The organism is Mesobacillus selenatarsenatis SF-1, assembly GCF_000813125.1.
Taxonomy (GTDB): domain Bacteria; phylum Bacillota; class Bacilli; order Bacillales; family Cytobacillaceae; genus Mesobacillus; species Mesobacillus selenatarsenatis.
Genome location: NZ_BASE01000107.1, coordinates 1 through 51910, shown reverse-complemented (window position 1 = coordinate 51910; position 51910 = coordinate 1). Strand labels below are relative to the sequence as shown.

Genomic DNA, 51910 nt, shown 5'->3' with positions numbered 1-51910 from the left:
CGGTGGAATGATGGATAATCAAATGCCGATGATGCCACAGGTGGGCGGAATGATGAAGCAGCCAATGATGCCTAAGCAGGCAGTGCAGGGTGCCGGCTATGATTGTGGCTGCGGGGGCCAAATGGGTAATCCTTATGGCTTGATGGGAGCAGGTATGCACCACCCTCACCATATGATGATGCACCAAGGCTTTCCAGGAGCTCCAGGAATGCATATGAACCCTCATCAAGGATACCAGATGGGCATGGGTCCGCAGGGGTTCATGAATCCTTATGGAGCAGGTCCGATGGGTGGAGGCTATGGTATGCCGATGCCGCGTTTCGAAGATGAAGAGAGCAATGAATATTAACATCAAGAGAGGTGGAGACGATTATTTTTTCAATCGTCTCTTCTCTTATTTAACAAGCGAACTCGACGTTGAAATCAAAGAGATAACTCAATTAAGAGGAAATGTCTATCTCGTTGAAACAGTGAAAACGCGTTTTATCTTAAAAGGTTATAAAGATCTTCGTAAGTTAAAAGTTCAAGAAGCGTTTACTTCATCTCTACGAAAATCCGGTTTTCATCATTCTTACCGATTTTATAATCAGAATAAAGATCCTCTTTATTTTCAAGGGTCATACTATGGTTGTATTGAATATATTGACCACCATGAAAACCGCTTTGATTACGGGGTCAAAGCTGACAGAGAGAAAGGCGTTGAACTTCTGAATAGCTTCCATGACCATACTTCCGTTCTAGTTCCTTCATATGCTGCTATGCTGCCGAAAACAGATTTAGCCAAAAAATGGAGACATCGAAAGACTGAATTTACAAAAAATCTCTCAAGAGTTAATTTCTATGTAGAAAAAGCCATAACCGACGAGCTCCTGGAATGGGCGGATTTTTCACTGAGGAATTTTGTGAATTTGAAAAATGAGCTTGAAGCAGGGCCACCAACAATCCTCCATGGTGATGTAGCTCATCACAATTTTCTTCGATCAAAGGAAGGAAAGCTGCACTTAATTGATTTTGATTTAATCAGCTCTGGATCAAGAGCATATGATATGCTGCAGTATGCAAACCGTATCCTGCCTTTTTTGGATTGGCAGTTTGAATCACTGGAAAAAATAAACCATTTGAATAAATGGTTGGATTCTGACGCCTTTTTATACGGGCTATTGTATCCTGCAGATATTTTAAGGGAATGGAACCGCCTATTACGGGACAGAAGCCAGACACATCCGTATAGCCTGGCAACAATCGTTGAAATGACTGTCGGTCAGTTTCAACAAAGGAAACAATTCCAGGAAGAAGTTAAAACAAGATTGAATTATTAGGTTTTTGGACGTATCTGTCAGAATGAAAATCCAACCCCATCCGCACTCTAATAATGAGCATGAAAATAGTGCTCATTTTAGCTAGGATGGGGGTTTTTCGATTGAACAAAAAGTTGCTCGTACCTTTAGCTTCCTTGCTCACAATAGGATTGACGGCTTGTACCGGAAATGATGATGCCGCTGTTCAAAGCCAGAATGCCGATGGTGGGCAGCCACTTGGCTATTACTCGAATGAAAAAGGGAATGAAATTGACGTGATGGATGATCGAGAGGGTGCAATCACGGAAATCTTTGACCATAATTTTGGGAAAGAGGGAACAGCTGGAGAAAACCGGAAGCGGAGAATGCTCCAGTCGCGTGATGAAAATGGCAACCCTCCGAATCCAACCGTCCCTCGTTCCGATCATGACCATAACTTTTTCCAAAGAGATAATAAATATAGCCGCGGTGATTTGAATTACCACGGACATCTAAGTGAGCACAGGGGAAGCGGCCAGGCAAGGATCTACAATAATACCGAACAAGATAACAAATTGGCTCGGAAAGTAGGTATTGCTGCAGAGTCTGTCGACAATGTTGATAAAGTGAGATCTGTTTTGTTTGGCAGGAAAGTTGAAGTTGCCGTGACTTATAAAGATAAGTCATTGAAAAAACAAACAAACAAGAACATTAGGAAGGCAGTCCTTCCATATATTGAAGGCAGAGACCTACGTATCATCGAGGATGAGGGAACCTTCAGCAGATCAAGGAATATTGATTATGACCGAAGGAATGGAAACCCAAGGGAAAGCATCAACGTTAACCCATAATAAAAATAGAAGGCAGAGTAACCTTTGCCTTCTATTTTCATGCTCTTTTCAAGAAAGGATAAATAAGATAATTTTGGCTAAACTATTAGTGGAAAAGAAATTGAACAATTTTAGCAAATAAGAGAGGTGGACAGCAATGGCTTCAATTCAATTATTAAAAGCGTTCAGTACAGCTGTTATGCTCCTAATGGGTCTATCGGGATACAGTTTAGTACTTCAGACAGAGCCGGTTTTTGCTGAGAAGCCTGAAGAAGCAGTCCATGAAATCAATGAACCTCTTAAGGTCACAATCATTTTGCAAAGAGTTTATCTTGATGGTGAAATGAGTGAGGAACGTATTGAGGAATCGATTTGGTCAATGGAAGACTTTTGGGCCAAATATGACGAATGGCAGCTAGTAGATATGGAAGCGAATAAGGCTGTGTTCAGACAGGAATATGATGATATATCGCCGCTATTGAAGGCAAACGGGTATTTCGGATTGTCAGATGAAGGGGTACTTACTATTTTTAATGGAAGGCCTGATGGTTCGAATATCATTCAATCGTTCTTTCAAATCGATCTTGGCAGACTTGAAAGTATTAAACGAGATCAATTGAAAAAAGGGATTCCAATTCGGAATAAACAATGCTATGAAGAGGTATTAGAGACTTTTAAACCATATACGGTGAGGGAAAACAGTGAAGAGCCGGGCTGACTGGCTCTTATTTGTGTTTCCTAAGGTTTCGGAGAGATTTTATTACTGGATAAGAAAGTATAAATTTATCCACTTAGATTATTGTCTAGCTCCAGAGCCTAGCCAGTTTTCATACCTGAAATAGCTTCCTCGAGTATCTTGCGAGAAGCGATAGCTTTGAGCAGCTCGAGATGTTTGTCTAGCTGCGGCTCCTAACTCCTCGAGACGTTTGTCTAGTGTCGCCTCCTAGAAACTCCGAAACTTCAACTCCGCCGGCAGGGTCGGAGTCTCCAGTTTCTGTGTTTCTGGGCAGTCGGCTATACTTTTCGATTTCGGTCCTGCCAATGAAGTCAAAGAGCGACTTCACTGTCAGGCCCTCCGGGGCACACGATGTGCTAGACCCGCCAGCCACACGATGTGGCGTTTTAGGCGGGCAGCGCTTGTCGGAGTTGGGCAGTCGCCTCCGCTTTTGGATTTCGGTCCGCCCGATGAAGTCAAAGAGCGACTTCACCGGTCGGCCCTCTGAGGCACAGGACGTGCAGACCCGCCAGCCACACGAAGTGGCGTTATAGGCGGGCAACGCTTGTCGGGGCTGACCAAAGGCGCTTGCGCTTTTCTTATAAAAATGATCATACGTTCGCCTTTTCGTATATTTTTATTCATACCTTTTAAAAGAGTATGTTAAAATGAGTTACAGCAAAGCAGAGGGGCGAGAGTATTGTATGAGTTCATAAAAGGTACCGTCGATTTCGTTGGTCCTGAATATATAGTCATTGAAAACAGAGGGATTGGATATCAAATCATGACACCGAATCCATTTGCATTCACGAAAGAAGCAGGTAAAGAGATTTGTATTTTTACATATCATTATGTCAGGGAAGATCTGATGGCCCTCTATGGTTTTAAGAATCGTGAGGAAAAAGCACTTTTCACAAGACTTTTGAATGTCTCGGGAATCGGTCCAAAAGGGGCACTGGCAATCCTTGCGTCCGGAGAACCGGGTCAAGTGGTTCAGGCAATTGAAAGTGAAGATGAATCGTTCCTGGTCAAATTCCCTGGAGTCGGCAAGAAGACTGCGAGACAAATGATCCTTGATTTAAAGGGAAAGCTGCATGATCTTGTGCCAGATTACTTCCCTAACCTTTTCAATTCGGACGAGGTTGCAGCAACCATAAGCCAGTCGACCGAGTTTGATGAAGCGGTATTGGCACTGAAGGCACTAGGCTACTCAGAAAAGGAAATTCGCAAGATCACTCCAGAGTTGAAGAAAGAAAATTTGACGACAGACCAATATATCAAGAAAGCATTACAGAAGCTATTAAAGTAACGCTGTGTTAAAAATGATCTGTTAACCAGCTTATAAGAAGGGTGAGAAACAGATGGAAGAACGAATCATCTCCAGTGAAGCGGGCGACCAGGATGTTTCATTTGAGCAAAGCCTGCGACCACAGACACTCAGGCAATATATCGGCCAAGATAAAGTAAAAGAAAATCTTGAAGTGTTTATTGAAGCAGCTAAAATGAGGCGTGAAACGCTGGATCATGTATTGCTCTATGGGCCACCTGGATTGGGGAAGACAACGCTCGCAGCAATCATCGCCAATGAAATGGGCGTCAACCTCAGGACGACATCCGGACCGGCGATCGAAAGGCCTGGTGACCTGGCAGCCATCCTGACGGCATTAGAGCCAGGCGATGTCCTGTTCATTGATGAAATTCACAGGCTTCCAAGAACGATTGAAGAAGTTCTCTATCCTGCTATGGAAGACTTCTGCCTGGATATCGTCATTGGTAAAGGACCAAGTGCCCGATCGGTCAGGCTTGATCTTCCGCCATTCACGCTTGTGGGTGCGACAACTCGCGCTGGATCGTTGTCAGCTCCATTAAGAGACAGGTTTGGAGTTTTGAGCCGTTTGGAATACTATAATGAGAAACAGCTTACTGATATTGTCGTCAGGACAGCTGAGCTTCTGGAGACTGACATCGACTGGCCTGCCGCTCAGGAGTTAGCAAGGAGATCGCGAGGGACACCGAGGATCGCCAACCGCCTATTGAAGCGAGTACGCGATTTTGCACAGGTGCGCGGCAATGGCGCCGTAGAGGAAACTCTTGCCCAGGAGGCATTGGAACTGATGCAGGTAGACCGCTTGGGACTTGACCATATAGACCATAAATTGCTCAAGGGCATCATTGAAAAATATCGCGGCGGACCGGTTGGTTTAGAGACTATTTCCGCAACCATCGGCGAAGAATCACAGACGATTGAGGATGTGTATGAACCATATTTATTGCAGATCGGTTTTTTGCAGAGGACACCAAGAGGAAGAATTGTAACGGAGGCAGTATACCGACATTTTGAAATGGAGGTGCCTGAACGATGACAGGAGCGGCAAAATTTGTGATGATTGCCGGAGTAGTCATTTTCATCATTGGCTTTATCATGCAGTTTATCAACTTAGGAAGGCTGCCAGGAGACATCGTCATTAAAAAAGGCAACTCGACCTTCTACTTCCCAATCGTGACATCCATCCTGGTGAGCATCATTCTATCAGCGATATTTTATTTTATCGGCCGATTCAGATGACCTGCTGGTACGATATTTTTTAAATGAAATATAAAGAAAACTTAGTAAGGGTGACAACATGAAAGTAGACTTGTTTGATTTCCATTTGCCAGAGGAACTAATTGCCCAGACTCCGCTTGAACAAAGAGCGGAAAGCAAGCTGATGGTCTTGAATAAAGAATCGGGCAAAATAGAACATGATGTATTCAAAAACATCAAAAACCACCTGAAGCCAGGTGACTGCCTCGTCCTGAATGACACAAAGGTTCTTCCGGCAAGGCTTTTTGGCATGAAGGAAGACACGGGAGCCAAAATTGAGGTCCTTCTACTGAAACAGCTCGAGGGAGATGAGTGGGAAACACTTATAAAACCGGCTAAGAGAGTGAAGGAAGGCACGAAAATCGTCTTTGGAGATGGACTTTTGACTGCAGAATGCACAGTCGAAGCTGAGCATGGCGGCAGGAGTCTTAGGTTTTCATATGACGGTATTTTCTACGAAGTACTGGAACAGCTAGGTGAAATGCCACTGCCTCCTTATATTAAGGAGCAGCTGGAGGATAAGGACAGATACCAGACGGTTTTCGCTAGGGAAAGAGGTTCTGCGGCGGCCCCGACGGCGGGCTTGCATTTTACAGAAGAACTGCTTGAGGAAATAAAGGAAATGGGCATCCATATTGCTTTCATCACTCTTCACGTAGGTTTGGGAACATTCAGGCCTGTCAGCGTTGATTCAATCGAAGAGCATGACATGCATTCGGAGTTTTACCAGGTGACTGAAGGAACAGCATTGCTGTTGAACTCTGTACGCGAGCAGGGCGGACGTATCATTACCGTAGGAACAACCTCCACACGGACCCTTGAAACCATTGCCGCAGCCAATGACGGTAAATTTGTCGCTGAAAATGGCTGGACGAATATCTTCATTTATCCCGGGTATAAGTTCAAAGCAATCAATGGGATGATTACCAACTTCCATCTTCCCAAATCGACGTTAATCATGCTTGTGAGTGCTTTGGCTGGACGGGAAAATGTCCTTAATGCCTATAATAAAGCTGTTGAGGAAAGATATCGCTTTTTCAGCTTCGGCGATGCAATGTTGATTCTATAATTTTTATGTGTTGAAAATAAATGATTTGTACTTCTGGAAGGAGCTTAAACATTGTCAGCAATCCGTTACGAATTAATTAAGACCTGTAAACAAACAGGAGCGAGGCTCGGGCGTGTACATACACCTCACGGATCTTTTGAAACTCCTGTCTTCATGCCGGTAGGCACTCTGGCTACTGTTAAAACAATGTCACCTGAAGAATTGGTTCAGATGGGTGCAGGAATCATCCTGAGCAACACATACCATCTCTGGTTAAGGCCAGGTCATGAAATAATCAAGGAGGCAGGCGGCCTGCATAAATTCATGAACTGGGACCGAGCCATCCTTACAGACTCAGGTGGATTCCAGGTGTTCTCTTTGAGTGAGTTCAGGAAAATCGAAGAGGAAGGTGTACACTTCCGCAATCATTTGAACGGGGACAAGCTTTTCCTTTCACCGGAAAAGGCAATGGAAATCCAGAATGCTCTCGGGTCAGATATCATGATGGCATTCGATGAGTGCCCGCCATACCCTGCTGAATATGATTATATGAAAAAGTCGGTAGAACGGACCTCCCGCTGGGCAGAACGCTGCCTGACTGCGCATCAGCGTCCACAGGACCAAGGATTATTCGGAATCGTCCAGGGCGGAGAATATGAGGAATTGAGAAAGCAGAGCGCGAAGGACCTTGTTTCCATGGACTTCCCGGGCTATGCTGTCGGGGGCCTTTCAGTCGGCGAACCGAAGGATGTCATGGATAGAGTGCTGGAATTCACGACACCATGGCTGCCAACGGACAAGCCGCGCTATCTAATGGGGGTAGGTTCACCAGATTCATTGATTGATGGTGCCATCCGCGGAATTGATATGTTCGATTGTGTGCTGCCAACTCGTATTGCCAGAAATGGCACATTGATGACGAGCGAGGGAAGATTGGTCGTCAAGAATGCGAAATTTGCGCGGGACTTTGGACCACTGGATCCGAACTGCGATTGCTATACATGCAAAAATTACAGCAGGGCGTACATCCGCCACTTGATTAAAACGGATGAATCGTTTGGAATTCGACTTACTTCTTACCATAATCTCTATTTTCTGCTAAAATTAATGGAGCAGGTCAGACAGGCAATCCGTGAAGACCGTCTGGGGGACTTTAGAGAAGAGTTCTTTGAGCAGTATGGCTACAATAAGCCGAATGCCAAAAACTTCTAAATAAACTGCTTTTAATAAGGCTGTTTCGCAATGCGGACAATGCCAACCAATGAAAGGAGGGGAAAATGAATGGAAGGATTATTAGGTACAGTATTCCCGCTATTGCTGATGTTTGTATTGTTCTACTTTTTACTGATCCGCCCTCAACAAAAGAGGCAAAAGGCAGTTCAGCAAATGCAGAGTGACCTTGCAAAAGGTGACAAGGTAGTAACGATCGGCGGTTTGCATGGAATTGTTGATGCAATTGATGAAGGCACTGTTGTCATCAAATGTGGAGACGGAAGCCGTCTTACATATGATCGCGCGGCAATTCGCGATGTCAAAGAATCTGCAGCTGGTGTCTAACTAGCATTAAAAAAAGAAGCGAACAGTGTTCGCTTCTTTTTTATGCCTTTGATGGCCCCCCAACGATGTTCACCCCAAGGATGCCGCCCATCATTGCCGTGAGTATATAGCAAATATGGTAGATGACTTGTTCGAGCGAGAATAAACTGTCATAACCCAGGTATTGGAACAAGAAAATAATCAAAGAATACGCCAGCCCTGTAGTCCCCCCGATCATCCAGCCCTTCTCTTTGCCGTTTCCGCCAGTGATAAAGCCGCCGATGAAAATCGATAAAAAAGAAATAGATGTCATGACATATTGAAGCGAAGATTCTTGGACGGAGGTGAACTTTAAAAGAAGAGAAAATATAAAGCTGCTTACGATTGCCAACAGGAATATTGCAATCACCCCGTACAGGACGGCCCTGCCTAAACTTTTAGATTCCATTAACCCCTCTCCTCTCTGATCTAATCCCTCAAAGCGGGAATTGCCTAGTACAAGCATATTCATGGAAAAGTACAAATAGAATCAGTTTTTTATTCGGGAACTCATTGAAAAAATTACTGTAACAATAAGTATTATTTTACTGCTGCGTAAAAGACTATAGAGGAATGCTTCGTGAAGGGCGGGGGGAAAGTGGAACAATATTTCATTATCCTTTTTAGGACAGTTCTCCTTTATTTATTAATCCTGTTGATTTTTCGTTTAATGGGAAAAAGGGAGATCGGTGAATTGAGCATCCTGGACTTGGTTGTTTATATCATGATTGCAGAGATGGCATCGATGGCCATAGAAAATACGAAAAACCCCTTGGTCGACACTCTTCTCCCAATCAGTATACTTGTCATCATTCAAATTACACTGGCAATGCTTTCGCTTAAAAGCAAAAAATTCAGGGATATCGTCGATGGAAAGCCGACAATTATTATTAATAATGGCAAAATAGACGAGAAGGCGATGAGATCGCAAAGGTATAACTTTGATGATTTGCTTCTTCAATTGCGTGAAAAGGATGTCGGGAATATCGCTGATGTTGAATATGCTATACTCGAGCCTTCTGGGACACTTTCTATTTTTCAAAAAGGTCAGGAAAACAATGAAGGACAAGAGGAGAATGGAAGTCTAGCTCTGCCATTAATCGTTGACGGAGAAATCCAGGAAGATAATCTTATTCTGATTGACAAATCAAGAGCTTGGCTGCTTCAGGAATTAAAGAAAAATGGATATGAGGAAACTAAGGATATTTCTTTTTGCAGTTTTCAGAATGGTGAATTCTATATCGATATAAAAGACACATAAAAAACGTGGACGAAAATCCACGTTTTTATGTGATGTTTCTAAATAACCAGTTTCAGTCTTTTACATAATGGTCTTCTTGAAAAAAGAAGTTATGGCAGAGCGGATGCGGAGAATTTCATTCTTCCTGATCAAGCCTAGAGCAATAGCGAGAACAATGTAGAGAACGCTCATTACTACTGCGCTGGACAATACTTTGACAGTAAGTCCAATGCTTTCATTCAACCATTCCAAAAGCAGGAATCCCAGCGACCCCGAAAGTATGATCAGCGCAAACATCTTAATATAATCCTTTATATAGAAGGTGAAGGAAACAGCCTTGAGCATCGTAGCGAAGTGCAGGAGTGTAATCAGAACAATGCCCATTACCATCCCAAGTGCTACGCCATTGATGCCAAAGGCAGGCTGGCTTGCCAGCAGGAAAATGACAGCAGTCTTGGCAAGGTTTCCGATCAGGCTGTTAATCATTGCAGCCCTTGCTAAATCGAGTGCCTGCAGTGTTGCCTGCAATGGGCCCTGGAAATAATAGAAGAGGAAGAAGGGTGCCATTAACTTTATGAACTGTGACCCATTCGATGTTCCATACATTAACGTCATTAACGGTTCGGCCAGAACGTAAAGGACGACGACAGCAAGGCCTCCTGTTAAAAGAGAAAAACGCAGAGACTGCTGCAAAAGGTGTTGTATTACTTTTGTGTTCTTTTTTGAGTTTGCTTCGCTGATCGCCGGGACAAGGGAGGTCGACAGGGAATAGGTGATAAACGATGGCAGTAATAACAATGGCATCGCAAAACCCGTCAATGCTCCATACTGTTTGGTTGCTGCAACGGCGGCAACGCCAGCGATTGCTAGGCTGTGCGCAACAACAATCGGTTCAAAGAACCAGGAAACCGAGCCAATCATCCTTGAACCAGTTGTTGGCAATGCGATTTTCATCAGATCATTAAAGGTCGATTTTCCAGAGTTGACGAATTGAAAAAAGTTTTTCCGCAGTGGGAACTTCTTTCTAAGTTTAAAGGTGGTCATTAAATAAATTAATGAAATGAGCTCCCCAATTACTGAGGCTATCATGGCGCCGGCAGCAGCATATTCTATGCCATACGGCATGAAGGCTTTTGTCAGTACGGCAATCAAGGTAATCCGGACAAGCTGTTCAATAACCTGGGAAATGGCAGACGGCTTCATGTTCTGCCTTCCCTGGAAGTAACCACGGAGTACCGATGATACGGCAACGATTGGCACGATTGGTGCGATGGCTAGCAACGGCCATTGTGTCCTGGGGTCAGTAAACAATGTCTCAGATAAGTATGGAGCAAGGAAAATCAGCGCGGGTGTAAAGACAATAGATAGGGAAATAGTGGTTGCCAATGAAACGACAAGGATTTTCTTGATTTTTCGGAAGTCGCCTCTTGCCTCGGCTTCAGCCACATTTTTTGAAATCGCAACTGGAAGACCCAGCTGTGTAATCGTCACGACAAGCACCAAAGTGGGGAAGGCCATCATGTAAAGACCAACACCTTCTTCTCCGATGGAACGGGCAATGACGATCCGATTTATGAAACCAAGCACCCTAGTGACGAGCCCGGCTATTAACAAAATAAATGTTCCTTTTAAAAACTTCGACATTCCGCTCCCTGCCTTCTCAAAAATGCATATTTCATATACAATTAACTATATGCAAGAAAGTGGACAAAGCATGACAAGGTTAAAACATTAAGACTAGAAAATTGGACGAGGGGGCCAGGGGATGAATCAAAGCCATCAATACGGACGGTTTTACAAGCAGGTAAAACCGGCGTTGGAAAGCAAAATTGAAGAATTCAAAATATTTGGTTATGAACAGGTTAAAGAAAAAGAATTATGGGATTATCTCACAAAGAAAAAGTGGAAGAAACCGAAAGAAGAAGTACAAATGTATGAAATCATCGCTGATATTTTATCGGCGAAAATCGGAGACGTTATGAATTTCACCACAGTTGAAGCCTTCAAACTGGGAGATTTTACGCTCGATGACGAAGAGGAGCGAAAGGAACTGCTAAAATGATGCAGCTCTTTACCATCGCTATCTTATAAAAATACCTGATATTTCCTTCGAACAGTTTAATAGACATTCTGAGCGGGGAACACCTGTGAAATGTCTAACAAGAGGACTTTAATAGACATTTTGAGCGAGGAACACGGATGAAATGTCTAAAAAGAGAGCTTTAATAGACATTTTGAGCAGCGGATACCTGTAAAAATGTCTAAAAAGATTTAAAAGTTGGCCTATCCGGTATAGAAACTTTCAAAATGAACTGAAAAAATTCACAATCCGATTTTTTCTAGTGGGAGACCTTCTATATGTAGATAACGGCAAAAGCTTAATTGACAGTTTTTTTAAACTGTTACATAATTAGAATGCTATAAATTGGCTACTGTTTATTTTCTTAGTCTTAAGTTTTATTTGTCTGGCAGCATGTTCGTGCGAAGAATAAGGAGGATTTATACATAATGGTAAAACGCAGCCGCATCGTGGCCTTCCTTTTGCTGGTTATATTAATCGGAAGTGCCATGGGTGCAACAACCCAGAATATATTGAAAGATATCAAACTAGGTCTTGACCTGCAGGGTGGTTTTGAGGTCCTTTATGAAGTCACGCCTCTAAATGGCAAAGAAGGCGAGACGGTTGACCGTGAAACCTTAAAGAGCACTGCTGAAGCCCTTGAACGAAGGGTCAACGTCCTTGGTGTCAGTGAACCGAATATCCAAATCGAAGGAGATGACCGGATCCGCGTTCAGCTTGCTGGTGTAAAGGACCAAAACAAAGCGCGTGAAATCCTTTCTACTGAAGCGAATCTTACCTTCCGTGACGTAAACGACCGAGTCATGATGGATGGAAGTGACCTGGAAGAAAACGGGGCAAAGCAAAGCTTTGACTCACAAAACAAGCCAAGCATCTCGATCACTCTTAAAGATGGAGACCAATTCGGTGAAATCACGAAGGAAATCCGTGATATGTATCCTGAGAATCAGCTGATTATCTGGCTTGATTTCGAGGAAGGAAAAGATTCTTATAAGGAAGAAAGGATGAAGCCAGAACCTAGATTCCTTTCAAATCCTAATGTTGATAAGATCTTAAATCAAAAAAATGTTGAAATTACAGGTAATTTTACAATAGAAGAAGCACAGCAGCTTGCTTCATTGCTTAATGCTGGGTCATTGCCGGTTAATCTAGAAGAAACATATTCCACATCGGTTGGAGCGAAGTTCGGTGAACAGGCTCTTAATGAAACAGTTTTTGCTGGGATCATCGGCATTCTTGCAGTTTTCGTATTTATGCTGGTTTTATACCGTATCCCTGGAATTGTTGCAGTAGTTACCTTATCTATTTACGTATACCTTATCCTGTTAGTCTTTGATTGGATGAACGGGGTACTCACCCTGCCTGGAATCGCGGCCTTGATCCTCGGTGTCGGTATGGCGGTGGATGCGAATATCATCACGTATGAGCGGATTAAAGAGGAATTGAAGGTTGGCCGCAATATCAAAGCGGCGTTTGATGCGGGCAGCAAAGGCTCACTGTCTACAATCTTTGATGCCAACATCACGACTTTGCTAGCGGCAATCGTTTTGTTCGCGTATGGTACAAGCTCTGTAAAAGGCTTTGCGACCATGCTGATCATCAGTATCCTGGCAAGCTTTATCACAGCAGTCTTCGGTGCACGCTTGTTCCTTGGATTGCTAGTGAACAGTGGTATGTTCAAAAACAAACCAGGCTTGTTCGGTGTGAAGCAAAGTGAGGTCCATGATATTTCGGAAGGTTTAGATTCACTTGATTTAAAAACGAAATTCGATCGTTTCGATTTCATTAAGAGCCGCAACAAATTCTTTATGGCATCAGCGATTTTAATTGGTATAGGCTTGATCGCACTCCTCGTGTTCCGCCTGAATCTTGGGATTGATTTTGCGGCTGGGACAAGGGTAGAGGTCATGTCGGACAGCAAACTTACAGCGGCACAATTAAAAGAAGAACTAAAGCAAGTTGATTTGGAAACAAACGATATTGTCATCTCCGGTGATAATGGAGAAATTGGTGTAGCAAGGTTTAAAACAGTTTTATCCAAGGATAAGATTTCTGAGCTTAAATCACACTTCAAGGAAGAATTCGGTGCCGAGCCAAATGTTGGTACGGTATCGCCAACGATAGGTAAAGAACTGGCTAAGAATGCCATGATTGCTGTTGCCATTGCTGCCGTGGGGATCATTATTTATGTAACGATCCGATTCGAGATTTACATGGCGCTGGCCGCTATTATAGCACTGCTTCATGATGCATTTTTTATCATCGTTCTATTCAGTCTTACAAGGCTTGAAGTGGATATTACCTTCATTGCTGCCGTCCTGACAATTGTCGGTTATTCAATCAATGATACGATAGTTACTTTTGACAGGATGCGTGAGAATATGGTGAAGAAGAAACGCTTGAAGACACCAGAAGATATTGCTGATGTAGTGAATTCTTCTCTTCGCCAGACTCTCGGCCGTTCGGTCAACACAATCTTGACTGTTGTCATAACAGTCGTGGCTCTGTTGTTATTCGGAAGTTCATCCATCTGGAACTTCTCTTTCGCCCTTCTTATTGGTCTGATTGCTGGTACCTATTCTTCCATTTTCATCGCAGCACAGCTGTGGTATGTATGGAAAAATAAAGAGCTTAAGAAAAAAGGCACAATCAAGACTTACAAGGAAAAGAAAGTTTACTCAGATGAGCCGCAAGTTTAATTTCATAAAAGTAAATCCAAAATACCATGGGGTTACCCCGTGGTATTTTTTTGTCCATGGTTAGAAAAGCCATTTTTCAGGATAAAATAAAAGGAATGCCGACAGACTAAATATGGCGGAAAATGAAGAATGCGGATAAATAGCTCTGTACAGGGAGGGATTTTGCTATTGGAAAAAGATGTTCGATTTAAGAAAGCTGAATTTGCGGCAATGGTTGGTGTTGTCGGAAATATTATACTTGCAGCATTAAAGTGGGGAGTAGGCATTTATGCGAACAGTAAAGCACTTGTAGCGGATGCTGTCCATTCTGCATCTGATGTAGTCGGATCTTTAGCAGTGTACATAGGCCTCAAGGCAGCGAAAGCTCCGCCGGATGAAGACCATCCATACGGCCATGGAAAGGCCGAATCAATTGCTGCAATCATTGTCGCAGTCTTATTGATGTTAGTGGGAGTCGAAATCGGCAGATCATCGTTCGAAGCATTTTTTCATCCCATTGAACCTCCCAAATCAATCGCAATTGTGGCTGTTGTCGTTTCAATTATCGTAAAAGAGGGAATGTTCAGGTACAAATACAAATTGGGTAAACAATTGAAAAGTGATGCGCTGATCGTTAATGCGTATGAGCATAGATCGGATGTCTATTCTTCCATTGCAGCACTTATAGGGATCAGCGCTGCCGTGCTGGGCGGTATCTTTGGAATAGGCTGGCTGGAATATGCCGACCCGGTGACCGGGCTGCTTGTAGCCTTGCTGGTCATCAGGATGGCATGGAAGCTTGGCAAGGAATCAATCCACAACACACTTGACCATGTGCTTCATGATGAGGATACAGAAGAATTCAGAAACGTTGTACAGTCCATACCAGATGTGAAGAACTTAGATGAATTGCATGCCAGAGAGCATGGTCACTATGTTATCATTGATTTGAAGATATCTGTTGATCCACATATTACCGTAGAGCAGGGGCACCGGATTGGAAAAACTGTGAAAAAGAAACTGATGGAAAACAAAAATGTCCAAAACGTTCTGGTCCATATAAACCCATACAGTGAGAGTGGAAGTTCTGAAGATGACGTAGATATTCAATAAGTCTCAGGGGAGGAGATAGCATGAAGTTTCAATGGACATTGCTGCTGGGGCTTGCGTTTGCATTGATTGTTGCTGTTTTTGCAGTCATCAATGTCGATCCAGTAACAGTGAACTATTTATTTGGGGAATCAGAATGGCCATTAATTTTGGTCATCTTAGGCTCAGTATTGATGGGGGGAATCATAGTTGGCTCTGTCGGTCTATTCAGGATGTTTGTGCTTCAAAGGGAAGTAAAGACATTGAAGAAGCGAAACAATTCACTAGAAGCTCAGCTGGCTCAAAAGGAAACTCTGCCGGAGGAAACAGCACCCCAGCACGAAATAGAAGATATTCATTAATCTGCAAAAATGGCAGCATACAATTGTGCTGCCATTTTATTATTTTTGCCACTGTTTTAATACAATTCTTTGCTGTAAATAAATTAAAAGCCACTTATTAACATTCATTGTCATTGAAACCGACTCTTCGCTTTTGTATAATGAAAAAGCTGAGAGGTGATCGTATGTTAAAGCCAAAATCAAGGTGGATTGTTAAAAAATCTGACCAGACAATAATAGATTCACTCGCTAAAGACCTGAACATAAATCATCTGACTGCTTCTTTGTTAGTCAATCGCGGACTGGATACCGTGGAAGATGCCCGGTATTTTTTATTTGGGCAAAAAAGCGAATTTCACGACCCATTTTTGCTTAAAGATATGGATAAGGCAGTTGAGCGGATCAATAAGGCAATAGAAACACAGGAACCCATTTTGGTATTTGGTGATTATGATGCAGATGGTGTGAGCAGTACGACGGTCCTGATGAAAGCCCTGGCTGAACTCGGAGCGAACGCCGATTATTACATACCGAACCGTTTTACAGAAGGGTACGGTCCTAATGAGAAAGCATTCCGCAGTGCCGCAGACAGCGGAGTTGGCTTGATCATTACTGTCGATACGGGCATTTCAGCTCTTCATGAAGCAACTGTTGCCAAAGACCTAGGTGTCGACCTGATCATAACGGATCATCATGAACCAGGCCCAGTCCTGCCGGATGCGTTTGCCATCATCCATCCAAAGCTGGACGACAGTGTATACCCTTTCAAGGATTTAGCTGGCGTAGGTGTCGCTTTTAAGGTTGCACACGCTTTGCTTGGAAGAGTCCCAGAGCATTTGTTGGAGTTTGCCGCTATTGGGACAATTGCCGACCTTGTACCCCTGCTGGGTGAGAACAGGCTAATTGCTCTGAGGGGAATAGAGCAATTGAAGTCGAGCCAGACACCTGGGTTGAATGCACTGCTTAAGCTGGCTAAAACAGACAGGTCAGCCATTGATGAAGAAACAATCGGTTTTATGATTGGCCCGAGGATTAATGCAGCCGGAAGACTCGGCAGCGCTGACCCTGCCGTTCAATTGATGATGACTCAAGATCGTGATGAGGCGATGATGCTTGCGGAAGAGATTGATTCCATCAATAAAGAACGACAGAACATCGTTTCGCAAATTGCCGAAGAAGCAGTTGCTGAAGTGGAAATGTATTATCCAATAAAAGATAATTCAGTCCTTGTCGTTGGCAAGGAAGGCTGGAACGCAGGAGTCATTGGTATCGTAGCCTCCAAGCTCGTTGAAAAATATTATCGCCCAACGATTGTGCTCAGTTTTGATAAAGAGAAGGGGCTAGCGAAAGGTTCTGCACGCAGTATCGCCGGTTTCGATCTGTTTAAGAATCTATCAACCTGCAGAGATATCCTTCCACACTTTGGCGGACACCCAATGGCTGCGGGCATGACATTGGATCTTAATGATGTTGACACATTAAGGTCAAGCTTGAATGCTCTGGCAAAAGAGCAGCTGAAAGAAGAGGATTTAATACCGGTATCTCATATCGATGCCAGGATTGATGTTAAAGAGATTACGATTGAAACGATAAATGAGCTTGGAATGCTTTCTCCTTATGGTGTGAGCAACTCTAAACCGAAAGTGCTGATAGATGGAGCTAATATTTCAACACTGAGAAAGATAGGGGCAGATCAGTCACACCTTAAACTGGCACTTGAAGAGAAAGGTACCGTGATAGATGGTATAGGATTTGGCTTTGGACATCTCCATGACCATATCTCGCCGAGCTCGAAGCTGTCGGTCATAGGCGAACTATCGATCAACGAATGGAACAATATCAAGAAGCCGCAGATTTTTCTCAGGGATGTAGCAGTCAAGTCCTGGCAGCTATTCGATTTTCGCGGTCTTAAAAGATTGGAAAAGCTTCCAGACATGATTCCAGGGAGTAATATAAAGTGGATTCTCTTCAACCCTGATTTGAAAAATAAGTTTTCTCCTATTATCGGAGACTCATTGGAACTGGTATCCACAGATGAGAAAGCTGAGCAAATCGAGTTCGACCAATCCTATGTGGTACTGCTGGATCTGCCGCCTTCCAAAGATATCCTGGAAAAATTATTTGCCGGAAAAAATCCAGGAAGAATCTATGTCCATTTTTACAAAGAAAACAGCGATTTCTTCACGACTATGCCAACCAGGGAGCATTTCAAATGGTTTTACGCTTTCCTCGCAAAGAAAGAGCCATTTGATCTTAAACGTTATGGAGGCGAATTGGCCAAGCATAAAGGGTGGACAAAAGAAACTGTAGAATTCATGTCGCAGGTGTTTTTTGAACTAGATTTTGTTAAAATAAACAATGGGTTTATTTCACTTGAAAAAGATGTCCCGAAAAGGGACCTAACTGAATCCAAAACATATCAGCACAAGGTGCAAGCATTCACTCTTGAAAATGAATTGCTCTACTCATCGTATGAGCAATTGAAGAGTTGGTTTGACCAATTCATTCAAGAGTCGGTGAAAAATGAGGAGGCAATTATTCAATGGATTTGAAACAATTTGTAACAATCGTTCCCGATTGGCCAAAGCCCGGCATTAAATTTAAGGACATCACAACCTTAATGGACAATGGCGAGGCTTATAGATATGCAACAGACCAAATCGTGGCATATGCCCGTGAAAAGCAAATCGACCTTGTAGTCGGACCTGAAGCCCGCGGCTTCATCATTGGTTGTCCGGTTGCCTATGCACATGGCGTAGGTTTCGCTCCTGTCAGGAAGGAAGGAAAGCTTCCGCGCGAAACAATTAAGGTTAATTACGGACTTGAATATGGCAGTGATGTTCTGACAATCCATAGAGACGCAATCAAGCCAGGCCAAAGAGTTTTGATCACCGATGACTTGCTGGCAACTGGAGGAACGATTGATGCAACGATCAAGCTAGTTGAAGAACTAGGAGGAATCGTGGCAGGTATCGCCTTCCTGATTGAACTTACTTATCTCGATGGCCGTGAAAAGCTGGATGGCTATGATGTTTTAACCTTGATGCAATATTAAATTTACCGGGCGCTTCATTGTGAAGTGCCCTTTTCTTATAATCAGGAAAATTCTTTCAAAGGTATCCATTTTTGCAAAAATAAACCTATAATTGAATGAAAAGAAATATCTTTCGACAATATTTTTAAATTCTGCTGTAAAATCTCTTCCTTTCTCTTTACATCTTCGTTTTTTTTCTTTGATAATAGTAACAATCCTTTATAAGAATAATTATTGTATATATAGGATTTTCAATTTTACGTCGACTCTTTCCTTGGTTCCCGCTGGAGAAAAAATGCGGGTTTAATATAAAGAAAATTAAATTAGGTGATCCTATGGCGAATGACCAGGTAATGACCGCAGAACAAGTCATTGACTGTACAAAATCATATTTGAATGATGAACATGTTGAATTGGTAAAAAAGGCATATGAGTTCGCCAGACAGGCTCATCATGATCAATTCAGGAAATCCGGTGAACCGTACATCATCCATCCAATCCAGGTAGCAGGGATTCTTGCTGATCTTGAGATGGACCCTGCGACGGTTGCAGCTGGTTTTCTTCATGATGTTGTCGAAGATACGGATGTGACTCTCGATGATATAAGAGAGGCCTTCAATGGCGAGGTGGCAATGCTTGTTGATGGTGTCACGAAGCTTGGTAAAATAAAGTACAAGTCGCACGAAGAGCAACAAGCCGAAAATCACCGTAAGATGTTTGTTGCGATGGCCCAAGATATCCGTGTCATCTTGATCAAGCTGGCTGACCGTCTTCATAACATGAGAACTTTGAAGCATTTACCGAGTGAAAAACAGCGCAGGATTTCTAATGAAACGCTGGAAATTTTCGCACCGCTGGCTCACAGGCTCGGTATTTCAAAAATCAAATGGGAACTTGAAGATACAGCTTTACGCTATCTGAACCCACAGCAGTATTACCGAATAGTCAATCTGATGAAAAAGAAAAGAGCGGAACGCGAGCAATACCTTGTCGAAGTCATTGATGAAGTGAAGGAAAGGCTGCATGAAGTTTCAATCAAGGCTGAAATTTCCGGAAGGCCGAAGCATATCTACAGCATCTATCGTAAAATGGTACTGCAACACAAGCAGTTCAATGAAATCTATGATTTGCTTGCTGTTCGGATTGTCGTCAACAGTATCAAAGACTGCTACGCAATTCTTGGTATCATCCATACTTGCTGGAAACCGATGCCTGGCCGATTCAAGGATTATATCGCGATGCCAAAGCCTAATATGTACCAATCACTGCACACTACAGTAATCGGTCCTAAAGGCGATCCGCTGGAAGTCCAGATCCGGACAGATGAAATGCACAGGATTGCTGAATTCGGGGTTGCTGCCCACTGGGCATATAAAGAGGGCAAACCAACTGATGCTTCCAATTTTGAAACGAAGCTATCATGGTTTCGTGAAATCCTTGAATTCCAGAATGATACTGCGAATGCAGAAGAGTTCATGGAATCACTAAAAATTGATCTTTTTTCGGATATGGTATTTATTTTCACCCCGAAAGGCGATGTCATCGAATTGCCTTCAGGTTCAGTTCCAATCGATTTCGCTTATCGGATTCACTCTGAGATCGGCAATAAGACGATTGGTGCCAAGGTCAATGGCAAGATGGTGACTCTTGATTACCAGTTGAAAACGGGGGATATCATCGAGATCCTCACTTCTAAACACTCTTATGGACCGAGCAAGGATTGGTTGAAGCTTGCCCAGACCTCACAGGCCAAAAACAAAATTCGCCAATTCTTCAAGAAACAGCAGAAGGACGAAAATGTTGAAAAGGGCCGAGAGCTTCTGGAAAAAGAAATCCGCAATATGGATTTTGATGTTAAAGAAATTTTGACATCTGAAAATCTGAAAAAGGTTGCGGATAAGTATAATTTCACCAATGAAGAAGATCTGTTTGCCTCAATCGGCTATAACGGAATAACAGCCCTGCAGGTGGCGAACAGACTGACAGAGAAGCTTCGCAAGCAGCGTGACATGGAACAGGAAAAGGATATTTCGAATGCTGTCTCCGAGCTTAAGGCATTTACACCTGCTAAGAAGCGGGAGTCTGGCGTCCGTGTGTCTGGTATCGATAATTTGCTAATTAGGCTATCCCGTTGCTGCAACCCTGTACCTGGAGATGATATTGTTGGTTTTATCACAAAAGGCCGAGGAGTATCTGTTCACCGTTCTGATTGCACGAACATCCATACTGAGGACGCGCAGGCAAGGCTGATCCCGGTAGAATGGGAAACCGCCTTGAATGATCGCAAAGAGTATAATGTTGATATTGAAATCAGCGGCTATGACCGCAGGGGATTGCTGAACGAAGTACTGCAGGCCGTAAATGAAACGAAGACAAACATTACCGCAGTATCCGGAAAATCTGACAAAAATAAAATGGCGACTATCAATATGTCCATCGCTATCCATAATGTCAGCCATCTGCAGAGAGTGGTGGACCGGATTAAGCAAATTCCGGATATCTATGCTGTCAGAAGGGTAATGAGTTAGTCTGATTTCAACCATAAGCAAATTATGGAGACCGATGTGTAAGGAGATTCGCTATGCGTTTAGTGATACAGAGAAGCAAAGAAGCAAAAGTGACAGTTGATGGAAAGACAACAGGCTCCATTAACAAGGGATTTGTTATCCTTGTGGGCGTTACCCATGATGATACAGAAAAAGATGCTGCCTTTCTTGCCGAGAAGGCTGCTAATCTCAGGGTATTTGAGGATGAAGCAGGAAAGATGAACTTGTCCCTTCTCGATGTAAGAGGAGAGATTCTTTCCGTTTCGCAGTTTACCCTGTATGGTGACTGCCGCAAGGGGCGACGCCCGAACTTTATGGACGCAGCAAAGCCAGACCATGCGGAAACTGTCTATGAATCATTCAACACCTTCCTAGCTGAAAAAGGAATCAAGGTGGAAACCGGTGTATTTGGCGCCATGATGGATGTTCAATTGACAAATGACGGTCCAGTTACTTTGATTATCGATAGTAAATAAGCAAAAGTTAAAGAAGGTATCCCATTGTGCGGGATGCCTTCTTTTTAGTTTAAGGAGACTTGAGGTGCCTATGGATACCCTTTTGAGGAGGAATTCAATGACATAAATGTACTATTGCTAAGAAAGACACCTTAATGCGTCAGTCTGCGAGAAAGTAAGGGTACATTTTACGGAAAAAGACACCCTTATGCGTTAGTTTGCGAAGACATAAGGGTACCCTTCGTGAAGAAAGACACCCTTATGAGTCAGTCTTCGAGCCATAAGGGTACTTTTACAAGAAAAAAGACTGAAGACAGGTGAGCTGTCTTCAGTCGGGAATCTTCAAACTTATCAATCGTCTGCTTAATTATTTTTAAAATAGCGGGCCAATCCTTCAAATATACCGTTAGCTACTGCTTCCTGATATTGACTTGTATTGACAAGCATCTCTTCCGCGGGATTGCTCAAATAACCAAGTTCAAGCAGGACGGCAGCTTGCTTGTTTTCCCTTATGACGTGATAGTCCCCAAACCGAGTGCCTCGATCCTTCAACATTGTTTTGCTTACAATCGAAGAATGGATTTGTTCACCCAACGGCTTTTGTTTTGAATTGTAATAGTAAGTCGTCATGCCTCTTACAGTCCTATCATTGATGCTGTCGTAATGAATGCTGATAAAAGCATCGGCATTCTGGTAGTGGGAACTGCTAACCCTTGAACCTAGTGAAATGTATTGATCATTGTTCCTGGTCAGGATAACGTTCGTGCCGGCAGCTCTTAGTTTGTCATATAAAAGCTGGGCTGTTTTCAGGGTGAGCGTTTTTTCCAATGTTCCCCTTACACCAGTTGTCCCATTATCTCTGCCACCGTGCCCAGGATCGATGACAATCGTTTTATTCTTTGTATGCTTTTCCGCTCCCGGTCGCTCTATTTGCGGGGCAGTTCCCTGTACAGAAACAATCCAGCCAGCTACAAAGCCGCTCGCCCCATTTGGAAGCGCGATTTTATACCAATCTTTTTCGACGCTTATGATTTCAAAGCTGTCCCCCTGATTGGCACGGAAAATGACAGCTGTGCCGGTGCTTGGACCTTTGCGGATGTTTGTTCCATTATGAAGCATGGAGACACTGCTGTTTTTCACCGACTGGCTAGGGGCAGCGACAGATCCGTTTTTCTTTTTATCGAAAAACCACCCTGCTGCCCAGCCTGTTTTGCCAGACTGGAACTCAATCTTGACCCAATTGTTTTGTTCATCGAGGATTTTAAAGCTTTGTCCCTTTGATACTGAACCTATGACGCTTCCATCCAAGGAATTCTTGTCACGGACGTTCAGCTGGGAAGCGGTGACCGTGCCTGTGAATTGATCAATAGGCGTTGGGGCCTTTCCGCTATCAGCCACTGGTTTTCCACTGATTTTTAGATGCTCAGCGCTTACCCAGGCACTTTTCCCTGCGTAAGTAATCTCCGCCCAGCCATTTGACTGGGAATGGACTGTAACTGCAGCTCCATAACTTAATTGACCAATTTTTCCAGAGTTCATTGAAGGCTTTTCCCTGACATTCAAGGAAGTAGCGCTGACCGTTCCGCTTGTTTTGGTACTTGATGGCGGAGCTTCACTACTCTTGCTCTCTTTTGTAGTTATGTATTCCTTCGAGACCCAGCCTCGTAAGCCAATAGTGCTAACTTCTACCCAATTACCATTGGAGCTAAGGACTTCGACAGCTTGTCCACTGTTAAACGACCCTATTACCTGGTGGTTGGTGCCCGGACCTTTTCTAACCCTCAAACCATTGACTGTGACACTGCCTGTGGCTTTCGTATTTGGCGAGACAGCTGGTGAAACAGCTGTTTTGGCAGCTTCCTTGGCAGTAAACCATTGTGCTACCCATCCTTTTTTGCTGCCTCCAAGGCTGATCTGGATCCAATCGCCTTCCTCCTTGACGATAGAAAACTTTTCTCCCTTTTTAACTGAACCTGATATCGGGTAACTTAGTCCCGGCCCAGTCCTTACATTCAAACTTGTTGCAGTTATCGAGACACTTCCATTATCCGCCCGAGCTGATTCTAAAGCTGGAAGGCTCCCGAAAATGAGCATCAAGCAAAGGATGATAGGAACCATTCTGTTTTTGGGCAATGATCTCCCTCCCTCTCTCATTCTCTTTAAAAATATATTACCTGATTTTTCCGGTAAAATCACGAGGACTTTTCTCTTATATCGGTATTAAACGAGAAAAATTCAAGTGTAAAAAGAATATCGTAATTTCATGAAAAATTATCATAAGGACTGGGAAGAATAGAAAGCAATAAACAATGGAAGGTGATACCATGCGGTTCAGTGATAAAGGAAGATCTGCTTCATTTGGGGAGAATCAACTATTCGGGGTGGATTTCCACGATTTTATCCAAAAGGAACAAAGCACTAACACTGTAGAATTAGCTTCAGAATTTGGGCTGTCTCTCCGAGATGTAAGAAAACTGAAAAAACAGATTGAACGTTCTTGAATAGTGCTTGACATTGCCATTTCTACTCCGTATTATAATATAAATAAAATGTTATATAGAAAACATACCGTTGATGGAGCATAGTAACCTTGATACACGTGGAAAGAGAGGAAATGCCGTGGCTGAAAGCATTTCTGCATGATGACCTGGTGAATGAACACTCCGTAGGATTTTCTCTGAACATGGGTAATTCCATCATTAGGAGAGGACGTATTCAGGCGTTAACTGTTAAAGAGGAAGTGCATTCATGCACTTCAATTAGGGTGGCACCACGGGAATTCAAAGCTCTCGTCCCTTGTTATTATGGCAAGGGATTGGGGGCTTTTTTGTATTCTTTTTTTTACATAAGGCTAGTTTTTCATAGGAATGTTGCTAGATTCGCGATGTTCCAGAGCAAGATATAAGTACGAGCTTATAAAATGATTTGAAATGAATGGAGGAGGATGCACTGTGTCTAATCAAATTAATATCCCGCGCGGAACACAGGACATTTTGCCAGGACAGACAGAAAAATGGCAACTCATTGAAGCGAAGGCGAGAGAACTTTGTGAAAGATATCAATATCGGGAATTAAGAACACCGATTTTCGAGCATACAGATCTATTTAAAAGGAGCGTTGGTGATACAACGGATATTGTCCAGAAAGAAATGTACACCTTCACTGACAGGGGTGACCGCAGCCTTACGCTTCGTCCTGAAGGTACAGCAGCGGCTGTTCGCTCATTTGTCGAAAATAAGATGTTTGGAAGTCCTAATCAGCCAGTGAAGCTCTACTATATGGGACCTATGTTCCGTTACGAACGTCCGCAGGCAGGTCGTTTTCGCCAGTTTGTCCAGTTTGGTGTTGAGGCAATGGGAAGTGCAGACCCTGCAATTGACGCTGAAGTGATTTCCCTTGCCATGTCCCTTTATAAGGAACTGGGATTGAAAAAGCTCAAGCTTGTTGTGAACAGCCTGGGAGATAAGGAAAGCAGAAAAGCTCACAGGGATGCTTTAGTTAGCCATTTCCAGCCTCGGATTGGGGAATTCTGCAGCGATTGTCAGAACCGTCTTGAAAAAAATCCAATGCGAATCCTGGATTGCAAAGCAGACCGTGGCCACGAATTGATGAAGTCCGCACCATCGATCATCGATTATCTGACGGATGATTCTGCTCAATATTTTAATAAAGTGACGAAGTATTTGACGAATCTGGGGATTGAATTCGAGGTCGACGCCAATCTAGTACGGGGCCTGGATTATTATAACCACACAGCCTTTGAAATCATGAGTGATGCTGAAGGCTTTGGAGCTATCACGACTCTATGCGGCGGCGGCAGGTACAATGGCCTTGTCGAAGAAATCGGCGGACCGGAAACACCTGGTATCGGATTTGCGCTAAGCATTGAAAGATTGCTTGCAGCATTGGAAGCAGAGGGTGTCGAGCTTCCGGTCAATGAAGGAATTGAATGCTACCTCGTTTCATTGGGGGAAGAAGCCAAAGATTATACTGTTGGCCTGCTCCACAATCTGAGAATGGCCGGATTTTCTGCGGAAAGAGATTATCAGGATCGTAAAATCAAAGCCCAATTCAAGGCTGCTGACAGGATGAATGCTAGATATGTGGCAGTGCTGGGTGAGGATGAATTAAAAGCGAATAAAATCAATCTAAAATCAATGGCGGACGGGGAACAAACCGAACTGCCGCTTGAGAGTTTTATTGAAAAATTCAAAGAGATTTGTAAGTAGAGGGGGAGTTTCGATGTTTGGGAGATCATATTTTTGCGGTGAAGTAACGGAAGAGGCAATTGGTGAAAAGGTAACGCTGAAAGGCTGGGTCCAGAAGCGTCGTGACCTGGGCGGACTGATTTTTATTGACCTGCGCGACAGGACAGGCCTTGTCCAGATTGTTTTCAATCCTGACGTTTCACCAGAAGCACTTTCGCTCGCAGAAAAAGTCCGTACAGAATACGTTCTTGATGTAAAAGGGACAGTCATTGCCCGCAGTGAAGGAAGTATTAATGGAAATCTTAAAACTGGAAAAATTGAAGTCCACGCTGAAGAGCTGACAATCATCAATGAAGCGAAGACTACACCTTTCGTGATCGCTGATAAAACAGATGTATCAGAAGATGTTCGTTTGAAATACCGCTATCTGGACCTTCGTCGCCCGGTAATGTTCGAAACTTTTAAAATGAGACACCAGGTAACTAAAGCGATTCGTGACTTCCTTGATGGCGAAGGATTCCTTGATGTTGAAACGCCGATTTTAACAAAGAGCACACCTGAGGGAGCACGTGACTATCTAGTACCTAGCCGTGTCCATCCCGGTGAATTCTACGCTCTTCCTCAGTCGCCGCAAATTTTTAAACAGCTGATGATGGTTGGCGGATTTGAACGCTATTACCAGATTGCCCGCTGCTTCCGTGATGAGGACCTCCGAGCTGACAGACAGCCGGAATTCACGCAAATCGATATTGAAACAAGCTTCATGAGCCAGGAAGAAATCATGGGCCTGACTGAACAAATGATGCAAAAAGTTATGAAGGATGTAAAAGGCGTGGACGTGACAGAGGCATTTCCTCGCATGAGCTATGATGAGGCAATGAGCCGCTTCGGTTCTGACAAGCCGGATACTCGTTTTGGAATGGAACTTGTTGATCTTTCAGAAACGGTTAAAGATTCCGGCTTCAAGGTATTTGCTTCTGCAGTTGCAAACGGCGGCCAGGTGAAAGCAATAAATGTAAAAGGTGCGGCAGCAAACTATTCACGTAAGGATATTGATGGATTGACTGAGTTTGTTTCTGTATACGGTGCCAAAGGTCTTGCATGGCTGAAAGCCGAAGAGGACGGCTTGAAAGGCCCAATCTCGAAATTCTTTGGAGAAGAAGAACAGGCAGCACTTCAGTCCAAGCTAGATGTTTCGGCTGGGGACCTTCTGCTTTTCGTAGCAGATAAAAAGTCTGTTGTAGCAGACGCACTTGGAGCGTTGCGCTTAAAGCTTGGTAAAGAGCTCGAATTGATTGACCAGAGCAAATTCAACTTCCTATGGATTACAGATTGGCCACTATTAGAGTTCGATGAGGAAGCAGACCGTTATTACGCGGCACATCATCCATTCACGATGCCAGCGCGCGAAGACCTATCTAAGCTGGAGAGCGATCCTGCAAGTGTTAAGGCACAGGCATATGACCTTGTCCTCAATGGCTATGAGCTAGGTGGCGGATCTCTAAGGATTTTCGAAAGAGATGTCCAGGAAAAAATGTTCTCAGTGCTTGGTTTCACTAAGGAACAGGCAGTCGAGCAGTTTGGATTCCTTCTTGAGGCATTTGAATATGGCACGCCTCCACATGGCGGAATCGCCCTGGGCCTTGACAGAATGGTCATGCTCCTTGCTGGCAGAACTAACCTTCGCGATACGATTGCGTTCCCGAAAACAGCAAGCGCAAGCGATCTGCTCACAGACGCCCCTGGCGAGGTAAGCGAAGCGCAGCTCGATGAACTGCATTTGTCATTAAAAATTAAGAAGGACCAGTAATATCCAGCGTCCATATCCTTGAAGTTCAATCAAGCATATGGTAATATAATAACAACAGATGAAGAGTCCTGATGTGTTCGTTGTTTAACCTGAAGTTTTGACCTAACATCTATCCTTCGGGAGTTCGCGTTTCCAGGCCGCGTAAATGCCTCTGGCTAGAGGACTTACAGAAACCCGGAACAGGGCACCCACCTGCTGAGAGCGGGTTCAAGACGAAGGCAACCAACACGACGGCACGATTGGGACTCTTCCTACATACGTAATCAAAAACCATGCGGATGCATGGTTTTTTTGTTTTTTCGGGCTGATTGAAGCGGTGTGAGTGTTGCCGGACAGAAATACGAGAGAATGTGCAATTCTTGTCCGTCATAGGGGTGATGACGGACAGAAATACAAGAAAATGTGCAATTCTTGTCCGTCATAGGCGTGATGACGGACAGAAAAGCGAGAAAATATGTTAATCCTGTCCGTCATTTAGTTGATAACTCCCCCTCATCCTTAAACTTAATACAACTTCCAGACCCTTATCCAAAAACATACACTTTAATTCCTATAAAAATACTTGAAATTAACGCCGGGTATGTTATATTCAAAAGCGGGTATAGATAGTAACATCAATCTTATATTTGGAGTGAGTCAGGATGCTTCATCAATTTTCTCGTAATGAATTGGCCATAGGCAAGGAAGGCCTTGATATAATGAAAAATAGTACCGTCGCTGTTTTAGGGATAGGCGGGGTCGGTTCGTTTGCGGCAGAAGCTTTAGCTAGATCGGGTGTTGGTAAATTGATTCTGATCGACAAAGATGATGTCGATATCACCAACGTTAACCGTCAGCTTATTGCTCTTCTTTCCACTGTCGGCAAGCAGAAGGTAGAAGTAATGCGCGACAGGATTATGGATATTAATCCTGAATGCGAAGTCATTGCGTTAAAAATGTTCTATACAGAAGAAACATATGAAGAGATTTTTGGCTACAATCTGGATTTTATTGTGGATGCTTCTGATACAATCTCTTATAAGATCCATCTTATCAAGGAAGCGATTAAACGTGACATCCCAATGATTTCGAGCATGGGAGCAGCTAATAAAATGGATCCGACGCGGTTCCAGATTGCTGACATTTTCAAGACACACACTGATCCACTCGCCAAAGTCATTCGTACTCAGTTACGCAAAGAAGGAGTCAAAAAGGGGATTCCGGTTGTTTTTTCAGATGAAAGCCCGATTGTGATCCGTGAAGATGTGCGCAAAGAGGTCGGCAATGATAATGCCGAAATCCGGAAGGCGAAAATGCCGCCATCTTCAAATGCGTTTGTTCCCTCAGTGGCTGGGCTCATTATGGCGAGCTATGTTGTCAGGGAGCTTTTAAAAGGCATTGAAATTGAACGTGTGAATAGCTAAAAAGCGGCAAGGACCATGATTGATGGTCCAGCCGCTTATTTTTTTTGCCCTGTAATCTTTTCGTAAATCGCTGCAATTGCCTGTTCGAATTTCCCGGTCTTCTTTGGCTTGTAATAGACCTTGTTCTTGATCCTGTCGGGGAGGTACTGCTGTTTGACCCACCCGCCTTCATAATCATGTGGGTATAGATAATCAACGCCTCTTCCCAGGTCTTTCGCACCTTTATAATGGGCATCCTTTAAATGGTCAGGAACTTCTCCGCTAATACCGGAACGGATGTCAGCCAGTGCTGAATCAAGAGCAACATAAGCAGAATTGGACTTTGGAGACAGACATAGCTCTATAACCGCATTCGCCAGCGGAATTCTTGCTTCCGGAAACCCGATACGTTCTGCTGCTTCTATAGCTGCCAGCGTCCGTTGTCCTGCCTGCGGGCTTGCCAGTCCAATATCTTCATAGGCGATGACAAGGAGTCTTCGGTTGATGCTGACTAGGTCGCCTGCTTCTATCAATCTGCCCAGGTAGTGGAGCGCGGCATTCACATCACTGCCTCTGATGGATTTTTGAAAACCTGACAGCACATCATAATGAGCGTCGCCGTCTTTATCATGTGAGAGGCTTTTTTTCTGCATGCATTCCTCTGCTGCTGCCTCGTCGATATGAATGATTCCATTCTCATCGGGTTCAGTAGAAAGGACTGCTAACTCCAGTGCATTCAATGAACTCCTAACATCTCCACCTGAAGCGGTTGCGATATGGGTGAGTGCTTCTTCTGTAATTTCAATATTTAAGTTTCCCAGGCCTCGTTCTTCATCCTCAATCGCTCTGCGTAAAGCCGCTTTTATATCATCAGGTTCAAGCGGCTTAAGTTCGAAAATCTGGCACCTTGACCTGATTGCGGGATTAATAGCGTGATATGGATTGCTTGTGGTCGCCCCAATCAAGACAATCATCCCATTTTCGAGGTAAGGAAGCAGGAAATCCTGCTTCGCTTTATCAAGGCGGTGAACCTCATCGAGAAGCAGGATGACCTTTCCTGACATTTTCGCTTCAGCAGCGACAACTTCCATATCTTTTTTATTATTGGTAACAGCATTCAGCGTCCTGAACGCGAAATTCGTGCTTCCTGCAATAGCGCTGGCAATCGAGGTTTTTCCGATGCCGGGCGGACCGTAAAGGATCATCGAGGATAATTGCCGAGCCTTGACCATCCTGTTTATGATTTTTCCTTCAGCTACAAGATGTGATTGGCCGATCACTTCCTCAATCGTCCGCGGCCGCATCCTGAAAGCAAGAGGTTTTAGATTCATGCTCATCGCTCCAATAACGCTTATTTCGTATATATACAATAACACGAACGTGGGACTTGCGCATGGTCCACGCAATTTGTGCTATAATTGCAAAAGCCTACCTATTGACTGAGGATTTTGATACTATTTATAGTGAGAGAATGCCATATGGGGCATTATGAATATATCTGAAAAAAACAGCTAACTTTTAAGAAAAAAGGAAAAGAGGTGCCTTATGAAAATATCCACGAAAGGACGCTATGGATTGACAATCATGATCGAGTTGGCCAAAAAATACGGAGAGGGCCCGATTTCTCTAAAATCCATTGCGCAAACAAATGATTTATCAGAGCATTACCTGGAGCAATTGGTTGCGCCGCTAAGGAATGCCGGCCTGGTAAAAAGCATCAGGGGAGCATACGGCGGCTATATATTAAGTTCGGAACCATCAACCATCTCGGCGGGGGACATTATCCGTGTCCTGGAAGGACCTATCAGCATTGTTGAGGGTATAGAGGACGAGGAACCAGCCAAGCGTGAGCTTTGGACACGAATCAGGGACGCGGTCAAAGACGTACTCGATAATACGACAATCGAAGACCTCGCCAATCATTCAGACAACTTTGGCGAGTCTGACGCTTATATGTTTTATATTTAGGTTTTCTTCGTAAATCTTGTTGCCTGCACAACCCATCATTAATGGAGATGCAATAACGGCAATTTTAAAAAAAACTTCTGAAGAGAGGGTAAGACTTTGGAAAGAATCTATTTGGACCATGCAGCCACTACACCCATGCATCCGGACGTACTCGCGGAAATGGTCAAGGTAATGGAAGCGGAATTTGGCAACCCTTCGAGCATCCATCATTTCGGTCGTGAGGCAAGAAAGATACTCGACGATACCCGTGATGAACTGGCAAAAAGCATCGGAACGAAGGGAAACAATATTATTTTTACAAGCGGCGGCACTGAAGCAGATAATCTGGCTATTATCGGTTATGCGGAAAATAATCGGTCTAAGGGACAGCATATCATCACGACTCAGGTTGAACACCATGCTGTCCTGCATAGCTGTGAGGAATTGGAGAAACGAGGGTTTGAGGTCACATATCTGCCGGTGGATGAGCATGGCCAGATATCCATGGAATCATTCAAAAAGGCATTACGTGATGATACGATTCTTGTGACGATAATGTACGGAAACAATGAGGTAGGCACGATCCAGCCTATCACAGAGATTGGTCAAATGCTAGCTGGTCATCAAGCTGTTTTCCATACAGACGCTGTCCAGGCGTATGGCATTGAAAAGTTAGATGTTGATGAACTTAAGATTGATTTGCTTTCTGTTTCAGCCCATAAAATCAATGGCCCCAAGGGGATTGGTTTTCTTTATATCCGTGATGGAATCAAGCTGGCGCGTCAGCTTTTCGGCGGCGAACAAGAAAGAAAACGCCGTGCCGGCACCGAGAATGTAGCAGCTATTGCCGGGTTTCGCAAAGCAGTTCAGCTATCCCAAAAGGAGCTTGAAACAAAACGCAGCTTCTATAATGATTTAAGGAATTTGTTCATCGATAAAATTCAAATGAGCGGAATCTCTTTCCAGCTGAACGGATTGCTTGATAAATCACTCCCTCATATTTTAAACTTAAGCTTTCCGGGCACGAATGTCGAAGCGATGCTTGTGAATCTTGACCTATCTGGAATAGCTGCTTCCAGCGGTTCAGCGTGTACTGCGGGTTCAATCGATCCCTCGCATGTTCTTGTCGCGATGTTCGGAAAAGAAGATGATAAGCTGACAAATTCTATCCGGTTCAGCTTCGGTTTGCACAATACAAGAGAACAGATAGAAAAAGCAGCAGAGGATACGGCGAAAATTGTCCGCAGGCTTGCGAAAAATAGCCAGGTTTAAGGGAAGAATAAGTTTTATAGGAAGAGAAAAGAGGTGAAGCATAATGGAAAAATCACCTAAGGATACAAGAGTGGTGGTTGGAATGTCCGGCGGTGTTGATTCATCTGTTGCTGCGCTCATTTTGAAGGAGCAGGGATATGATGTGATCGGCATCTTCATGAAAAACTGGGACGACACGGATGAAAACGGAGTCTGCACGGCTACCGAGGATTACGAGGATGTGATCCGCGTCTGCAACCAGATCGGCATTCCATATTATGCGGTCAATTTTGAAAAACAATATTGGGATAAGGTTTTCACTTATTTCCTAGATGAATATAAAGCAGGCAGGACGCCTAACCCGGATGTCATGTGCAACAAGGAAATCAAATTCAAGGCATTCCTTGAGCATGCAATAAACCTGGGCGCAGATTACCTGGCGACAGGTCATTATGCGCGAGTGGAAGACCGCGACGGGGAACGCAAAATGCTTCGTGGGCTGGATGAAAATAAGGACCAGACTTATTTCTTGAACCAGTTGAGTCAGGACCAGATAGAAAAAGTGTTGTTCCCAATCGGAAATCTGGAAAAATCCCGTGTCAGGGAGCTTGCAAAAGAAGCGAATCTTGCCACAGCAACTAAAAAAGACAGCACCGGCATCTGCTTCATTGGTGAAAGGAATTTCAAGGAGTTCCTTGGAAATTATCTTCCGGCCCAGCCGGGAAATATGGAGACGATGAACGGCGAGGTAAAAGGGAAGCATGATGGGCTGATGTATTATACTATCGGCCAGCGCCAGGGTCTAGGCATTGGTGGATCAGGTGAACCCTGGTTTGTTGTCGGGAAAGACCTCGAGCGCAATGTCTTGCTTGTTGAACAAGGCTTCCACAACGAACTGCTTTATTCAGACAGCATCACGGCGGTTAATGTCAGCTTTGTATCTGACAAAGAGAAGCCTAGTACGTTCGAATGTACAGCGAAATTCCGCTATCGTCAGCCTGATAATGCTGTAACGGTCGAGCTGCAGGATAATGGAACTGCAAAAGTTTTGTTCAAAGAACCAATACGTGCCGTGACTCCTGGACAGGCTGTCGTTTTCTACGATGGGGAAGAATGTCTTGGCGGAGGTACGATTGATGAAATTTTCAAGAATGGGAACAAACTGACATATGTCGGTTAATCCTGTTAAAATCCCCGGCGGGCCAGCTTCGCCGGGGATTGTTTTGGCTTAGGCTCTTTTTCGGATTTTTTCTGCAAAATTGAAAAATCTACAGGTCAGTTGTTACCTCGAAAAGAGTCTAAATCCTGCCGTAATATGGTATACTTTCATGGAGAATGGAGTGTTAAAAATGGATAAAAACCAGACAGGTATTGAGTTTATGAAAGAAGGCAAATGGGAAGAGGCTGCCAAGGCATTCGCGGAAGCGATTGATGCTCAGCCAAAAGATCCTGTTGCATACATAAATTTCGGAAACGTCCTCACAGCAGTGGGGGATACCGAAAGAGCAATGAACTTTTACGATAAAGCGATCAGCCTTGATGAGAATGCAACTGCAGCATACTACAGCAAAGGCGGCGTTTATTATGATAGCCAAAATTTCGAGGAAGCAAAAAACATGTTCGAACTTGCTTTGAAAAAAGGGCTGGATACTGGCGATAACTTTTTTATGCTGGGAATGAGCCTCGCGCAGATGGGAAGCAGCAAGCTTGCGTTGCCATACTTACAGCGCAGTACAGAACTTCTCGAAATTGATGCCGAAGCCCATTTCCAATATGGACTTTGCCTTGCAAGGGAAGGTTTTATCGACGAAGGTATTAATGCGTTTGAACTGGCAATATCGCTGGATCCAGAGCATACGGACGCCCTCTATAATCTTGGTGTAGCTTATGGCTACAAGGAAAATGGCGAAAAGGCGCTCGAGATGTTCAATCGTGCATTGGAAATCCAGCCAGATCACTTGCTTGCAGGCCACGGCAAGAAATTGATTGAGGGACAAGATATCCATTAATTTAGGATCTTTTCTTAATCTTTTTTGCGCAATGCGAAAACAGTCTTAATCAAATTGAATTGACGGAAAGGGGGAAGTACTTTGGACAAACAGGACTCGCTTGATTTGTTTTCAGAACAAGGCAAGTTCATGAAAGGGAAGCATCTTGTTACCATTTTTCATAATGAACAGAATCTATACACAGTCCTGAGGATCAGGGTTGAGGAGACAAATGAGCAGTACGAAGATAAGGAAGCAGTCATTACAGGGTATTTCCCCCGGATTCATGAGCAGGAGACTTATATTTTCTTTGGTGAGGTCAAAGAGCACCCTAAGTTCGGCGCACAATTCCATGCGACTCACTTCCGGAAAGATCTGCCACAGTCAAAGCAGGGGATCATCAGTTACCTTTCCGGTGATCTTTTCAAAGGAATCGGGAAGAAAACAGCAGAGAAAATTGTCGATACACTTGGTGAAAAGGCCATCACGAGGATTATCGAGAAACCGTCTGTCCTTGACCAGATTCCAAAGCTTGCGCCTGAAAAAGCAAAGGAACTTTATGACACATTAATGGAACATCAGGGCCTTGAACAGGTAATGGTCGCATTGAACGAATTTGGCTTTGGCCCTCAGCTGTCGATGAAAATTTATCAAGTATACAAGGAAAAGGCGATTGATGTTATTCAAAACAATCCTTACAAGCTTGTGGAGGATATTCAAGGCATCGGATTCGGAAGGGCGGATGAACTGGGCGGCCAGCTCGGGCTGACAGGTAACCATCCTGACCGGATCAAGGCTGCCTGTCTCTATACACTTGAGAACTCAAGCATCCAGGGCGGGCATGTGTTCATGGAAGCGGAAGAGCTCCTCGTCGAGGTGAAAAAGCTGCTTGAAGACAATCAGAATGTCGAAATTGAATTTACTGATATCTCGAACGAAATCATCAATCTAGGTGAAGAAGGAAAGCTGGTTGCCGAAGAACAGAGAGTCTATTTGCCATCCCTTTATTATTCGGAAAAAGGCCTGGTTGTGAACATTAAAAGGATTCTTGAGCAGACAGAATACGAAAATCAATTTCCTGAATCGGAGTTTCTCCTTGCTCTAGGAAATCTTGAGGAACGCCTGGGTGTCCAATATGGGCCAAGCCAGAAGGAAGCGATCCAGACAGCGCTTATGTCACCGATGATGATTTTGACCGGTGGTCCCGGCACAGGTAAAACGACGGTCATTAAAGGAATCGTTGAGCTATATGCAGAGCTTCATGGCTGTTCTCTGGACCCGAAAGATTACAAAAAAGAAGAACCTTATCCATTCTTGCTTGCGGCGCCGACTGGCCGTGCGGCAAAGAGGATGACTGAGTCAACCGGTCTGCCTGCCGTGACAATCCATAGGCTGTTGCGCTGGAATGGCGCAGAAGGTTTTGATCATAATGAAGACCAGCCGCTTGAGGGAAAGATATTGATTATCGATGAAACCTCAATGGTTGATATATGGCTCGCCCATCAATTATTCAAATCTCTGCCTGACAATATTCAGGTGATCGTAGTGGGAGATGAAGACCAGCTCCCTTCAGTAGGTCCTGGCCAGGTACTGAAGGATCTATTGGATTCTAGCAGGGTCCCGACTGTGAGGCTGACGGATATCTACAGGCAGGCTGAAGGTTCGTCAATAATCGAACTTGCCCACCAAATCAAAAAAGGCTATCTGCCAGACGATATTTCTGCCCAACAGCCTGACCGTTCTTTTATAAAATGTACGACAAGCCAGATTCCTCAGGTAGTCGAAAAGGTTGTCGCCAATGCTAAGAAAAAAGGGTATTCCCCGAGGAACATCCAGGTGCTGGCGCCGATGTACCGTGGTCCAGCCGGTATTGACCGTCTGAACGAACTGCTGCAGGATCTCTTCAATCCGAATTCAGATGGAACGAGGAAAGAGCTTGCGTTTGGCGATCTGAAATATCGTATCGGGGATAAGATCCTTCAGCTAGTCAATCAGCCGGAAGCCAATGTATTTAATGGTGACATGGGTGAGGTTGTTGCGATATTTTACGCAAAGGAAAACACGGAAAAGCAGGATCAGCTGATCGTTTCCTTCGACGGTATAGAAGTTACCTATAATAGGCCGGACCTCTCGCAAATCACCCACGCTTATTGCTGTTCCGTGCATAAATCCCAGGGTAGTGAATTTCCAATTGTCGTCCTTCCAGTGGTAAAAAGCTATTTCAGAATGCTGCGCAGGAATCTAATTTATACAGCAATCACCAGGAGTAAGCAATTTCTCATTCTCGTTGGCGAAGAAGAAGCACTTAAAATGGGGATAGAACGCGGTGAAGATACCGAAAGGAATACAACACTGGTTAAGAAGCTTGTACAATTACTGCCTGAATTGCAAGATGAAAGGAATACAAAGGATCAAAGCGGGTCTCAGTCGGAAAATAAACTCCAAAATGAAAATAGTACCGGCAAAGATAAAAAAATGGATTATATTGAAATCATCAAAAACGCTGATCCGATGATCGGAATGGACAATCTGACTCCTTATGATTTTATGGAGGAACAGGAAGCATAAGAATCTGCAGTCAATGCGGATTCTTTTTTTATTTTCCATGGAAATCCTTACACCACATGATTTTAGCGAAGGGGTGGAAACTAAGATTGTTCGGGAAAGGCGGGACACACTTTTGCGGACATTTTCACTTTTAAAGGGACTGCCTGTATATGAATTGGCGAGTGGACAAAAACTGGGCGAAGTTTGTGATGTGAGCATTTCTGGCAATGGAAGCGTAGTAGGCTTACTTGTAAAAAAGGGTGCGTTCATCAAAAAAACGTTTCAGGTGAAAGTGGATCAGGTTTCATCCTTTGGTGAAGATGGAGTCATGGTGAAAGACAAGTCAGCCTTGGAGCGATTGGAGACAGAGCCGGAATATACATTCGAACATAATAAGAGCCTTGCTGGGAAAGCGCTTCTTACGAAAGAAGGAGAACAGCTGGGACTGTTAGAGGATGTATATTTTATGGAAGAATTGGGCACGATTGTAGGGTACGAATTAACGGATGGCTTTTTTTCGGATATCGCGAATGGGAAGCGTGTCATAAAGACCACTGGTCCGCCTGCAATCGGAAAGGATGCCATCGTCGTCACTGTTAAATCGAGATGAGGTGTCCTTATGTTAAGTTGTCCCAATTGCAGAAGCAAGGATATAGGTAAAATTGGCATCAACCAATATTACTGCTGGAATTGCTTCATCGAACTGTCTCTGAACAATGGCTTGATCCATACCCATCAAGTCGAAGAAGATGGAACATTGAGCTCACTTGATGATTTATTTGAGGAAGATCAACGTCAATACGGCATGTAAAATAAATCGAAGAGGTGAGACACATGAATAAAATGTTAACCTCCGTAATCGCATTAGGTGCTGGTATGGCAGCTTACAATTATGCTTCCAACAATAATATGATGTCTGGAAGGAAAATGAGGAAGCTTGGCAAGAAAATGACGAGAGCTTTATTCTAATAAGCTGAGCCAGTCTAATTGATAAACCCCTGTAATTTCCGCAGGGGTTTTTTTATGTAGGCTCTTTTCTCAAACATTGTTGCTATTGACTACAAAATAGGATTGAATGACCTTGTTTCTTCAGAAAAATTACAGCTTGTTATGAGGAAAGAACCGACACACTTAATACCGAACTACCAAAACGGTTTTTTATCACGTTAAAATCGGCCTTAGGATTTTATCAACAATCGCTACGAAAACAGCCTATATGTAAAATTGGAAAAAAGCGCTTGAAATTACCATTTCGCTATAAAAAATCTATTTTCGCTATAATAATGAAGTTTTCGCTATAAAAAATTATTCTTAGCTATAATAGTTTGTAAATCGCTATAAAAATTAGAATTTCGCTATAAAAATGGAAAGGCCCTTTTGAATAATCCCAAACATGGCCAAAAATGCATAATCCACCACCTTTCTCTCAAGAATAAACAAGAAGGAGGGTGAAGATGATGAATATCCAAATGAAATGGTATTACCGGCTTGGGTTTCTTCTCCTTTTATTCATTGTTCTGTACGTATTCATCAAATTGCAGTCCATCTGGGTTCCTTTTTTGGAAGTCTTGCTTTCGCTGCTTGTGCCTTTTTCCGTGGCTGCTTTCATTACATATTTGCTGCATCCTATTGTGGAGGCTCTTCACCAAAGAGGGCTTCATCGCGGCGTTTCAATCCTGATCATCTATATACTGTTCTTTGGCGGGGCTGGGTTTGCTTTTTACAAAGGGATTCCGGCCTTGATTCACCAGCTGGGTGACCTGGCGGAAAATGCTCCGTATTTCGCCGAGCAGTATAAACAAATGGTCAATAATATTGTTGATCAGACATCGACTTGGCCAGCAGGTATCCATGAAAGAATCGAGGATGGCATTACCCGGATGGAACAATGGCTTGATGGAGTGCTCGCAGGTACAATGACATTTCTGATGGATATCATTAATTCCATCTTGACGATTGCAGTAATCCCGTTTATCGCTTTTTACATGCTGAAGGATTTCGATGTCATGAAAAAAGCGGCGTGGTATCTCACCCCACGGCAGTGGAGACAGCCAGGCACTAAGTTCCTGCATGAAGTCGACAAATCCCTGGGCAGCTATATCCGCGGACAGCTGCTCATATGCCTCATAATTGGAGTCCTATCCTCATTGTTTTTTTGGCTGGCAGGCATAAAGTATTCGCTGCTGCTTGGAGCAATTGTCGGGATAACGAATGTGATCCCTTATTTCGGCCCGATCATTGGAGCTATTCCAGCTGTGATTATTGCCGCGACAATGTCGGTGAAGATGGTGTTTTTATCACTCGTGATCGTGTTCTCGCTTCAGTTCCTCGAGGGAAATATCCTTTCCCCGCTGATTGTCGGCAAAAGCCTGCACATGCATCCGCTGATGATCATGTTTGCACTGTTGGCTGGTGAAGAAGTTGGCGGCATCCTTGGATTGATTCTTGCTGTTCCTGTCCTAGTCGTATTAAGGGCGGCATTGATTCACGCAAAAGACCATATCATACTTGAAAGAAAGAAAGAACGTCCATCATAATTTTTGCCTAGTCGTTTGACAAAGTGCAAGGAGCTATATATAATTCGGCTATAGATTAATAATTCGAAAAATGTAGAAGGAACGAGTATGTTATAGACCATCGTCCAGAGAGGGATTCCCAGGCTGCAAGAATTCCCGATGAAGGATAACAGAAAGCTATTCCGGAGTGCAGGCAAAACCTGCCGTAGCAGCTGCGTTAAAGCGTTTTTGAGAGATGGGCGCACGTATTTGTGTCCATAATCAGGGTGGTACCGCGAGCAAGCTCTCGTCCCTGTCCAGGGATGAGGGCTTTTTTTGTTGCCTAAAATCCCTGAAAGCTAAAATTTCACTTGGGTTTAGGAGGTTAGTTTTATGAAAAAACTGACAGGTGCTGAAATCAGAAGAATGTATCTTGATTATTTTAAGGAAAAAGGCCACGCAATCGAACCGAGTGCGTCGCTTGTTCCGCATGATGATCCTTCCCTGCTTTGGATCAACAGCGGTGTTGCAACATTGAAAAAGTATTTTGACGGCCGTGTCGTACCGGGAAATCCACGGATTACAAACGCACAGAAATCAATTCGTACGAACGATATCGAAAATGTCGGCAAGACAGCACGCCACCATACGTTTTTTGAAATGCTCGGGAACTTCTCGATTGGCGACTATTTCAAGGTTGAAGCAATCGAATTCGCATGGGAATTCCTAACGGATGAAAAATGGATCGGCTTTGATCCAGAAAAACTGTCAGTGACAATTCACCCTGAAGACGATGAAGCTTTCAATATCTGGAGAGAAAAAGTCGGTGTTCCTGAGGAGCGAATTATCCGCCTTGAAGGGAACTTCTGGGATATCGGTGAAGGTCCTAGTGGTCCGAACACGGAAATCTTCTATGATAGAGGACCTGAATACGGCAATGACCCTGAAGATCCAGAATTATACCCTGGTGGAGAAAATGACCGTTATTTAGAAGTTTGGAACCTAGTGTTTTCCGAGTTCAATCACAACCCTGATGGAACATATACTCCACTGCCGAAGAAAAATATTGATACAGGCATGGGACTAGAGCGTATGGCTTCTGTTGTCCAGGACGTTCCTACAAACTTTGAAACCGATCTGTTCATGCCGATCATCAATGCGACTGAAGAACTATCTGGTGAAAAATACGGACATTCCAAGGAGAAGGATGAGGCGTTCAAAGTAATTGCTGACCACACTCGTACTGTAGCATTTGCTGTCGGCGATGGTGCACTTCCTTCAAACGAAGGCCGCGGCTATGTACTTCGCAGATTATTGCGCCGCGCTGTGCGTTATGCAAAGAAGCTGAGTATCAACCGTCCATTCATGTATGAGCTTGTGCCTGTAGTTGGAGAGATCATGCATGACTTCTACCCTGAGGTAAAAGAAAAGACAGAATTTATCCGAAAAGTCATAAAGAACGAAGAAGACCGCTTCCACGAAACACTTCATGAAGGACTTGCAATTCTTTCAGAGTTGATCAAGAAGGAAAAAGAAAAAGGCAGCGGCATGGTCCAGGGTGAAGATGTCTTCCGCCTTTATGACACATACGGCTTCCCTGTTGAATTAACAGAAGAGTATGCTGAAGAAGAAGGTTTGAAGGTCGACCATGAAGGCTTTGAAAAAGAGATGGAGCTGCAGCGTGAGAGAGCACGTTCTGCAAGACAGGACGTAGGTTCCATGCAGGTTCAGGGCGGCATTCTTGGCGACATTAAAGAAAGCAGCGAATTCGTCGGTTATGACAATTTTGAAACAAACAGCAAGATTGTTGCATTAGTCAAGGAAGGCGAGCTTGTCGAGGAAGCGAAAGCTGGTGATGACATCCATTTCATCCTTGATGTAACACCTTTCTATGCAGAAAGCGGCGGCCAGATCGCTGATAAGGGAACAATCGAAGCGAATGGCGTGAAGCTATCAGTCAAGGATGTAAAGAAGGCTCCTAACGGCCAAAACCTTCACCATGCAGTGGTATTAGAGGGAGCAGTTACGAAGGGTCTTGAAGTGACAGCTAAAGTTGACCAGGATAACCGTGCGAGAATCATCAAGAACCATACTGCAACACACTTGCTCCACCAGGCATTGAAGGATGTGCTTGGCGGTCACGTAAACCAGGCAGGATCACTAGTCGAGCCTGATAGATTGCGGTTCGACTTCTCTCATTTTGGTCAGGTGACTGCTGAAGAGCTTGAGCAAGTAGAAGCAATCGTCAACAAAAAAATCTGGAGAAGCATCCAGGTTGAGACGAGCTTCAAGCCGATTGCTGAAGCAAAATCAATGGGCGCTATGGCTTTGTTCGGTGAAAAATACGGCGATATTGTCCGTGTCGTAAAAGTTGGCGACTACAGCCTTGAGCTTTGCGGCGGGTGCCACGTTCCTAACACATCTGTCATCGGATTGTTCAAAATTGTATCCGAGAGCGGTATTGGGGCGGGAACTAGAAGGATTGAAGCTGTAACAGGCGAAGCAGCTTACACAGTGCTAAATGACCAGATTAGTATTCTGAAGGACGCAGCATCTAAACTGAAGACGTCTCCAAAAGAAGTAGCGAACAGAATTGATTCCATGCTTGTTGAAATGAAGCAGCTTCAGCGTGAAAATGAATCTCTTTCAGCAAAATTGGGTAATATTGAAGCAGGAAGCCTTACTACCAAGGTCAAAGAAGTCAATGGTGTCCAGTTGCTTGCAGCTCGCGTCGAAGCGGCTGATATGAACGGCCTTAGAAATATGGCTGATGACTTGAAGCAGAAGCTTGGTTCAGCTGTCATTCTGCTTGGCATGACCGACGGCAGCAAAGTAAATTTGATTGCCGCAGTGACAGATGACCTGATCAAGCAAGGCTATCAAGCTGGAAAACTGATCAAGGAAGCTGCAACAATATGCGGCGGAGGCGGCGGAGGCCGTCCGGATATGGCACAGGCTGGCGGAAAAGATCCATCAAAGCTCGACAAAGCGCTACAATTTGCCGAAGAATGGGTTAAATCAATTTGATATAACAGTAAAGTAGTGTAGAATGAAGATATCTTAAAGAAAATTTGCCTGCCATTTTTTAAAAGTGAGGTGCATTCGATGAGCTCGTTTGACAAAACGATGAGATTTAATTTTCCCGAAGAGCCTTTTGAGCATGATGTCAATGAAGTCCTGCTACAGGTGTATGAAGCATTGCAGGATAAGGGATATAACCCTATCAACCAGATTGTCGGATATTTGCTCTCCGGCGACCCGGCCTATATTCCCCGCCATCTGGATGCCCGAAATATCATCCGAAAGCTGGAACGGGATGAAATTATCGAGGAACTGGTTAAATCCTATTTAAGGAACCACCGAGAGGGGAAATAAATGCGTACGATGGGACTGGATGTCGGCTCGAAAACAGTCGGCATTGCGCTGAGCGATGAACTGGGATGGACTGCTCAGGGACTTGAAACATTGAAAATCAACGAAGAAGAAAATGTGTTTGGTTTCGATGAATTAGGTAAAATAATAAAAGAGTACGATGTCGACAAAGTTGTCGTCGGGCTGCCTAAAAACATGAACGGCACAATTGGACCACGCGGAGAAGCGAGCCAATTCTATGCCCGTGAATTGGAGGAAAGGTTCGGCGTCCCTGTTATCCTCTGGGACGAGCGTCTGACGACAGTGGCTGCAGAGCGGGTTTTGCTTGAGGCTGACTTAAGCCGAAAGAAACGAAAGAAAGTCATTGATAAGATGGCAGCAATGATGATTTTACAAGGCTATTTGAATAGTCAAAACTAAATTGAGGTGACTTTAATGGATCACGGCGAAAACAACATTACAGTAGTAGACGAAAGCGGTAACGAACAACTATGCGAAGTACTTTTCACATTTGACTCAGAAGAGTTTGGTAAATCTTATGTTTTATACTATCCGATGGGTGCAGATGATAGTGAAGATGAAGAAATCGAAATCCATGCTTCAGCTTTCACCCCGTCAGAAGACAACGAAGATGGCGAACTAATGCCAATCGAAACTGACGCAGAATGGGACATGATTGAAGAAATGCTAGAAACATTCCTTGCAGAGCAAGACGAAGAATAAATTATTACTTTAGGACCAGGCGAATGATGCCTGGTCCTTTATTTTTATAAGTAAACCTATCGTCCAAACAGAGGGTAGATTCCTAGAAAAGTGTCCGATAGATAATCTCACCGACTTCTGTTCTCACAGGTCTTATTAGCACTGTCGAAATTTTGGTTTATTTGTCGCTAGTGGTATTTTTTCGTAATTATTTGCAAATAGAAATAAAAAATATAGTATAATGGTTCGAGATGTGAAAATAGAGAGTATCCAGGAAATCAACATTGTTAACTGGAGGGGGAAGTTATGTCTGACGAAAAAAATAGTAAACAAGATAAAAAGAAGTTGATTGCTGAGAAGTTGGTTGAACAGCAAAAGGAAGCAAGAATTGTTAGGAAGATTGTATTCATCACGGCGATCGTTGGTATCTTACTCATCGGGGCAGTTGGCGGAGGCGGATATTATTATATTAAAGAAGCTCTTAAGCCGGTAAATGCATCCAGCGAGAAGACGGTTGATGTCAATATCCCGATTGGCTCCTCTACTACAGGAATCGGAAAGATATTGGAGGAGAATGGGGTAATCCGGGATGCGAGGGTCTTCAAATACTATGTGAAATTTAAGAATGAAGCAGGTTTTATGGCCGGCGATTACAAAATGAATCCGTCCATGACACTTCCAGAAATAATTTCGAGCTTGAAAACTGGTAAAGTCATGCAGGAAGTGGTCATGAAAATTACCATTCCTGAAGGAAAGCAGTTAAAGCAAATCGCTGGAATTATCGCGGAAAAGACACAGCAAAATGAAGAAGAGATTTTTAAACAGCTCAACGATAAAGAGTTCATCACAAAAATGATGGGTAGATATCCAGACGTTCTGACGGAAGACATATTAAAAGAAAATGTGAAGTATCCGCTTGAAGGCTATCTGTTCCCGGCAACTTATCCTTTCTATTCTGAAAAGCCAACGGTCGAGGAAATCGTTACTGTCATGCTGACTAAGACTAAGGAAGTTCTCGGTGAATTCAGAGGTCAGATGGAAGAAAAAGAAATGACGACACATGAATTGATGACGATGGCATCGCTCATTGAGGAAGAAGCGACTGATAAAGTTGACCGCGATAAAATCGCGAGCGTTTTCTATAATCGCCTGGAAGACGGTATGATGCTGCAAACAGATCCTACTGTCCTATATGCGCACGGAGAACATAAAGACCGGGTGTTTTACAAGGATCTTGAAATTGATGACCCTTATAATACCTATAAAATTCAGGGGTTGCCGCCAGGCCCAATCGCCAATCCAGGGGTAATGTCGATTGAAGCCACTCTGTCACCTGCCGACACAGATGATATGTATTTCCTTGCAACGTCTACAGGAGATGTGCTCTTCTCTAAAACACTTGCAGAGCATAATCGCAAAGTGAACGAACATATAACAAACAAAAAATAACAGTAAATAAAAGGGAAATGCAGAAAGGTTAGCATTTCCCTTCTTATTGTGATAAAATAATTCAAGTGTTTTTTTCTAGATTCAATAGTAATGTTACTGTCTATCGTAAGCTCCGAGTGGGAGCTCCGAATTATTTGATAGCGTGTATTGCAGAAGTAGGAGTTATGGCTTTTAGCTTATGAACCTTTAAGGCAACATTGCCTGATGGTGTGCCCTCTTAAACTGTGAACGCTATTTTTTTCATGCTCGGACAGTCATTCTAATATATCTACTCTGGCTGAGATTTAGCCATTGAATAGAGGTGAAGCAGCTTGCTTAGTCAAGAGCTGCAAAATTATATAGATTCTTTAATACAGCCTAGGAATGGTCTCCTTTTAGAGATGGAGGAATATGCCCATCAAAACGGAGTTCCAATCATGGAGCCGGCAGGTATTGAAACCCTGCTGCAATTCTTGAGAATACAGCAGCCGGAAGCGATTTTGGAGGTAGGGACGGCAATTGGCTATTCGGCACTAAGGATGGCATTCGCCCTGCCGCAAACAAAGATCGTCACTTTGGAACGTGATGAGGAACGGTTTAAGCTTGCTGTTGATTATATTAAGAGGGCAGACATGCACCAGCAGATCATCCAAATAAGTGGTGATGCGCTTGAGCTTGAAGAGGAAGTTGCCGGCCATGGTCCGTTTGAGACCATTTTCATTGATGCGGCCAAGGGCCAGTATAAGCGTTTTTTTGAAATATACTCAAGGCATTTAAAGCCTGGAGGTATGATCATTACGGATAATGTCCTTTTTAAAGGGCTTGTATACAATCAGGAAGCAGATAGCAGAAGACTTCGCAGCCTGGTTAAAAAAATAGACGAATTCAACCGCTGGCTTGCTGCCAATCAGGAGTATGATACTGTCATACTGCCGATAGGCGACGGGATAGCGGTTAGTAAGAAGAGGTGAACGGAATGAATAAACCTGAATTATTGGTAACTCCAAAGAGTGTTGAGGATATTATTCCACTGGCGGAGGCGGGAGCAGATGCTTTCTTGATTGGTGAACAGAAATTTGGCATGCGTCTCGCTGGTGAGTTTGACCGTGAAGACGTAAAGCAGGCAATCGAACTGGCACATTCAAAAGGCAAGAAAGTATATGTCGCTATGAACGCGTTGTTCCACAATGAAAAAATTGATTTGCTTGGTGATTACCTTGGATTCTTAAAAGATCTCAATGCGGACGGAGTTACTTTCGGCGACCCGGCAGTACTGATGGCCGCAAAGGAATATGCCCCGGAAATGAAGCTTCATTGGAGCACGGAAACAACAGGCACGAACTGGTATACTTGCAATTATTGGGGCAGGAAGGGTGCAAAACGTGCCGTTCTGGCAAGGGAAATCAATATGGACGCTATTGTTGAGATCAAGGAAAATGCCGAGGTTGAAATCGAGGTGCAGGTTCACGGAATGATGAACATGTTCCAGTCTAAACGCCCATTGCTTGGACATTACTTTGAATACCAAGGCAAAGCGCTTGAAGTTGAGAACCGCAAACAAGAACGCAATATGTTCCTTCATGATAAAGAGCGAGAAAATAAATATCCTATTTTCGAGGATGAAAATGGCACTCATATCATGAGTCCTAACGATATTTGCATTATTGATGAACTAACGGAGCTTGTGGAAGCCGGAGTCGATTCTTTTAAAATTGACGGCATCCTGAAGAGCCCTGAATATATCCTGGAAGTTACAAAGCTTTATCGCAATGCCATTGATTTGGCTGTTGAAGATCCAGACCAATACGACGAAGAAAAAGACGGCTTGCTTGAAGCAGCGGAAGAACTGCAGCCGCCAAACCGCCCACTGGATACAGGATTCTTTTTCAAAGAGACGGTTTATTAACAGTAAGAACTATGAGGAGGTTGCGTAATGGCAGCAGTAGCAGATAAAATCTCGCAAATTGTTGACGGGAAGCGTGTTATCGTAAAGAAACCAGAACTGCTTGCGCCAGCCGGTAATCTTGAAAAACTTAAGATTGCCGTGCAGTATGGTGCAGATGCCGTCTTCATCGGCGGGCAAGAGTATGGTTTGCGCTCGAACGCAGATAATTTCACATTCGAAGAAATGAAGGAGGGCGTAGAGTTTGCCAGGGAATATGGCGCCAAAATCTATGTCACAACAAACATCTTCGCACATAATGAAAACATCGATGGTCTTGAAGACTATCTATTAGGCTTGAAGGGAGCTGGCGTGCACGGCATCATTGTCGCTGATCCTCTGATCATCGAAACTTGCCGCAGGGTCGCTCCAGAGATTGAAGTACACTTAAGCACACAGCAATCCCTTTCAAACTGGAAGGCTGTCCAGTTCTGGAAAGAAGAAGGTCTTGAGCGTGTTGTTCTTGCGCGTGAAACAAGTGCTGATGAAATCAAGGAAATGAAGGAAAAAGTAGATATTGAAATCGAAACCTTCATCCATGGAGCAATGTGTATTGCATACTCAGGACGCTGTACATTGAGCAATCACATGACAGCACGTGATTCTAACCGCGGCGGCTGCTGCCAGTCTTGCCGCTGGGACTATGACTTGTACACACTTGAAGGAAATGAAGAAAACGCCTTGTTTGCTGAAGGTGACTCTCCATTTGCGATGAGCCCAAAGGATCTTAAGCTGATCGAATCGATTCCACGCATGATCGAGCTTGGAATAGACAGCTTGAAAATCGAAGGCCGCATGAAGTCGATCCACTATATAGCGACGGTAGTCAGTGTATACCGCAAAGTGATTGATGCTTATTGCGCAGACCCTGAGAACTTTGTCATCAAGCAGGAATGGCTTGAAGAATTGGACAAATGTGCGAATCGTGAGACAGCAACTGCCTTCTTTGAGGGAGTTCCTGGGTATAAAGAGCAAATGTTTGGAAACCATAGCAAAAAGACAACTTTCGATTTTGCCGGACTTGTGCTTGATTACGATGCTGAGACGCAAACGGTAACACTTCAGCAAAGAAACTATTTCAAGCCAGGCGACGAGGTTGAATTCTTTGGACCAGAAATCGAGAACTTCACTCATGTCGTTGAGAAGATTTGGGATGAAGATGGCAATGAGCTGGATGTAGCCCGCCATCCTCTGCAAATCGTCAAGTTCAAGATGGACAAGCCTGTCTACCCAAATAACATGATGCGGAAGGAGAAGTAAACAAATGGACCGCAAACCTGTTGTGATTGGTGTAGCCGGCGGCTCCGGCTCAGGAAAAACTAGTGTAACTAAAGCGATTTACGATAGCTTTAAAGGCCACTCAATCCTGATGATAGAACAAGACTACTATTATAAAGACCAAAGCCATCTGCCAATGGAAGAGCGTTTGAAGACAAATTATGATCATCCGCTGGCATTTGACAATGACCTTTTGATAGAACATATCCAAAAGCTGCTTCGTCACGAGGCGATTGATAAGCCAGTTTATGATTACGCTGTCCATACAAGATCTAGCGAGGTCATCCATGTTGAACCTAAAGATGTAATTATTCTTGAAGGAATCCTGATCCTTGAGGATGAGAGACTTCGTGACTTGATGGATATCAAGCTCTATGTTGATACAGATGCAGATTTGCGGATTATCCGAAGGCTGCTGCGTGACATTAAGGAGCGCGGCCGTTCAATGGACTCTGTCATCGAACAATATGTGAATGTTGTCAGGCCGATGCATAACCAGTTCATTGAGCCGACCAAGCGTTATGCACATGTGATTATCCCTGAGGGGGGCCACAACCATGTGGCGATTGACCTGATGGTAACAAAAATTCAAACAATTCTTGAACAAAAATCGTTTTTGTGACACAATAGCATAGATAATGTGGACATGGAAGTACTTGAATAAAGTGCTTCCTTTTGTCCAATGAAAAGTAAATGGTCCGTTCCGGTCCTATTTAAAAACGCGCGCCCTGGTAAAGGGTGCGCTCCTGTATATTTTTCAGGTTACATAATATAATATTACACAATCTATTTTTTGGGGAATTGTGAAGACTAGAAGGAGTGAAGTATTTTGGCTACAGAAAAAGTTTTTCCTATGACACAGGCAGGAAAAGAAAAGCTGGAACAAGAATTGGAACAATTGAAAACAGTAAAGCGTAAAGAAGTTGTTGAGAGAATCAAGATCGCACGCAGCTTTGGCGACCTTTCAGAGAACTCTGAGTATGATTCAGCAAAAGAAGAGCAAGCCTTTGTTGAAGGCCGTATCACAACTCTTGAAAATATGATTCGCAATGCAAAGATCATCCAGGAAGATGAAGTAAGCACAGATGCAGTCAGCCTTGGCCGCACAGTAACTTTTGTCGAGCTTCCTGATGGCGATGAAGAATCCTATACAATCGTGGGGAGTGCTGAAGCTGACCCGTTTGAGGGCAAAATTTCAAACGACTCTCCAATTGCCAAGAGCCTGATGGGCAAGAAAGTTGGAGATGAAGTGACTGTCCAGACTCCTGGCGGTGAAATGAACGTTCGTATCACAACAATTAAGTAAATACCTTATGTTTGAAATATCAACACCTCGTCAACACTTTTGACGAGGTGTTTTTTATGCGTAAAAAAAGAATGGTAGCCTGGATCTCCATTTGTATAGCTGCTTTTGGTCTGCTGATGTTACGGCTGGCACAGCTGCAGCTATATGATACAGAGTCCTTTTCCAAGCATGAAATCAATTTAATAGAAGCAAGCGTTAAGCAAAGATCGCAGGAAATGGTCGTTGACAATGGCAGAGGGAATTTCCTTGACAGAAAAGGGGCACCTCTATCCTATGAAACTTCGTCAGTTCTTGTCCTGTTTCCATTTTTGAAAAAAATGGACTGGGAAGCTGACAAGATCGCAAGGACTATCGGAGTATCTGTATACGCTTTGGAAAATGCAGTGGAAAAGTCCAAGGAACCATTCGCCTATGGTGACCCAGATCCGATGATCTTGACAAAAAGACAAATGGACATTATAAACGAGATGGAAATCCCGGGTGTATTTGCTGTTGAGCGAAAGTATCCATTGGCGAAAGTGCCGGCTGCCCAGCTTCTAGGGATCATTGGTGAGAATGAATCGCTACTGAAATCAAGGTATGTGGAGAAAGATTTGCTGCCAAGAACCTTGATTGGTCTCTCAGGATTGGAAAAAAGTTTTGACGAATTCCTGGTTGCTGAAGGGAAATCTAAGCTGGTGTATCATGTCGACGGGGCAGGGGCACCACTATTCGGAATCAATGTTAAATATATAGATCCAGCAAATCCATTTTATCCAATCAACCTGCAGACATCGATAGACAAAGATCTGCAGATGATCCTTGAGGAAAAAGTTGACGAGCATAATATCAACAGAGGCGGCGTCGTGCTGCTGGATATTGAAACAAATAGTATACTGGCTATGGTTTCAAGACCCGACATTAACACTGTGAACCCTTATAATGACGAGGGAACAGAAAATATGATGGTCAAGCAGCATATACCTGGTTCTGTCTTTAAGACGGTGGTTGCTGCCGCAGCAATTGATCATGGGCTCGATGATCCAGCGAGGAAGTTCGATTGCAGCAAGACGATCAGCGGGGATCCAGATTTGAAATATGACCACGGTATACTCAATTTCGCTGATAGCTTTGCAGTAAGCTGCAACAGGACTTTTGGGGAGGTAGCCCGGGAACTGCAAGAGAAGGACCCAAATATGCTTGAAAAATACGCAGAGATGCTATCCATCACTGGCGGTGCTGGATGGAAGGGTGACATTTTTCACCTAGAAGATTTCGAACAGCTGCAAGATGAGGAAAAGGGCCGGGTATTTTTATCAGATGAAGCGAGGAAAGATCGGAATTTTGCAGCTTTATCAGGTATCGGCCAGCATGAAGTGAGGGTGTCTCCTCTTGCTGTTGCGAACATGATGGCTACAATCGCCAGAGGAGGCGAAAAAAACATGGTCAGGGCTGTATTCTCCATCCAGTACCAAAATGGCGCTAAAATGACGGACTTCCCCAAAGAGGAGCTAGAAGGGGCGGAAATCTCACCTTTTACAGCCATGAAACTTCAAAAGCTTTTACGAGAGGTCGTTCTAAATGAAGAGGGTACGGGGAGATGGTTCAGGGAATTGCCATATTCGGTGGCAGGAAAATCCGGGACCGCCGAAACCGGGATCTACAAAGATGACAAACAATTGCACAATAAATGGTTCGCTGGATATTTTCCCTATGAAAAACCGAAGTATGCACTTGTGACTGTCAACTTAGGGGTCCTGGAGAATGAAGGCGGGGTGAACCCACTCTTTGCGGATATAGTAAAAGAGGTCTATGCATATAACCATGGAAGCCTGGATGAAGGTCCGAAAAACCATTAAAACAACATTAGATGAATATAAAATCCTTCAAGTTTGCCCCAAGTCATGGTAGAATGTTGACAACCTTATAAGGGAGGGAAAGATCTTGAAGCACGATTATGACAACCTAAATGAGGGGACACGTTCAGGAAAAAGATCCAAGCGCAGAAAAACGAACCTTATTTTAAATAGCTTGATTGTTGTCGTTATTTTGTTGATTGGAATTGTCTCTTTTAACATTTTTTTCAGCAATGATGAAGGGGCTGCCGACCAAAACGGTGTTGTGGCAGAAAAAGATAATGCCGCAACCCCTTCAGGAAACAAAGATGACAGCAAAGATACTGGCAAAAAGAATGACCTTAAAGATTCTGATAAAGAAGATGATAGTGCAACAGAAGAAACCGAGTCTGAAGAAGCAGATGAGGAATCTGCAGAGGATGAGGAATTGGCTGAACCAATCGTGACAGAAGGCGGCAGTGATGCCAATGTCAAGCAGACGATTGAGAATCCAGAATGGAAGCCTGTAGGCACAACCCAATCTGGAGAACATAATACCGTTTTCGACCAAAATGCCGTTGATTGGCAGGAAATGATTCTTGCATATTCATATGCTACCGGAATTGATAAGAATAATATGACGGTATGGTTTAATGGAAATGGCGGTGCGCCTAATACCGCGGTAGGAACCATCTCTGAAAAGGGAAGTGACCAGACGTACAGAGTATCGATTCAATGGGTAGACGGCCAGGGCTGGAAGCCAGTGAAAGTAGAAGAATTGATTGAGAATGATCAGAAGAGATAATGTGATTTATTGAGAGGGGCTCTTGAAGAGGGCCCCTTTATTTTTTTTATAAGAAAGTATAAAACTTTTTACACTTAGATTAGTGTCTAGCTCCAGCGCCTAGCCCTCGAGTCGCTTGTCTAGTTTCGCCTCCTAGAAACTCC

47 protein-coding genes, 1 other RNA gene, 1 pseudogene and 2 other annotated features are annotated in these 51910 nt (G+C 43.8%); of the genes and pseudogenes, 44 read left to right on the top strand and 5 right to left on the bottom strand.

The genetic code is table 11. From position 1 onward, the window contains the following. The 4 genes and pseudogenes from TY49_RS20495 to TY49_RS20480 form a co-directional block, all read left to right on the top strand. A pseudogene (locus TY49_RS20495) lies at positions 1 to 349 on the top strand (hypothetical protein); the annotation flags it as partial. Next, on the top strand, positions 339 to 1319 hold the full coding sequence (locus TY49_RS20490; protein WP_041967774.1) for an aminoglycoside phosphotransferase family protein: 981 nt from the start codon (positions 339 to 341) through the stop codon (positions 1317 to 1319). The pseudogene TY49_RS20495 and the gene TY49_RS20490, both read left to right, overlap by 11 nt. Before the next feature lie 101 nt (positions 1320 to 1420). Continuing rightward, positions 1421 to 2128, top strand: a complete 708-nt coding sequence (locus TY49_RS20485) for a YhcN/YlaJ family sporulation lipoprotein (protein WP_041967768.1) — start codon at positions 1421 to 1423, stop codon at positions 2126 to 2128. Between the two features lie 136 nt (positions 2129 to 2264). Continuing rightward, on the top strand, positions 2265 to 2825 hold the full coding sequence (locus tag TY49_RS20480) for an intercompartmental signaling factor BofC (protein ID WP_052442249.1): 561 nt from the start codon (positions 2265 to 2267) through the stop codon (positions 2823 to 2825). 178 nt (positions 2826 to 3003) lie between these two features. Here TY49_RS20480 and TY49_RS24815 read toward each other — a convergent pair whose 3' ends face one another. Continuing rightward, entirely contained in the window at positions 3004 to 3315 is a 312-nt protein-coding gene (locus tag TY49_RS24815; RefSeq protein ID WP_156972739.1) for a hypothetical protein, read from the bottom strand. Positions 3316 to 3522: 207 nt separating this feature from the next. Here TY49_RS24815 and ruvA point away from each other — a divergent pair, with 207 nt between their 5' ends. The 6 genes from ruvA (at position 3523) to yajC (ending at position 8011) form a co-directional block, all read left to right on the top strand. Continuing rightward, positions 3523 to 4131, top strand: coding sequence for a Holliday junction branch migration protein RuvA (gene ruvA, locus TY49_RS20475; protein ID WP_041967767.1), 609 nt, complete (start codon positions 3523 to 3525; stop codon positions 4129 to 4131). A 52-nt stretch (positions 4132 to 4183) separates the two neighbouring features. Further along, positions 4184 to 5185 carry a Holliday junction branch migration DNA helicase RuvB gene (gene ruvB, locus TY49_RS20470; protein WP_041967766.1) on the top strand — a complete coding sequence of 334 codons (1002 nt, stop codon included), beginning with the start codon at positions 4184 to 4186 and terminating at the stop codon, positions 5183 to 5185. Beyond that, on the top strand, positions 5182 to 5388 hold the full coding sequence (locus TY49_RS20465; protein ID WP_041967765.1) for a DUF2905 domain-containing protein: 207 nt from the start codon (positions 5182 to 5184) through the stop codon (positions 5386 to 5388). The genes ruvB and TY49_RS20465 overlap by 4 nt, the downstream gene beginning before the upstream one ends. Before the next feature lie 58 nt (positions 5389 to 5446). Continuing rightward, positions 5447 to 6475 carry a tRNA preQ1(34) S-adenosylmethionine ribosyltransferase-isomerase QueA gene (queA, locus tag TY49_RS20460; protein ID WP_041967764.1) on the top strand — a complete coding sequence of 343 codons (1029 nt, stop codon included), beginning with the start codon at positions 5447 to 5449 and terminating at the stop codon, positions 6473 to 6475. 51 nt (positions 6476 to 6526) lie between these two features. Continuing rightward, the gene (gene tgt, locus TY49_RS20455) at positions 6527 to 7666 is read left to right on the top strand and encodes a tRNA guanosine(34) transglycosylase Tgt (RefSeq protein ID WP_041967763.1); all 1140 of its coding nucleotides are present in this window, start codon (positions 6527 to 6529) and stop codon (positions 7664 to 7666) included. A 69-nt stretch (positions 7667 to 7735) separates the two neighbouring features. Continuing rightward, positions 7736 to 8011 (top strand): preprotein translocase subunit YajC, encoded by a 276-nt coding sequence (gene yajC / locus TY49_RS20450; RefSeq protein WP_041967762.1) that lies wholly within the window; start codon positions 7736 to 7738, stop codon positions 8009 to 8011. Between the two features lie 40 nt (positions 8012 to 8051). Here the strand turns inward: yajC and TY49_RS20445 are convergent, their stop codons facing one another. After that, on the bottom strand, positions 8052 to 8438 hold the full coding sequence (locus TY49_RS20445) for a TIGR04086 family membrane protein (protein WP_041967761.1): 387 nt from the start codon (positions 8436 to 8438) through the stop codon (positions 8052 to 8054). Positions 8439 to 8627: 189 nt separating this feature from the next. Here TY49_RS20445 and TY49_RS20440 point away from each other — a divergent pair, with 189 nt between their 5' ends. Beyond that, the gene (locus TY49_RS20440; protein ID WP_041967772.1) at positions 8628 to 9290 is read left to right on the top strand and encodes a DUF421 domain-containing protein; all 663 of its coding nucleotides are present in this window, start codon (positions 8628 to 8630) and stop codon (positions 9288 to 9290) included. Positions 9291 to 9350: 60 nt separating this feature from the next. Here TY49_RS20440 and spoVB read toward each other — a convergent pair whose 3' ends face one another. Continuing rightward, positions 9351 to 10913: a stage V sporulation protein B gene (gene spoVB, locus TY49_RS20435; RefSeq protein WP_041967760.1), complete on the bottom strand. Its 1563-nt coding sequence runs from the start codon at positions 10911 to 10913 to the stop codon at positions 9351 to 9353. A gap of 121 nt (positions 10914 to 11034) precedes the next feature. Here spoVB and TY49_RS20430 point away from each other — a divergent pair, with 121 nt between their 5' ends. The 8 genes from TY49_RS20430 to dtd all read left to right on the top strand — a co-directional run bounded on the left by TY49_RS20430 (position 11035) and on the right by dtd (position 21513). Then, positions 11035 to 11331 carry a post-transcriptional regulator gene (locus tag TY49_RS20430; RefSeq protein ID WP_041967759.1) on the top strand — a complete coding sequence of 99 codons (297 nt, stop codon included), beginning with the start codon at positions 11035 to 11037 and terminating at the stop codon, positions 11329 to 11331. Between the two features lie 446 nt (positions 11332 to 11777). Continuing rightward, positions 11778 to 14048 (top strand): protein translocase subunit SecDF, encoded by a 2271-nt coding sequence (gene secDF, locus TY49_RS20425; RefSeq protein WP_041967758.1) that lies wholly within the window; start codon positions 11778 to 11780, stop codon positions 14046 to 14048. Between the two features lie 168 nt (positions 14049 to 14216). Then, positions 14217 to 15140 (top strand): cation diffusion facilitator family transporter, encoded by a 924-nt coding sequence (locus tag TY49_RS20420; protein WP_041967757.1) that lies wholly within the window; start codon positions 14217 to 14219, stop codon positions 15138 to 15140. 20 nt (positions 15141 to 15160) lie between these two features. After that, positions 15161 to 15478 (top strand): LapA family protein, encoded by a 318-nt coding sequence (locus TY49_RS20415; protein WP_041967756.1) that lies wholly within the window; start codon positions 15161 to 15163, stop codon positions 15476 to 15478. A 164-nt stretch (positions 15479 to 15642) separates the two neighbouring features. Beyond that, positions 15643 to 18009: a single-stranded-DNA-specific exonuclease RecJ gene (gene recJ, locus TY49_RS20410; protein ID WP_041967755.1), complete on the top strand. Its 2367-nt coding sequence runs from the start codon at positions 15643 to 15645 to the stop codon at positions 18007 to 18009. After that, complete coding sequence (locus TY49_RS20405; RefSeq protein ID WP_041967754.1) at positions 18000 to 18512, top strand: adenine phosphoribosyltransferase; 513 nt, start codon at positions 18000 to 18002, stop codon at positions 18510 to 18512. Before recJ ends, TY49_RS20405 begins: the two co-directional genes overlap by 10 nt. Positions 18513 to 18826: 314 nt before the next feature. Beyond that, complete coding sequence (locus TY49_RS20400) at positions 18827 to 21019, top strand: RelA/SpoT family protein (RefSeq protein WP_041967753.1); 2193 nt, start codon at positions 18827 to 18829, stop codon at positions 21017 to 21019. 53 nt (positions 21020 to 21072) lie between these two features. After that, positions 21073 to 21513 carry a D-aminoacyl-tRNA deacylase gene (gene dtd, locus TY49_RS20395; protein ID WP_041967752.1) on the top strand — a complete coding sequence of 147 codons (441 nt, stop codon included), beginning with the start codon at positions 21073 to 21075 and terminating at the stop codon, positions 21511 to 21513. A 342-nt stretch (positions 21514 to 21855) separates the two neighbouring features. Here the strand turns inward: dtd and TY49_RS20390 are convergent, their stop codons facing one another. Beyond that, entirely contained in the window at positions 21856 to 23625 is a 1770-nt protein-coding gene (locus TY49_RS20390) for an N-acetylmuramoyl-L-alanine amidase family protein (RefSeq protein ID WP_041967751.1), read from the bottom strand. Between the two features lie 429 nt (positions 23626 to 24054). Continuing rightward, positions 24055 to 24292: a binding site (T-box leader), on the top strand. Between the two features lie 151 nt (positions 24293 to 24443). On the opposite strand from TY49_RS20390, the gene hisS reads away from it, so the two are divergent. The 4 genes from hisS to TY49_RS20365 all read left to right on the top strand — a co-directional run bounded on the left by hisS (position 24444) and on the right by TY49_RS20365 (position 28913). Then, positions 24444 to 25721: a histidine--tRNA ligase gene (hisS, locus tag TY49_RS20375; protein ID WP_232310493.1), complete on the top strand. Its 1278-nt coding sequence runs from the start codon at positions 24444 to 24446 to the stop codon at positions 25719 to 25721. Positions 25722 to 25734: 13 nt separating this feature from the next. Further along, positions 25735 to 27510, top strand: coding sequence for an aspartate--tRNA ligase (gene aspS, locus TY49_RS20370; RefSeq protein WP_041967748.1), 1776 nt, complete (start codon positions 25735 to 25737; stop codon positions 27508 to 27510). A 62-nt stretch (positions 27511 to 27572) separates the two neighbouring features. Further along, positions 27573 to 27760, top strand: a non-coding RNA gene (gene ssrS / locus TY49_RS24380) — 6S RNA. A gap of 391 nt (positions 27761 to 28151) precedes the next feature. Beyond that, a complete protein-coding gene (locus TY49_RS20365; protein ID WP_041967747.1) occupies positions 28152 to 28913 on the top strand; it encodes a tRNA threonylcarbamoyladenosine dehydratase in 762 nt (253 codons plus the stop codon). Positions 28914 to 28948: 35 nt separating this feature from the next. On the opposite strand, the gene TY49_RS20360 is transcribed toward TY49_RS20365, so the two are convergent. After that, entirely contained in the window at positions 28949 to 30223 is a 1275-nt protein-coding gene (locus tag TY49_RS20360) for a replication-associated recombination protein A (protein ID WP_041967746.1), read from the bottom strand. Positions 30224 to 30437: 214 nt separating this feature from the next. On the opposite strand from TY49_RS20360, the gene cymR reads away from it, so the two are divergent. From cymR to TY49_RS20260, 21 genes are all read left to right on the top strand, one after another. Beyond that, a complete protein-coding gene (cymR, locus tag TY49_RS20355; protein ID WP_041967745.1) occupies positions 30438 to 30860 on the top strand; it encodes a cysteine metabolism transcriptional regulator CymR in 423 nt (140 codons plus the stop codon). A gap of 96 nt (positions 30861 to 30956) precedes the next feature. Next, positions 30957 to 32111, top strand: coding sequence for a cysteine desulfurase family protein (locus TY49_RS20350; RefSeq protein WP_041967744.1), 1155 nt, complete (start codon positions 30957 to 30959; stop codon positions 32109 to 32111). 43 nt (positions 32112 to 32154) lie between these two features. Beyond that, a complete protein-coding gene (gene mnmA / locus TY49_RS20345; RefSeq protein ID WP_041967743.1) occupies positions 32155 to 33270 on the top strand; it encodes a tRNA 2-thiouridine(34) synthase MnmA in 1116 nt (371 codons plus the stop codon). Between the two features lie 169 nt (positions 33271 to 33439). Beyond that, the gene (locus tag TY49_RS20340) at positions 33440 to 34099 is read left to right on the top strand and encodes a tetratricopeptide repeat protein (protein WP_041967742.1); all 660 of its coding nucleotides are present in this window, start codon (positions 33440 to 33442) and stop codon (positions 34097 to 34099) included. 81 nt (positions 34100 to 34180) lie between these two features. Beyond that, positions 34181 to 36646: an SF1B family DNA helicase RecD2 gene (gene recD2 / locus TY49_RS20335; protein ID WP_041967741.1), complete on the top strand. Its 2466-nt coding sequence runs from the start codon at positions 34181 to 34183 to the stop codon at positions 36644 to 36646. A 112-nt stretch (positions 36647 to 36758) separates the two neighbouring features. Next, entirely contained in the window at positions 36759 to 37235 is a 477-nt protein-coding gene (locus tag TY49_RS20330) for a PRC-barrel domain-containing protein (protein ID WP_041967771.1), read from the top strand. Between the two features lie 9 nt (positions 37236 to 37244). Further along, positions 37245 to 37436, top strand: a complete 192-nt coding sequence (locus TY49_RS20325; RefSeq protein WP_041967740.1) for a YrzR-like zinc ribbon domain — start codon at positions 37245 to 37247, stop codon at positions 37434 to 37436. Between the two features lie 23 nt (positions 37437 to 37459). Then, positions 37460 to 37594, top strand: a complete 135-nt coding sequence (locus TY49_RS24375; protein WP_084135559.1) for a YrzQ family protein — start codon at positions 37460 to 37462, stop codon at positions 37592 to 37594. A gap of 488 nt (positions 37595 to 38082) precedes the next feature. After that, positions 38083 to 39162 carry an AI-2E family transporter gene (locus tag TY49_RS20320; RefSeq protein WP_041967770.1) on the top strand — a complete coding sequence of 360 codons (1080 nt, stop codon included), beginning with the start codon at positions 38083 to 38085 and terminating at the stop codon, positions 39160 to 39162. Between the two features lie 64 nt (positions 39163 to 39226). Then, positions 39227 to 39438: a binding site (T-box leader), on the top strand. A 75-nt stretch (positions 39439 to 39513) separates the two neighbouring features. Next, positions 39514 to 42147, top strand: a complete 2634-nt coding sequence (gene alaS, locus TY49_RS20315; protein WP_041967739.1) for an alanine--tRNA ligase — start codon at positions 39514 to 39516, stop codon at positions 42145 to 42147. Positions 42148 to 42225: 78 nt separating this feature from the next. Then, positions 42226 to 42495: an IreB family regulatory phosphoprotein gene (locus tag TY49_RS20310; protein ID WP_041967738.1), complete on the top strand. Its 270-nt coding sequence runs from the start codon at positions 42226 to 42228 to the stop codon at positions 42493 to 42495. Next, positions 42496 to 42912 carry a Holliday junction resolvase RuvX gene (gene ruvX / locus TY49_RS20305; protein WP_041967737.1) on the top strand — a complete coding sequence of 139 codons (417 nt, stop codon included), beginning with the start codon at positions 42496 to 42498 and terminating at the stop codon, positions 42910 to 42912. Positions 42913 to 42927: 15 nt separating this feature from the next. Then, the gene (locus TY49_RS20300; RefSeq protein WP_041967736.1) at positions 42928 to 43215 is read left to right on the top strand and encodes a DUF1292 domain-containing protein; all 288 of its coding nucleotides are present in this window, start codon (positions 42928 to 42930) and stop codon (positions 43213 to 43215) included. A 285-nt stretch (positions 43216 to 43500) separates the two neighbouring features. Continuing rightward, positions 43501 to 44643, top strand: coding sequence for an endolytic transglycosylase MltG (mltG, locus tag TY49_RS20295; RefSeq protein ID WP_041967735.1), 1143 nt, complete (start codon positions 43501 to 43503; stop codon positions 44641 to 44643). A 311-nt stretch (positions 44644 to 44954) separates the two neighbouring features. Continuing rightward, complete coding sequence (locus TY49_RS20290; RefSeq protein WP_041967734.1) at positions 44955 to 45593, top strand: O-methyltransferase; 639 nt, start codon at positions 44955 to 44957, stop codon at positions 45591 to 45593. 5 nt (positions 45594 to 45598) lie between these two features. Further along, the gene (locus TY49_RS20285; RefSeq protein ID WP_041967733.1) at positions 45599 to 46528 is read left to right on the top strand and encodes a peptidase U32 family protein; all 930 of its coding nucleotides are present in this window, start codon (positions 45599 to 45601) and stop codon (positions 46526 to 46528) included. A 27-nt stretch (positions 46529 to 46555) separates the two neighbouring features. Further along, entirely contained in the window at positions 46556 to 47824 is a 1269-nt protein-coding gene (locus tag TY49_RS20280; RefSeq protein WP_041967732.1) for a peptidase U32 family protein, read from the top strand. 4 nt (positions 47825 to 47828) lie between these two features. Beyond that, entirely contained in the window at positions 47829 to 48464 is a 636-nt protein-coding gene (gene udk / locus TY49_RS20275) for a uridine kinase (protein WP_041967731.1), read from the top strand. Between the two features lie 207 nt (positions 48465 to 48671). Next, positions 48672 to 49148 (top strand): transcription elongation factor GreA, encoded by a 477-nt coding sequence (gene greA / locus TY49_RS20270; protein ID WP_041967730.1) that lies wholly within the window; start codon positions 48672 to 48674, stop codon positions 49146 to 49148. Between the two features lie 56 nt (positions 49149 to 49204). Further along, positions 49205 to 50986: a peptidoglycan D,D-transpeptidase FtsI family protein gene (locus TY49_RS20265; RefSeq protein WP_041967729.1), complete on the top strand. Its 1782-nt coding sequence runs from the start codon at positions 49205 to 49207 to the stop codon at positions 50984 to 50986. Positions 50987 to 51071: 85 nt separating this feature from the next. Continuing rightward, on the top strand, positions 51072 to 51767 hold the full coding sequence (locus TY49_RS20260) for a DUF1510 family protein (RefSeq protein ID WP_041967728.1): 696 nt from the start codon (positions 51072 to 51074) through the stop codon (positions 51765 to 51767). Positions 51768 to 51910 lie beyond the last annotated feature (143 nt).

Coding starts and splice junctions, on each gene's coding strand:
- TY49_RS20445 (WP_041967761.1), bottom strand. CDS start 8,438: ATGGAATCTAAAAGTTTAGGCAGGGCCGTCCTGTACGGGGTGATTGCA.
- TY49_RS20285 (WP_041967733.1), top strand. CDS start 45,599: ATGAATAAACCTGAATTATTGGTAACTCCAAAGAGTGTTGAGGATATT.
- aspS (WP_041967748.1), top strand. CDS start 25,735: ATGTTTGGGAGATCATATTTTTGCGGTGAAGTAACGGAAGAGGCAATT.
- TY49_RS24375 (WP_084135559.1), top strand. CDS start 37,460: ATGAATAAAATGTTAACCTCCGTAATCGCATTAGGTGCTGGTATGGCA.
- TY49_RS20400 (WP_041967753.1), top strand. CDS start 18,827: ATGGCGAATGACCAGGTAATGACCGCAGAACAAGTCATTGACTGTACA.
- TY49_RS20320 (WP_041967770.1), top strand. CDS start 38,083: ATGAATATCCAAATGAAATGGTATTACCGGCTTGGGTTTCTTCTCCTT.
- TY49_RS20300 (WP_041967736.1), top strand. CDS start 42,928: ATGGATCACGGCGAAAACAACATTACAGTAGTAGACGAAAGCGGTAAC.
- cymR (WP_041967745.1), top strand. CDS start 30,438: ATGAAAATATCCACGAAAGGACGCTATGGATTGACAATCATGATCGAG.
- udk (WP_041967731.1), top strand. CDS start 47,829: ATGGACCGCAAACCTGTTGTGATTGGTGTAGCCGGCGGCTCCGGCTCA.
- TY49_RS20415 (WP_041967756.1), top strand. CDS start 15,161: ATGAAGTTTCAATGGACATTGCTGCTGGGGCTTGCGTTTGCATTGATT.
- mnmA (WP_041967743.1), top strand. CDS start 32,155: ATGGAAAAATCACCTAAGGATACAAGAGTGGTGGTTGGAATGTCCGGC.
- alaS (WP_041967739.1), top strand. CDS start 39,514: ATGAAAAAACTGACAGGTGCTGAAATCAGAAGAATGTATCTTGATTAT.
- recJ (WP_041967755.1), top strand. CDS start 15,643: ATGTTAAAGCCAAAATCAAGGTGGATTGTTAAAAAATCTGACCAGACA.
- ruvB (WP_041967766.1), top strand. CDS start 4,184: ATGGAAGAACGAATCATCTCCAGTGAAGCGGGCGACCAGGATGTTTCA.
- ruvX (WP_041967737.1), top strand. CDS start 42,496: ATGCGTACGATGGGACTGGATGTCGGCTCGAAAACAGTCGGCATTGCG.
- TY49_RS20310 (WP_041967738.1), top strand. CDS start 42,226: ATGAGCTCGTTTGACAAAACGATGAGATTTAATTTTCCCGAAGAGCCT.
- spoVB (WP_041967760.1), bottom strand. CDS start 10,913: ATGTCGAAGTTTTTAAAAGGAACATTTATTTTGTTAATAGCCGGGCTC.
- TY49_RS20365 (WP_041967747.1), top strand. CDS start 28,152: ATGCTTCATCAATTTTCTCGTAATGAATTGGCCATAGGCAAGGAAGGC.
- TY49_RS20280 (WP_041967732.1), top strand. CDS start 46,556: ATGGCAGCAGTAGCAGATAAAATCTCGCAAATTGTTGACGGGAAGCGT.
- TY49_RS20360 (WP_041967746.1), bottom strand. CDS start 30,223: ATGAATCTAAAACCTCTTGCTTTCAGGATGCGGCCGCGGACGATTGAG.
- TY49_RS20325 (WP_041967740.1), top strand. CDS start 37,245: ATGTTAAGTTGTCCCAATTGCAGAAGCAAGGATATAGGTAAAATTGGC.
- queA (WP_041967764.1), top strand. CDS start 5,447: ATGAAAGTAGACTTGTTTGATTTCCATTTGCCAGAGGAACTAATTGCC.
- TY49_RS20480 (WP_052442249.1), top strand. CDS start 2,265: ATGGCTTCAATTCAATTATTAAAAGCGTTCAGTACAGCTGTTATGCTC.
- TY49_RS20490 (WP_041967774.1), top strand. CDS start 339: ATGAATATTAACATCAAGAGAGGTGGAGACGATTATTTTTTCAATCGT.
- TY49_RS20340 (WP_041967742.1), top strand. CDS start 33,440: ATGGATAAAAACCAGACAGGTATTGAGTTTATGAAAGAAGGCAAATGG.
- TY49_RS20430 (WP_041967759.1), top strand. CDS start 11,035: ATGAATCAAAGCCATCAATACGGACGGTTTTACAAGCAGGTAAAACCG.
- TY49_RS20465 (WP_041967765.1), top strand. CDS start 5,182: ATGACAGGAGCGGCAAAATTTGTGATGATTGCCGGAGTAGTCATTTTC.
- dtd (WP_041967752.1), top strand. CDS start 21,073: ATGCGTTTAGTGATACAGAGAAGCAAAGAAGCAAAAGTGACAGTTGAT.
- mltG (WP_041967735.1), top strand. CDS start 43,501: ATGTCTGACGAAAAAAATAGTAAACAAGATAAAAAGAAGTTGATTGCT.
- TY49_RS20405 (WP_041967754.1), top strand. CDS start 18,000: ATGGATTTGAAACAATTTGTAACAATCGTTCCCGATTGGCCAAAGCCC.
- yajC (WP_041967762.1), top strand. CDS start 7,736: ATGGAAGGATTATTAGGTACAGTATTCCCGCTATTGCTGATGTTTGTA.
- TY49_RS20265 (WP_041967729.1), top strand. CDS start 49,205: ATGCGTAAAAAAAGAATGGTAGCCTGGATCTCCATTTGTATAGCTGCT.
- secDF (WP_041967758.1), top strand. CDS start 11,778: ATGGTAAAACGCAGCCGCATCGTGGCCTTCCTTTTGCTGGTTATATTA.